This window comes from Roseovarius sp. MBR-51 (assembly GCF_053628575.1).
The window spans coordinates 56957-114627 of sequence record NZ_JBRJGQ010000004.1; the positions used below are offsets into that span (position 1 = coordinate 56957).

The following is a 57671-nucleotide window of genomic DNA, read 5'->3' on the forward strand; positions in this document are numbered from 1 at the left end:
CATTTCGAGGGCGCGGCCACATCGACAAAAGCGTTGAAAAGCGTGCCGCCTGCCGCTGTCCAGCCGCCGAGCAATTCGTCATAGAGCGCGCCCATCTGCGGACTGTAATTGAACCCGACAAAGAACTCGGTCAGCGCGTCATTCTCGACCACTGCCCCTTGGCCCACCACATGCGTGCCGCCCTCATACATCACCAACCGAAGCCCGTGCCGGGCGGCGACCCCGGCGTGATACGGCAGGGTATCGCGCAGCAAGTCGCCCAAGGACCCCTGTCGCAACGCCTCGGCGGCCAGATCGTAGGCCAGATCATAGCGATGCGCGGCCAGATGCGCCTCGGGATCAGCGCCGGTCTCGGCCGCCTTGGCGCGGGCCACCGCCTCGCTCGCGGCGATCCAGCCCAAGACGGTGCCTTGCTGATCCTCGCCGCCCAACTCATAGCCGAAATACCCGGTCACGGCATAGGCATCAAAGCGGCTGACGGGCGGCGCGGTCAGTTGCCCGTGCTCAAGCGCCAGAGGGGCCATAAGGAGCGGCTCTTCCAGCCCCGGCCAGCCGGTATGGGTGCCGACCACGATCTGCAACCGGTCCTCGTGGCCGGTAAACTCGGCGCGCCAGATATCCGCCATCTGCGCCGCACGCAGGCCCGCGAACTGCATCCAGGCGTCGTCGCCCGCGTCATCGCCCCACAGCGCCAGCGCCTGATCGCGGACCCAAGCGGTCTGGGGAAACATGAAATTCCAGACCTCGTTGGAATATTCCACATCCGCCCTGAGGCCGGGGGCCAGATGATCGCGCAGATAGGCGGCAAAGCCCCGCATATAGCCGTCATCGGCCATATGCGGCATGTTCACCCAAGGGTCGGCGCCGATCTGGTTGGCGAGATCCACCATCACCTCGACCGGCACGCCGCGCCAGATATAGGTGGCATCCTCTGGCACCGGGCGGTCGTCCCATGTGACCTGCGGCGCGCCATTGGTGAACATCCAGTCCATGAAGCGGATCACGCGCACATCGGCCACCGTGTCGATCCAGAGCGGGTTGAAGATCACGCCCAACTCATGCAGCGCTACCTGATCCTCGCGCACCACGGTGATGTCGCGCAGTGGGTCGGCGGCATCGGTCTCCAAGAGGCTGAGCGCCACCGGCCCTTCGCCAGGCGTCACATCGAACCGCACCTCGCGCTTGCCATAGTCATAACGCACGTTATCAGCGCGCCCCACGACCCGGATCACGCCGGTGCCGGTGTAGCGCAGCAGATACCGCCCGCTCAGATGTGTCGCCGCCTCAGGCTGATCGGTCAGGATGAACGCCTCCAGCGCCTTAGCCCCGTCGGGCAGCGCCAGCGGCCATCCGAAGGCGTCGAGATAGCCGCCTGCGCGCAAGGCCTCGGTCGAAAACGCACCCCATTGATCGGCGGTATGACCCACCCAGGGGCGCGCAGTCTTCATCACATCAACAAAGGGATGCTGGCTCGACCAATCCGCAATCCCGTTCAGCCCCATGCCAAGGCTGGGGTTGGCCAGCCCCATGCCGGGGGCGGCCTCTGCCGCTTGCACGGGCGCAGTGACCTGCGCCGCGTCGCGCAGCCCCAAACCCTGGGCGATCTCTTCGGTCAGGCGCATATATGTCTCACGCACCAGCGGGTGCAGGCTGTCGGGCAGTTGAAATGCCGCTGGGGCAGGGGTCTCGAACAGCCCGGAATAGGTGATGAGCGCCGCCAGAAAATAGAGCGTGGCGGTGCCGTGCGGTGCGTCATCGGAATAGAGCGCCTCAACCGGGATATCCTCCAACAGGCCGGTTTGCAGGCCAGAGAGCACGGATGAGACCGGCAAAAGCGTGATCTCGACCCCGGGCCGCGCCGCTTGCAACCCCGTCACATAGTCGCGGAACCAGTCGTGATAATCGCTGAGCGCATAACCATGCCAGCGGCGCAGATTGCGCGCTGAAGGCGGAAATCCTCGGGTAAAGCCGCCCATGTCCGGCCAGCCTTCGTAGATCACGATGCGCGCGCCGGGCCAGTCGGCGATGGCGCGGTCGATCACATCGAGTGTCACCGAAACCGGGCTGGCATTGTCGGGATTGTCACCCTCGAAACCCGCATCAGGCGCTTGATATTGAATGAAATTCGCAGGCGTGATCAGCACGGTATCAGCCGCACCGCGCCGCGCAGTCACGCCCTCGAAGGACCAGTTCGAGGACACGCCCTGCGCCGCGAAATCGCGCAGAAATCCCCATTGCCCCGAGAGCGCCAGATCGCGCCCCCCCGCCTGCGCCAATCGCGCCAGCCAATAGGGCACATTGGTGGCTGGATCGTCGCTGAGATGATGTACAAGAGAATTGCCGAACACATGCGCGCTGAGCGCTGCGCGCTCGGCCTGCGCCGGGGCCGTGCCCAGAATGAATAGCGCCCCGATGAGGCCAATCAGATGTCGCACGGTCCATTCCCCCTGTCTTTTCCCCAATATAGAGGCGGGACGCGCGTCTTGCCACTCTCTGCGGTGCCGAGCGGGGAGACGGCGATTCTTGAGTATTTTCACCAAGAAAAAGCAGGGGCCTGCACTTCCTGCTTTGCCCGCGCAGGGGGATCGGGCAGAAAGAGGCATGACGCCTGATGATCTGGTTCTCACCCCCCTTGGCCTGCGATTCCGTGGGCAGCTCTATCCCTGCACCCTCGGGCGCGGCGGCGTGTCGGCGCGCAAACGCGAGGGGGATGGGGCGACGCCGGTTGGCAGTCACCGCATCGTGGGGCTGCTCTATCGCCCCGACCGCATGGCGCGGCCCACAGATTGGGCAGTGCCGATCCGACCCGGTGATCTGTGGTCGGATGATGCGGGCCACGAGGATTACAACCTCATGGTGCGCGCGCCCTATCCGCATAGCCATGAGGTGCTGCGCCGGGCCGATCCGCTCTATGATCTGGTGCTGATCACCGATTGGAACTGGCCGCAGGCGGTGCGCGGGCGGGGATCTTGCATCTTTATCCACCGCTGGCGGCGGCCGGGCTATCCCACGGCGGGCTGTATCGGCTTGCGCCCTGATCACCTGCTGCGCATCGCGCGCCAGATCACCTATGGCGCGCGATTGATCGTGCCGCCTCAGTCGTAATCGCGCGCGCCAAAGATGGCAGAGCCGACGCGGATATGCGTCGCCCCCTGCGCAATCGCGCTCTCGAAATCGCCGCTCATGCCCATCGACAGGCCCGCGAGCCCGTTGCGCGCCGCCATTTTCGCCAGAAGTGCGAAATGCAGGCTCGGCTCCTCCTCCACCGGCGGAATGCACATCAGCCCCTTGACCGGCAGATCAAGCGCGCGACACTCGGCCACGAATCCATCCACGGCCTCGGGCAGCACGCCCGCCTTTTGCGGCTCTGCGCCGGTGTTGACCTGCAGGAACAGGTCAGGGCAATGCCCCATCTCCTGTGCCAGACGTGCAATCGCCTGCGCGATCTTGGGCCGGTCCACGGAATGGATTGCTTGAAACATCTCCATCGCCTGCCGCGCCTTGTTGCTCTGCAAGGGGCCGATGAGGTGCAGGACGATCCCGGCATAACGCTCTTGAAAGGCCGGCCAGCGGCCAGCGGCCTCTTGCACCCGGTTTTCACCAAAGACGCGGTGGCCCTGATCGAGCACGGCGGCAACGCGCTCCTCAGGTTGCACCTTGGAGACTGCGATCAAGTCCACATCCTCCGGTGCGCGTCCTGCCGCGACGCAGGCCTTGTGCATCCGTGCCTTGATTTCGCTCAGCCCCATGACCGCTCCCTCATATTGCCTATGCCTTGCATGCCACAGGCCACGGGCCCGGCACAAGTGCGCGACAAACCGTCAAACGGCTTGCCCCTCCGCCCCGGCTTGGATAGTAGGGATGGAAACAATCTCGGACGGTGCCATGACCCATTCGCGTCTCAAGATCCTCGGCCTCACTGCGACCTGTCTCGTGCTTCTGAGCGGGTGCGGCGGGTTCAAGAACGCCACGCTCGATGAAGAGGCGATGCGCGTGAAGGGCGGGCGCGAGCGGCAGGTCGCGGCGGGAGACGGCTCGATCCTCGATGCCTTTCGCGGTGCCAAGGACACAGTCAAGGTCAACCGCTTTCTCTGGACCGCCTCGCTTCAGGTGCTGGATTTCCTGCCGATCGAGGCTGCTGATCCCTTTACCGGCGTGATTTCCACCGGCTATGGCACCCCGCCGGGCGGCGGACAGGCCTACCGCGCCACGATCCTCATCAGCGACCCGGCGCTTGACGCCCGCTCGCTCAACGTCGCCCTGCAAACGCGAGGGGGGGCGGTCGATGCCGCCACCGAACGCGCGGTCGAAGATGCGATCCTCAACCGCGCTCGGCAATTGCGTATCAACGCTGCGAAGTTCTGAGGCAGGCGTCCGGCTGGCGGCGCTCTTGCAGCGCCTGCCGGATGATCTGTTGCGACGAATTGACAAAGAGCGCGGCCATGAGCCCCGCCACGATCAGGTCGGGCCAGCCAGACCCGGCTCCCCAGACCGCCAGCGCCGCGACCATCACCGCGACATTGCCAATCGCATCGTTGCGCGAACACAGCCAGACCGAGCGGACGTTGGCATCGCCGTCCTTATAGGCCATGAGCAGGAGCACGCTTGCCACATTCGCGGCCAGTGCCAGAAACCCGATGCTGCCCATGATCCCGGCCTCTGGCACACCCAGATAGAACACCCTGTAAACGGTTGTGCCCAGCACCCAGAGCCCCATCGCCATGAGGCTGAGCCCCTTGACGAGCGCCGCCGTGGCCCGCACCCGTATCGACATGCCGATCACGGCCAAGGACAGCCCATAGGTCATCGCATCGCCCAGAAAATCCAGCGCATCCGCCTTGAGCGCCTGCGACTGCGCCGCTTGCCCTGCGACCATTTCCACCCCGAACATCGTCGCGTTGATGGCGATCACCATCCACAACCTCCGCCGGTAAACCGCTGACACACCGTCGAACCGCGCCTCATGGCCACAACATCCCGCCATTGCGAGCCTCCTTTGCATTTGCGTCACAGGCAATGTAATCTCTCTAGTGACTAGAGCTTCAAGAGGGTATTGCATGTTTTTCTCGATTGGCGATCTGGCGGCGCGCACTGGCGTCAAGGTGCCCACAATCCGCTATTACGAATCCCGTGGCCTGCTCTCGGCCCCGCTGCGCAGTTCGGGCAACCAGCGTCGCTATGGGCATGCCGAGTTGGAGCGTCTGGGCTTTATACGCCACGCCCGCGATCTGGGGTTCTCGCTCGAGGCCATCTATGCGCTGATCGAGTTGCAGGGCCACCCCGACCGCGCCTGCGCGAGCGCCACCCGGATCGCGCAGGGCCAACTGGACGCGGTCCGCGAGAAAATCCGCCGGTTGCGCGCGCTCGAGTCGGAATTGGCGCGAATCGCAGAGGGCTGCACGGGCGACGGCGCCGCGCGCGATTGCTACGTGCTGGCGTCACTGGCGGATCACGATCTCTGCGTTCAGGATCATGCGCGCGACACCAGCCCCTCGACCCAACTCACCTGACGCGGCAGGCAGATCGTGCGCAAATCATACTGCGCGCGGATCAGGTCGCGCGCATTGGCCCCCAATCGTGCCCGCTCCTCTGCGTCCTCCAAGAGCGCACAAACCTGACCCACCAGCGCATCGCGGTCAAAGAAATCCACCAGCCGCCCGGTCTCTCCATTCGTGATGACCTCGCGCACCGGGGCAGTATCTCCCGCGACAATCGCCGCCTCGCAGGACATCGCCTCCAAAAGCGACCAACTCAGGACAAAGGGATACGTCAGGTAGACATGCACGCGGCTCACCTGCAACAACCGCAGGAACTGATCATAGGGAATGCGCCCCAGAAAATGCACCCTCTGCCAGTCGGGCGTGGAAATGCGGCCACGCACCTCGTCAATGAACATCTGCTTCCAGGTCCGGCCCTTGGGGGGGCGGGCACCATAGCTCACCTCGTCACCGCCCACGATCAGCACCGTGGCATTGGGCCGCTCGCGCAAGAGGCGCGGCAGCGCGCGCATGAACACATGATAGCCGCGATAGGGCTCAAGATTGCGGTTCACAAAGGTGATCACCTCATCGGAGCGGGTCACATCGCATTGCCCCTCGATCGTCAGCCGCACATCGGGCATGGGGCAGGCCTGTATCGTATCGACCCCGTCGTGGCTAACCGTGATCCGCTCGCGAAAGGGGCTGGGAAAGGTATCCGCCTGGAACCGCGTCGGGCTGATGCCTGCGTCTCCCTGCTCGAAATGCAGATGGTTGTTGATGTTCTTCATCCGGATGCGCAGCGTTTCGGCCTCGATATCCGTGCTGGCAAACTCGGGATCAAAGTTCAGATGCGGATAGCCCGCAAGGTGATACAGTTCGCAATAGAGCCCCAACCGTGCCTCAGGCCAGACATCCCGCAGAAAGAGCGATTCACCCCAACCCGGATGGGCCAAAATGACATCGGGCGCATAGCCCTGAGCCCGCAAGTCGACCGCCGCCCGCCAACACGCCTCGGCGCGTGTCACCTTGGTGTCCAGATCCACCAGCCAAGGGTGCAGCTTTTGCCCATCCCGTTTGGGCAGGGCATAGGGGATCACCTGCACCCCTTGCCAATTGGTCGCCTCCTTGACCCGCAGCGTCAGCGCCACGCAGTCATGCCCCTGCCGCACCAAAAGCGGGGCCAGATGTTTGTATTGGCCGGGAAAATTCTGATGGATGAAAAGGATTTTCATGTCTATCCGTACTCGTTCTGCCCTCAGCCGTTATAATCAGCGCATCCGCCCACGCAAACCCCCCGCATTTTTGCGCGCGCCCACTGGACCCGCACGCCCCAACCGCCTATCACCCCCTGCAACAACCCTATCAGCAAGAGGCTCGCCCCATGTCGCGCTATTCAGCCAGTGACGTCGAAGCGAAATGGCAATCCGCGTGGGACGCGGCCAAGGTTTTCCGCGCTCGTCGCGACGAGACGCGCCCGAAATATTACGTGCTGGAAATGTTCCCCTATCCGTCGGGGCGCATCCACATGGGCCATGTGCGCAACTACACGATGGGCGACGTGGTGGCGCGCTACAAGATCGCGACGGGGCATAACGTGCTGCATCCGATGGGCTGGGACGCGTTCGGCATGCCCGCCGAAAACGCGGCCATGGCCAGCGGCGGCCACCCCAAGGACTGGACCTACGGCAATATCGCCGACATGCGCGCCCAGATGAAACCCTTGGGCCTCTCGATCGACTGGTCCCGCGAATTCGCCACCTGTGATCCTGAATATTACGGCCAGCAACAGGCGCTTTTCCTCGATTTCCTCGAACATGGTCTTGTCTACCGCAAGAACGCCGTGGTGAACTGGGATCCCGTGGACATGACCGTTCTGGCCAATGAACAGGTGATCGACGGCAAGGGCTGGCGATCGGGCGCGGAGGTGGAGCGCCGCGAACTCACGCAGTGGTTCTTTCGCATCTCCGACTTTGCCGAGGACCTGCTCGAGGCGTTGGACACCCTCGACAACTGGCCCGCCAAGGTGCGGTTGATGCAGGAAAACTGGATCGGCAAATCGCGCGGGCTGCAATTCGCCTTTGGTCTCATCGACGGGCCGGACGGGCATGACCGGATCGAGGTCTACACCACCCGCCCCGACACCCTGATGGGCGCCAGTTTTGTCGGCATTTCACCCGATCACCCGCTGGCCAAGACGCTTGAACGCGAGCGCGCCGATGTGGCGGCGTTCTGCGCCGAGGCGCGCAAGGGCGGCACCACCGCCGAGGCGATTGAGAAGGCCGAGAAGCTGGGCTTTGACACCGGCCTGCGCGTGCGCCATCCCTTTGACACCGCTTGCGAATTGCCGGTCTATATCGCCAATTTCATCCTGATGGATTACGGCACAGGCGCGATTTTCGGCTGTCCGGGGCATGACCAGCGCGACCATGAGTTTGCGCGCAAATATGACCTGCCGATCCTCGATACCTTTCTGCCGCTTGAGGGCGATCACGACATTCAGGCCGCGCCCTATGTGCCGCTCAAATCCGAGCGCGTGCGCTACACGCGGCTTGTCGCGGGCGAGGAAATCCAGAGCGGCGAGGCGGGCGTCAATGCCGCGATTGAGTTCTGCGAAACCAACGGCGTAGGGCAGGGCGTCACCAAATTCCGCCTGCGCGATTGGGGTCTCAGTCGCCAACGCTACTGGGGTTGCCCGATCCCGGTCGTGCATTGCGACACCTGCGGCGTGGTTCCGGAGCGCAAGGAAAACCTGCCCATCCGCCTGCCCGACGATGTCACCTTTGATGCCCCCGGCAACCCGCTGGACCGCCATCCGACATGGCGCGACTGCACCTGCCCGCGCTGCGATGCGCCCGCCCGGCGCGAGACCGACACGATGGACACGTTCGTCGATTCAAGCTGGTATTACGCCCGCTTCACCGCGCCTCATGCCGCCACGCCGACCGATATGGCCGAGGCCGAGTATTGGATGAACGTCGACCAGTATATCGGCGGGATTGAGCATGCGATCCTGCATCTCTTGTATTCCCGATTCTTCGCCCGCGCGATGCAGGTCTGCGGGCATCTGCCCCAAAAGGCGATCGAGCCGTTCGATGCGCTCTTTACGCAGGGGATGGTGACGCATGAGATATATCAGACCCGCGATGCGGCGGGACGCCCCGTCTATCACCTGCCCGAAGAGGTGAGTGAGGGGCGTTTGGCGAATGGCACCGAGGTGGAAATCATCCCCTCCGCCAAGATGTCAAAATCCAAGAAGAACGTCGTCGATCCCTCGACCATCATCGCCCAATACGGCGCCGATACCGCCCGCTGGTTCGTCCTCAGCGATAGCCCGCCCGAGCGCGATGTCGAATGGACCGCATCAGGGGCCGAGGCTGCGCATCGCCACCTGAGCCGCGTCTGGCGCATTGCCGCCGAGATTGCGGCGAGCGACGTCCCCGCCACGCTGGACGATGACGCGCTCTTGCGCGAGATGCACAAATGCATCGACGAGGTGACCAAGGGCATCGACAGTTTCGGCTTTAACGCGGCCATCGCGCGGCTCTATGCCTTCACCAACACGCTCGCCAAATCGCAGGCGGGGCAGGGTGCGAAGACCAGTGCCGCGCGCACGCTGGCGCAGCTCATGTCGCCCATGACCCCGCATCTGGCCGAGGATATCTGGGCCATGCTGGGGGGTGAGGGGCTGGTCACGACCGCGCCTTGGCCTCTCGCTGACCCGGAGATGCTGATCGACGACACGGTGATTCTGCCCATTCAGATCAACGGCAAACGGCGCGGCGAAATCACCGTTCCCGCCGATATGCCGAAATCCGAGGTTGAAAAACTGGCGCTGGCCCACAATGCTGTGCTCAAGGCGCTGGATGGGGCCCAGCCCAAGAAAATCATCGTTGTCCCTGGACGGATCGTGAATGTCGTCGTTTAACCGTCGCCTCCTTCTGCTCTCGGGCTTGGCCTGTGGTCTTGGCGCACTGGCGGCCTGTGGTTTTGCGCCCGCCTATGGGCCGGGCGGGGCCGGGACGGCCCTGATGGGGCGGGTCGAGGTGGACGCCCCCAACACCCGCGCCGGCTATCTGCTCACGCAGGAAATCGAGACGCGCCTTGGCCGCGCTACCCAACCGCGTTACGCCCTCAGCCACACGATCACCCTCGACACCCAGGCCATGGCCATCAACCGCAACAACGTGGCCTCGCGCTTTAACCTCTTGGGCAGCGTTGCCTATAGCCTGCGCGATCTCGAGACGGATGCGATTGTCACCTCCGGCGACGTCAACAGCTTTACCGGCTATTCCTCGACCGGCAGCACCGTGGCGGTGCAGGCCTCCGAGCGTGACGCCGAAACGCGGCTCATGTCCATTCTGGCCGATCAACTGCTGACCCGCCTTCTGGCCGCAGACCTGCCGCCGCCGGAATGAAGCTCTCGCCCCGCGATGCCACCCGCTATTTCGCCAAGCCCGAGGCGCAGCGCACCGGGCTCCTGATCTATGGGGCGGACGCGATGCGCGTGGCTCTCAAACGGCAGGAAATGCTGGCCGCGCTGCTGGGCCCCACGGCGGATTCCGAAATGCGCCTCACCCGGATGCCTGCGGGGGATCTGCGCAAGGACCCTGCCGCGCTGATGGATGCGGTCAAGGCCCAAGGCTTCTTTCCCGGCCCGCGTGCCGCCTTTGTCGAGGATGCCAATGACACCGCCGCCGATGCCATTCTGGCGGCGCTCAGCGATTGGCGGGCAGGGGATGCGCAGATCGTCGTGACCGCAGGCGCGCTCAAGTCGACGTCGAAACTTCGCAAGGCATTTGAAAGCCATCCCAATGCCTATGCCGTTGGCCTCTATGACGACCCTCCGAGCCGCGAAGAGATCGAGGCCGCGCTCACCCGCGCCGGTCTGCGTGATGTACCGGGACCGGTCATGGCTGATCTGACCGCACTCGCGCGGGATCTCGACCCCGGCGATTTTCGCCAGACCGTCGAGAAACTGGCGCTCTATAAACTGGGCGATGCCACGCCGCTCAACGCGTCTGATATTGCCGCCTGCGCACCCGCCTCGACCGAGGCGGATCTGGACGACATCCTCAATATCGTGGCCGAGGGGCGATCGTCCGAAATCGGCCCGGTGATGCGGCGGTTGAAGGCGCAGGGAACGCAGCCTGTCGGCCTCTGCATCGGGGCCACGCGGCATTTTCGGGCGCTCTATACCGCGGCCTCTGATCCCGGAGGGGCGGCGCAGGGCATCGCGCGCATGCGCCCGCCGATTTTCGGGCCGCGCCGCGACCGGATGCTGCGACAGGCGCAGGGGTGGGGCGCGGAGCGGTTGCAACAGGCGCTGACGATTCTGACGGATACGGACCTCACCCTGCGCTCCGCCGCCCAACGCGCGCCGGAAATGGCGCTGGTGGAGCGGGCGCTCATTCGCCTTGCCATGCTCGCCAGCGCGCGGTGATCCGGGCGGCCCCGTGCGGCGCAGGACCGCATGCCGTATGATCATCGCCCAGAGCCACCTCATGCTACGCCCTTTCGACACATGCCGCGCCCCGGCGCGACTCCCCTCTCGCTCAGCCTATGCACAGCCTGTTGATAAATCGTTAAACCCTTGCCCATTGCGCGTGGTCCCGCTTTCCAGCAAAGCTGCGCATGAACCACCTCAACAAGGACAATTCCATGTATGACGTCATCGGCTCACGTGCCAGCCGCGCCTTTCGCGTGCTCTGGCTCGCAGAGGAAATGGGTATCCAATACAATCACTTGGCCGTTGCTCCCGGCTCGCCCGAGGCGCTCGCGGCGAATCCGTCGGGCAAGATTCCGGCGCTGCGTGATGGCGATGCGGTGTTGACCGATTCCACCGCGATCATGACCTATCTCGCCGACAAGCACGGGCAATTCACCCATGCCCCCGGCACCGTTGCCCGCGCGCGTCAGGATGCGCTGACCCATCAGATCCTCGATGAGATCGACGGCATCCTCTGGACCGCCGCGCGCCACAGCTTTGTTCTGCCCGAAGAGCACCGTGTGCCGGCGGTCAAGGACTCGCTCAAATGGGAATATGCCCGCAATATCGCGCGCATCTCTGACGCGCTGACCGGTCCTTTTCTGCAAGGCGAGACCATGACCATCGCCGATATCCTGCTGGCCCATTGCCTGATCTGGGCGGGTAAGGCCGGGTTTTCGGATCCCGGTGAAAAGCTCAACGCTTACCTTGGGATGATGTCCGGCCGTCCCGCGTGTCAGCGCGCCTCGGCACTCTCCTGAGCATGGGCGGCGGCATGCCGTCCCGCCCAATGCCCCGTGGCAAGGCAAGCAGTCAGCAGATAGCCGCCCGTCGTCGCCTCCCAATCGAGCATTTCCCCGGCGGCAAACACGCCGGGGCATGCCCGCAGCATCAGCCCCGGATCAAGCGCCTCGAACCGCAGACCGCCCGCGGTCGAGATCGCCTCATCCATCGGGCGCGGCCCCGTGAGGGGCACGGTCAAGCGCTTGAGAAGGCGGGGTAAATCCGCAGCACCCCGCCCGAATTCCATCACCAGCGCCAGTTTCACAGGATCCAGCCGGAAGGCCTTGCGCAGCCGGTTCTTGAGGCTGTCGCTGGTCTTGGTGTGGCTCAGGCGGTCCGTGACCTGCGTCACGCTGAGGTCGGGCAAAAGATCGAGCGTGAGCGGCGCGCCATCGCGAAGCGCCGCACTCACCTCATAGATGCCGCCGCCCTCTAGCCCTTGGGAGGAAATCACGAACTCCCCGCGCGAGCGCAGGGCCCCGGCGTGCAATTCCACGCCCTTGACTGGCTGTCCGAACTGCGCCGCCATATGCGATGACCAATCGACCAGAAAGCCCATGTTGGCGGGGCGGAACGGTGCCAGCGCTGTGGGATCGAGATGCGCCGCCCATGCTCCGTCCGAGCCGAGCCGCGCCCAGCTTGCGCCGCCGCAGGCCAGCACCGTGACGGTGGGGTGTAGGCGTTGCACGCCCAAAGGCGTGTCGAATACCGCGCCATTGTCCCAGCCGCGCCAGCGCCAACGGGTGCGAATCTCGACCCCAACCTCCTGCAATTCCACAAGGAAACTGCGCAGAAGCGGTGAGGCTTTCATCAGCTTCGGAAAGACCCGGCCGGTCGATCCGACAAAGACCTCCTGCCCCAGCGCGCGCGCCCAATCCTGTACCGCCTCCGGCCCAAACGCCGCGATCATCGGGCGCAGGGTGTCGGCGCGGGGGCCGTAGGCCGTCATGAACGCCTCGAACTCTTCCGCCTTGGTCAGGTTCAACCCCGATTTACCCGCCATCAGAAACTTGCGCCCGACCGAGGGTTTGGCCTCGGCCACCGTGACACGCAACCCGGCGCGCGCCATCTCCCGCGCCGCCATGAGACCCGCAGGCCCGGCCCCGATGACAAGAGCGTCGGTCATGCGACCGGGGCCAAGCTCAGGGTCGGGTCCAACCCCAACCCCCGGTGATGCACCACGCGCTGCGGATAGGGCATCTCAACGCCACGTGCGCGCAGCACGGTCCAGATCGCAAAGAGCACGTCGGACTGATATTTGCCGGTCACGTCCTCGATCCCGTCGACCCAGTATTCCACCGAGAAATCAACGCCGCTTTCGCCAAAGGCTTTCAATTCGCATTCCGGCGCAAATTTCCCATCGGCCAACACCGCATCCACCGCCGCGACTGCCGGTTCGACCATCGCCGGGATCAGAGTGATATCGGTCTCATAGCTTACGGAGAATGCCGCCTCATAGCGGTGCCGTTTGCCTGCGTCGGAGTAGTTGACCACGCGGGAGGTGATGAAATCCTCGTTGGGCACCACGATCCAACGCCCGTCGACCGTTTCCAGAATGGCGGCGCGGGCGGTCATCTTGACGATGGTACCTTCGGAGCCGTCATCGAGCACGACGAAATCGCCCACCGTGGTCTGCCCCTCCAAGAGCAGGATCACGCCCGAGACGAAATTGGCCGCGATCTGTTGCAGGCCAAGACCGATGCCCACGCCGAGCGCACCGCCCAAGACGGCAATCGCCGTGAGGTCGATGCCCATAATCGACATGAGCAAGAGAAACGCCGCACCGAAGATCACGATCTGGCTGGCCTTCATCGCGAGTTCGCGGGTGGCGGGGCGCAATTCCTGCTGGCGCTTGATGAAATCCTCGGAGTGGCTGTTGGACCATCGGCCCAGCCAGAACAAGAGCGCCGCCGAGACCGCGCCGCGCAGGAGCGCCAGTGCCGAAAAGCTGATATTGCCCAGATCGACCGAAATCGCGGCCAAGCGCGCGTTGGCCAGCCCCAGCAGGTCAAAGAGATAGAGCAACATGACCGGCATCAGCACATAGCGCCCCAGCATCCGCAGGAACGGATCGGTCAGGATTTCGCGCACAAAGAGCCGGGCCGCCAGAACCAGAAACAGGCGCTTGCCAAAGGCGATCACATCGCCCGAGCCAAAGATCTGACGTGTGACGCCTTCGCCCATGCCGGTCAGGCCATAGGCCAGGAGCGGCATCAAGAGCGGCAGGAACATGAGGACAAAGCGCCGCGCCGAGGCGACCATAGTATCTTGGCCCGCAGGCGGCGTCAGAAGGCGTGCAAGTGCCGGGCGCAAACGGCGCGTGATCATCACCGCCAAGAACCAGGCCGCCACCAGCACCCCGAATTGCGACCAGGCCGCGGGGCTCAGGAGCCAGCCCTTGGCCAGATCCCATCCCTGTATCGCGTACCCCAGAACCTGCCCGACAATTTCCGGCTGCCCGTCCATCACACACCCCTCGTTTTTGACCCAAACACGCCATCCTCATGCCCGCAGGCTGCACAAGGATCAAGCCAAACTATCGGAAACCCCCATTTGCCCAATCTGCCCGCGCCCCATTCCGCGCAGCGCCCGTCCGCCACCTCGGGCGGGCGCTTTTGGACGGTTTCAACACGCTGATAACGCAGAAGGGCGTGGCAGGCATAAAGTGCCAGCCACCTATGACGCAGCGCCGACCCGGCGGACGGGCTTCGCGCGGCTCGCCGCTTGGGCCGACTGTCCGCTCCGGGCCATGCTCACCGTCTCAAATGCAAAAGGCACCCCAATTTGGGATGCCTTCTCAGCCTTAGTCAGCGCCTTTTACTTAGCGTCCTCGATGGACAGCGCCACAAATCGCGGATCACCGGAACTGCGCACCAAGAGAAGCAGCGATTTGCGCCCCGCCTCCTTGGCCTCTGCGATCCGGTCGTCCAGATCGGAAATGCTCGCAACCTTTTGTTGACCGGCTTCGGTGATCACATCGCCCGCCCGCATGCCCTTTTCAAAGGCTTCCGACAACTCGTCGATATTCACCACGACGAGTCCGGTCGCGCTGCTGTCGAGCTCGAGCTGGCCGCGCAACTCGTCGTTCAGCGGGGTCACTGTCAGACCGAGTATGGTCTTTTCGGCCTGTGCCTCGGGGGCATCCTCACCGGGCTGCGCTACGGGAATGGCGCCTTCCGCTTCTTCGCGGCGGCCCAGCTTGATCTTGAGCGTGACGGTCTTGCCCTCGCGGAACACGACGACGCGCACAGTCTTGCCGACCTCTGTATTGCCGACAGTGCGCACAAGGCTGCGCGTATCGGTCACGTCCTGACCGTCGAACGACATGATGACGTCCCCCGACAACATGCCGGACTCGGCGGCCGGACCTTCTGGAACATCCGTGACCAACGCGCCTGCGGCTTTTTCCAGCCCCATTGCCTCGGCCACATCCTCGGTCACGTCCTGAATGCGCACACCCAGCCAGCCGCGCCGGGTCTCGCCGAATTCCTGCAACTGATCGACGACGCGCTTGACCACGTTCGAGGCCATGGAAAAGCCGATCCCGATCGACCCGCCGGTCGGGCTCAGGATCGCTGTATTCACGCCCACAACCTGTCCGTCGAGATTGAACAGCGGCCCGCCAGAGTTGCCCCGGTTGATCGCCGCGTCGGTCTGGATGTAATCGTCATAGGTGCCGCTCAGCGCGCGGTTCCGGGCTGAAACGATCCCCGCCGAGAGCGAGAAACCCTGACCCAGCGGGTTGCCCATGGCCAGAACCCAATCGCCGACGCGCGCCGTGTCGCTATCGCCAAAGCTGACGAATGGCAGCGGCTTGTCCGCCTTGACCTTGAGCAGCGCGATGTCGGTCTTGGGATCGGTGCCGATCACTTCGGCGGGCAGGGTTTCGCCGGAAAAGAACTCGATGTTGATCTCGTCGGCGCTCTCGATGACGTGGTTGTTCGTCACCACAAAGCCATCCTCGGAAATCACGAAACCAGAGCCGAGTGCCGATGACCGTTGTGGCCGGTCGCCTTCGCCCAGACGGTCACGAAACTGTTCAAAGAAATCCTCGAACGGAGATCCCTCAGGCACGATTGGCGCAGGGCCGGTGCCCCGCTCGACCACGGTCGAGGTCGTGATATTGACCACCGCCGGGCTGATCTTGTCGGCCAGATCGGCAAAGCTGTCGGGCCGCGCCTGCGCGGCCAGTGCCTGCGCCAGCAACAGCCCCACCATCAGCGCCATAGCCCAGAGCGCGCGCAGGCTGTGCGCGCTGGATCGTGTTTCGGAAATCGTTTGGGTGTTCACACCAATGTCTCCTTTGGTTCGTGCAACTGGCGGCACGCGCGTGCCACTCCTGCTTATGAATGTAGGTCTCCGGCACTGGATCGCCAAGGCTGCAATATCAGGTCACGGTCATGTGACCCCTTTGCCCCGCCGAAATCAAGCGCCAAGCGTCTTGGCGGCCCAGACAAGAATCAATCCCAACACCAGCGCAATCGCGCCCATCAACCGCCGCGCCTCAACCGGTAGCGCGCTCAGCGCCACCAGCATCTGTTCAATGAGTGAGGGGGCCAGCGCATAGACCAGCCCCTCCACAATCAGCACAAGTCCCAGCGCAAGAAGCGCGGTTTCGATCATTCCGGGGCAGTCCCTGACCGCAGATAGTCAAAGAATTCGCTGTCAGGTGTCATCACCATCGACGAATTGCCCCCGGTCAGCGCCTTTTCATAGGCCTCGAGCGAGCGATAAAACGCGTAGAACTCGGGGTCCTGACCATAGGCCTCGGCATAGATTGCGCTGCGTTCCGCATCTGCCTCGCCTCGGATCACCTGCGCTTCGCGCTCGGCATCCGACAACGTTTCGGTCACGGTCCGATCCGCCAGGGCGCGCACCCGCTGCGCCGCCTCGTTACCACGGGCGATCTCATCGGCGGCTTCGCGCTCGCGCTCGGCCCGCATCCGGGCAAAGGTCGCCTCCAGATTCTGCTCGGGCAGGTTAGTCTGCTTGAGACGCACGTCCACCACATCAAGACCCAGCCCCTCGGCGCTGCGCTGCGCCTGCCGCTGAATGCGGCGCATCAACTCGCGGCGATCCTCAGAGAGGATGGTGTCCGACGTCACCTGATCGGCACCCAGAACTTCACGGATCTGCGCGTTCAGGATCGACGACAGCCGGTCCTCGGCGACGCGGATACCGCCCACGCCGACCGCCTGCCGGAACTGCACCACATCGCGGATACGGTAGCGGGCAAAGGCATCGACCACCAGTCGACGGTCATCCGACGGCGTCACCTCGATCGTGTCGGTATCGAGCGACAGAATCCGGTCGTCATATCGCACGACCTCCTGAATGAACGGGATTTTGAACGACAGGCCTGGCTCTTCCTTCACGGATTTGATCTGCCCGAATTGCAGCACCAATGCCTTTTCGCGCTCATCCACCACAAAGACCGAGGACAGGCCCAAAAAGCCCAGGATGACCACAACGGGGATTAGAAATTTTGTGTTGCCCATGATCTCAGTTCCCCTCGCTGGTGGTATTGCGGCGCAGCTCGTTCAGCGGCAGATAGGGCACGACGCCATTGCCGCCCCCTTCGGTCCCCACGATCGAACTGTCGAGGATGGTCTTGTCGATATCACCCAGAACCCGCTCCATCGTCTCGAGATAGAGACGCTTGCGCGTGACGTCCTGCGCTTTGGAATATTCTGTCAGAACAGACGTGAACCGGCTCGCGTCACCCTGCGCTTCGTTGACCACGCGGGCGCGGTAGCCCTCTGAATCCTCAAGAATTTGCGCGGCCTGACCGCGCGCTTCGGCGAGGGCACGGTTGGCATAGGCATCCGCCTGTCGTTGCAGCCTGTCGCGCTCCTGCTCGGCAGCCTGCACCTCGCGGAAGCTGTCGATCACTTCGTTCGGCGGATCCGCCTTGTCGAGGTTGACCCGGACGATCCGGATGCCGCTATCATATTCATCCAAGGATTCCTGAATGTTCTGCATCGCGGTATCTGCGATGATCCCACGGTCCCGGTTGAGGATCGGCGCAAGGTTCGACGCGGCAATGATCTCGCGCATCACCGATTCCGACACGGCCTGCACCGTCAGTTGTGGATCGCGGATATTGAACAACAGCTTGCCCGGATCAGAAATATTCCACACCACCTGAAACCCGATATCGACGATATTGGCATCCGTCGTCAGCATGAGACCTTCTTCGCGCGCGCCAGCGCTGCGGCCGACGTCTTCGGTCCGTTCCGACGTCACATTGACGATCTCTGCCGTGACCAGCGGCCAAGGGGCAAAGTTCAGACCCGGATTGCCGGTCTTGTAGTATTCACCCAGAAACAATTCGACTGATTGCTCTTCCGGCTTGACCGTATAGACGCTGGCAAAGACCCAGAGCGCCACAGCACCCAACACAGCCAGACCAACCGTGCCCTTGCCGAATTGTGGCCCGTCACCGCCGCCGGTGCCGCCGCCCCGGTTGCCGCCGCCACGCCCGCCCATCAGAACGCGAAGCTGGTCCTGACCCTTGCGCACCAATGCGTCGATTTCAGGCAGTTGCGGTCCTCCCTCGGGGGGGCGTTTTCCACCCCCTGTGTTGCGGTCGCGGTCATCGCCGCCACCGCCCGAATTTCCGCCGCCGCCCCACGGGCCGCCAGAGTTTCCAGCCATACGTATGTCTTCCCTTGTTGTCCTGCCGTTCCCGGCTTGTTTCACTACCTGTGCAGCACAGGCGAAAAATCAAGCGGTACGCACAGGCGTTTTCATCGTCACCAGTTCTTCCGACATGGTCGGATGCACCGCCACGGTGCGGTCGAAATCCTCTTTTGTGGCCCCCATCTTGACGGCAATGCCGGCAAGCTGGATCAATTCCCCCGCACCGGGTGCTACGATATGACACCCTAGCACTTTGCGGGTGGCCTGACTGACGATCAGTTTCATCAGCACCCGGTCGGGCCGTCCGGCAAAGGCGGTCTGCATCGGCCGGAACGAGGTCGCATAGATTTCGATCGGCTCTTGGTCGCGCGCCTCTTCCTCGCTCAGCCCCACCGTGCCCATCTCGGGCTGGGTGAAAACCGCCGTGGGGATGAGATGGTGATCGACCGGGGTCGGGTTGCCCTTGAACACCGTCTCGACAAAGGCCATCCCCTCGCGGATCGCCACCGGCGTCAGGTTGACCCGGTCGGTTACATCGCCAATCGCATAGACCGACGGCACGCCGGTCTGGCTATAGGTATCGACCAGAATCTCACCCTTGCGCCCGACCGCGACGCCCGTGGCCTCGAGCCCCAGATTTTCCGTATTGGGCGCGCGCCCGGTGGCAAACATCACCTGCTCGAACACCGCCTCGCTGCCGTTGGTGCCGGTCACGCGATAGCCGCCCTCGACCACCTCCATCGCCTCGATATTGGTGCCCAGATGCAATTTGATCCCAGAGGCAATCATCTCCTCCGACACAAGGCCGCGCGCCTCGTCGTCAAAACCGCGCAGGACTTGCGCGCCGCGATAGAACTGTGTGACCTGCACCCCCAACCCGTTGAGGATACAGGCAAACTCACAGGCGATATAGCCGCCGCCAATGATCAATATCGACCTTGGCAGCTTCTCCAGATGGAAAATCTCATTGCTGGTGATTGCGTGCTCTGCCCCCGGCAGATCGGGTTTCACGGGCCGCCCGCCGGTGGCAATGAGGATATGCTTGGCGCTCAGGCGCGTGCCGTCGGCCAATTCCACCGTATGCGGATCGACCAGCGCTGCGCGGCTGTCATAGGTCTCGACCCCGTTCGTCTTGAGAACACCGCGATAGACCCCTTCCAGCCTGTCCAGTTCCGCATGCAGCTTGTCCCGGAACGTGACCCAGTCGAACCCGCCCGCATGCACCGTCCAGCCATAGGCCTGCGCATCGGCCATCGCGCCGCGATATTCCGAGGCAAACACCATCAGCTTTTTCGGCACACAGCCGCGAATGACGCAGGTGCCGCCGTAGCGGTCCTCTTCGGCCAAGGCCACGCGCGCGCCGGCCTGCGCCGCGACCCGCGCCGCCCGCACGCCGCCAGAGCCGCCGCCAATTACAAAAAGATCATAGTCAAACGCCATGGTGCTCCCTCAGTCCGTCAGATCACGAAAGAGATTGTCGGTCTCGACGAAATCGAGCCGGTCTTCCTCGACCGTGCCCTCGTTGATGTCGCGGGTTTCCACCCGGCCATCGCCATAGCCCAGAATGACCACATCGCAGATATCAAGGAAAAGCCCGTTTTCCACCACCCCCGGCATCTGGTTGAGCGCCATCGAGAGTTGATGCGCAGCGCCGATCCGGCCAAGATGCAGATCAAGGATATAATTGCCCTCATCGGTGATAAAGGGCCGCGCGCCGTTCATTCGCAGCGAGGTGTTGCGCCCCAGCACATCCATATTGATCAAGAGTTCCTCGACCAGCGACTTTGTGGTCTGCCAGCCAAACGGGATCACCTCAACCGGAAGGGGAAACGCGCCCAGCGTCTCCACTTCCTTGCCGACATCGGCAATCACGATCATCTGATCCGAGGCTGTCGCTACGATCTTTTCCTGCAAGAGCGCGCCGCCGCCACCCTTGATCAGGTTGAGATTGCTGTCGAACTCGTCCGCCCCGTCAATCGTGAGATCCAGCCACTTGGCCTCGTCCAGACTGATCACCTCAATGCCGACTTCCCGCGCCAATTCCGCCGTGCGCGTCGATGTCGGTACGCCGCGAATGCGCAACCCGCCCTCGCGCACCATCTCGCCCAGACAGCGCACCATCCAGGCGGCGGTCGATCCGGTGCCAAGACCCACGCGCATCCCGTCTTCGACGAAATCCACCGACCGCTTGGCGGCAACAAACTTGGCCTTGTCGATCGGCGACAATTCTCCGGTCATGGCAGCGACTCCCAGCATGTTTCGCAGGGGTTATATGAGAGATGCGGCGCAGGTGCGAGACCGAATTCGCCCCGGTTGTCCGCCCCGCGCTCGTTAACCATTCCTAAACCCCTGCCGCGCTAGGCATTAATCCGGCATCAACCATAGGGGACCGCATGGTCGCGCGCGCCTATACCGTGGCTTTTGAGGGGGTCGAGGCGCGGCCAGTCGAGGTGCAATGTGCCATCACCGCAGGCGTGCCGGCCTTCTCGCTCGTGGGCCTGCCCGACAAGGCGGTGTCCGAGGCGCGCGACCGGGTGCGCGCGGCGCTCTCCGCCATGGCCATCGCCCTGCCGTCCAAACGCATCACCATCAATCTCTCGCCCGCGGACATGCCCAAAGAGGGCAGCCATTTCGATCTGCCCATCGCGCTCGCCCTCTTGGCCGCCCTTGAAATCATCCCGCATGACGCGGCAGAGGGCACCACGGCCCTCGGAGAACTGTCGCTCGACGGCACGCTCATCGCGGTGATCGGCGCGCTCCCCGCCGCCATGGCCGCCGCCGAGGAAAACCGCATCCTGCTCTGCCCCAAATCCTGCGGGCCCGAGGCGGCATGGGTCGGTGCGGTGCAGGTGATCGCCGCCGCCTCGCTCACCGATGTCGTGCGCCACTACACCGGACAGGCGCTCATTCCTGCCTCGAACCCCGGTGAGGTGATCGCCGCCCCCGCCACCCGCGACCTGCGCGACGTCAAGGGGCAGGAGCGTGCCAAACGCGCGCTCGAGATTGCCGCCGCCGGGCGCCACCACCTGATGATGATCGGCACGCCCGGTTCTGGCAAATCCATGCTCGCGGCGCGCCTGCCCGGCATCCTGCCGCCGCTGTCCGCGCCCGAGGCGCTCGAAACCTCGATGATCCATTCCCTCGCGGGGCTGCTGACCGAGGGCGGCATCAACCGTGCGCGTCCCTTTCGCGAGCCGCATCATACCGCCTCGATGGCGGCCATCGTCGGCGGCGGGCGCAGCGCCAAGCCCGGCGAAATCAGCCTTGCGCATAACGGCGTGCTCTTCATGGATGAATTCCCCGAATTCCCCCGCACCGTGCTCGAAACCCTGCGCCAGCCGATCGAGACCGGCGAGGTCATGGTCGCCCGCGCCAATGCGCATGTGAAATATCCCTGCCGTTTCCTGCTTGTCGCCGCCGCCAACCCCTGCAAATGCGGCTATCTCTCGGACCCGAATCGCGCCTGTTCCCGCGCGCCCAACTGCGGCGAGGATTACATCGGCCGCATCTCCGGCCCCTTGATGGACCGCTTCGACCTGCGGGTCGAGGTGCCCCCCGTCGCCTTCTCTGATCTCGATCTGCCCGCCTCCGGCGATGCCTCGAGCACGGTCGCAGGCCGGGTCGCGGGGGCGCGGGCGGTGCAGGCGGCGCGCTTTGCCAGCCACGCCCATATGCGCCTCAACGCCGATGCCGAAGGCGCGGTTCTCGATGACATCGCCACCCCCGATCCCGAAGGCCGCGCGCTCATCACCCGCGTCGCCACCCGCTTTGGCCTCACGGCACGCGGCTATCACCGCGTTCTGCGCGTCGCGCGTACCATTGCCGATCTCGACGACTCTGTGGATGTCCGCCTGCCGCATGTTGCCGAGGCGGTGAGTTTTCGCGTGGCCGGTCTCAAAGAGACCTGATCCACCGCGCCAGATGGCGCAGGCTCGCCCCGGCTTCGGGCAGGACATTGTGAAAGATGGGCCAGACATGCGGATGATCGGGCTTGACCGAGAGCACGCTTTGCACGCCCTGCGCCTCCAGCGCGGCCTGCATCCGCAGGGCATCATCGCGCAGGATTTCCGTATCGCCCACCGTCATCCACACCGGCGGTGCGCCGGTAAATCGGCCAAAGAGCGGCGAGGCGCGCGGATCGCGCGGGTCATCTGTGCCTAGAAACATCTCCAGCATCTCGCCGATTCGACCTGCGGAGAGCACGCAATCGCGCGCGTCATTCTCGATCACCGAGGCCCCGGAATAGGTCACATCCGTGAGCGGCGAAAAGGCAAAGACACCCAAAGGCGGGGCGAGGTCGTGCGCCAGAATCTCATGCAACAGCGCCAGCGCCAGCCCGCCCCCTGCACTGTCCCCGCCGATGATCACATCCTGCTCGGCCCGGAGCGCGCGGTATGAGGCCAGCGCATCCTCGATCTGCGCCGGAAAGGGATACTCGGGCGCCAAGCGATAATCAGGCAGGCAAGCGGGCAGGCCGGTCAACGCCGACAGCTTGGCGAGCATCGCCCGATGGGTGGTCGAGGTGCCAAACACATAGGCCCCGCCGTGGAAGTAAAGGATCACGGGCGCAGGCCGCGCGCCACGGGCCCGCGCCCATTGCACCGGCACCCCGCCCAGCATGTCGCGCTGAAACAAAGTACCGAAGGGGGCATGGAAATAGAGCCGCGACTTGAACGCAAAGGACCGCCTGAGGCGGTCCTTGTCATGGCGCGCCAGCGCCGGTTTCTCAAACCAACGCAGATGACGGTTCAAAAGGGCAAGCTGCCAACTCATGTCCGCCGCGCCTCGATCGCCTCCCAGACCTTGGCCGCGATGTTCACTGCGTCGAACCGCTCCAACTCCTGTATGCCGGTGGGCGAGGTCACGTTGATCTCGGTCAGGTAATGGCCAATCACGTCAATCCCCACGAAAACCTGTCCCTTTTCGCGCAAGAGCGGACCAATCGCGGCGCAGATTTCCAGATCCCGCTCGGTGAGCGCAACCTTCTCGGCGCGTCCGCCCACATGCATGTTGGACCGCGTCTCGCCTTGGGCGGGTACGCGGTTGATCGCGCCGACGGCTTCTCCATCCACCAGAATCACCCGCTTGTCGCCCTTGCTCACGGCAGGCAGGTATTTCTGGACAATAAGAGGCTCGCGGCTGAACCCGGTGAACATCTCATGAAGGCTGGCGAGATTGCGGTCGCTCTCGGGCAGGTGGAACACGCCCGCGCCGCCATTGCCATAGAGCGGCTTTAGGATCACATCGCCATGCCGCGCCCGAAACGCCCGGATCGTGTCGAGATCGCGGGCAATCGCGGTGGGGGGCATCAGGTCTGGAAAATCGAGAATCAGCAGCTTTTCGGGATAGTTTCGCACCCAGAACGGATCATTGACCACCAATGTTCCGGGGCTCAGACGCTGCAATATATGCGTCGTGGTGATGTAGAACATGTCAAACGGCGGATCCTGCCGGAGCCAGACCACATCGAACGTGGACAGATCGACCGTCTGTTCTTCGCCCAGCCGGAAATGGTCGCCCTGAACCCGCTGCACCGTCAGCGGCCACCCCCGTGCCGTGACCCGCCCCTCGTCATAGGCCAGCCGGTCTGGCGTGTAATAAAACAGCTCATGCCCCCGCGCCTGCGCCTCTTCCGCGAGGCGAAAGGTGCTGTCTCCGTTGATATTGATCGGCCCGATCGGGTCCATCTGAAAGGCGATTTTCATGTCCTGCCCCTTTTTTCGGTCTCCCGCTTACATGCGGCATGACGGGCGGGCACGCAATTCAGAAATGGCCAAAGGCATTCTCGAGTATGCGCACATCCCCCCGGCCATCCACGATCCCGAGATCAAAGCGGACAGGGGCCAATTGCCCCTCAGGCAAGAGGCCCAGATACTCCGACGCCGCCGCATAGATCCGCCGCATCTGCCCCTGATGCAATCGCTGCAATGCCAGATCAAAACTGGCCGCTTGCTTGACCTCGCAGAACACATAGGTATCGGGCGCACGCAGGACCATGTCGATCTCTCCGCTTTGCCCGCGCCAGCGCTGATGCAAGAGGGATGCCCCCCGCCGCTCATAGGCGCGCAAAACACTCGCCTCCGCCGCCTGACCCGAGAGATAGGCCCGCCGCCCCCGGTCCTGACGGCGCAAGATATCTGGGGCCACCACGATCGCCGCCACGCCAACCGCCTCAAAGTCAAATGCCAGTTGCCGCATCTCTTACTCCGTCTCTTCTTGCCTGCCCTTTGCCAAAAGCAAGGCGCGTTGATAGACCTCACGCCGCGGCGTGCCCGTCTCTGTCGCCACCAGATCCGCCGCATCGCGCACAGAATGCCCTTGCAGCGCCTCCAACACCATCTGGTCTAAATCAACTTCCCTAATTTTCTCCAAACTTCCGCGATCAATAATCACGACAATTTCGCCCTTTGGCGGCGCATCTGCCCAGATCTGCGCCAGATCCTCCAGCGTTCCACGCCGGACCTCCTCGAATTTCTTCGTCAGCTCGCGGCAGACCGCGGCGGATCGTGTCCCGCCCAGCACCTCGGCGGCATCGCGCAGCATGCCCGCTACCCGCTTGGGTGATTCGTAAAAGGCCAGGGTTGCGGGCACCCCGGCCAACTCCTTCAGCACCGCCTTGCGCTTCGAAGCGGTGTTGGGCAGGAACCCGGCAAAGAGAAACCGATCGGTTGGCAATCCGGCGAGCGTCAACGCCGTGATCACCGCCGAGGGTCCGGGGGCCGAGATGAGGGTATAGCCCTCCGCCACCGCCGCGCGTCCCAGATCAAACCCCGGGTCCGCGACCATCGGCGTCCCGGCCTCAGAGGCGTAGACCACCGATTGCCCCGCGTCCAGCGCCTCGAGAATCTTGGGCCGCATGCGCCCGCCATTGTGGTCGTGATAGGCCCACATCGGGCGATCCCGGAGCGGGACGCCATGAATTTCCATCAACCGGCGCAGGCTCCGCGTGTCTTCGGCCACCAGCACATCCGCCGAGGCGAGAATGTCGAGCGCGCGCAGCGTGATATCGCGCGCGGCCCCGATCGGGGTCGCTATAAGGTAAAGACCACCGGCCAGTTTCTGCTCTATGGGATTCACCACTGGACCCGCTCCGTATGACCGTTATGATTGCCCGCAATCGCGTCTGGCCACAGGCAAACCGCAAAAAAGGGAGTGAGACCTGACCATGTTCGCCGTTTTACAAACGATCCGCAAGCCGTTCACCCGCCCTCTCTTGGTTCTTGCCGCCCTCGTGCTGGCGGCTTGCCAACCGATTTCGGTCGCCACACCCGGCGGCGGCGGCACAGCACCCTCCGGCCCTGTGCCCGTGGCGCTCTTGGTGCCACATGGCAGCGGTGACGCCCAAGAGGCGCAGTTGGCGCGCGATCTGGAGAACGCGGCGCGTCTCGCCGTCTCGGACCTTGCAGGCGTGCAGATCGACCTGCGCGTCTATGGCACGGCCGGTCAGGCTGGACAGGCGCAGCAGGCCGCCCTCAACGCCGCCGCAGACGGCGCGCGCATCATCATCGGGCCGCTGCATGCCGAATCGGCCAATGCCGTGGCGGTCGCGATGGCCCCGCGCAACATCAACGTGCTGGCCTTTTCCAACAACCCGACCATCGCGGGCGGCAATCTCTTCATTCTCGGTCAGACCTTCCAGAACACCGCCAACCGGCTCGCGAATTTCGCCACCCGTCAGGGCAAATCCCGCATCATGGCCGTCTATTCCGACAATCTCGCAGGGCAACTTGGCCGCGCCGCCATCGAACAGGCGGTGCGCGACAACGGGGCAACGTTGGCGGGCAGCGTCGGCTATGAGTTTTCCCAAACCGGCGTGATCGACGCCATCCCCAAGATCAAGACCGCCGCCGAAACCAATGCCGCCGACGCCATTTTCCTCACCGCCAACTCTGCCGGTGCCCTGCCGCTCTTTACCCAGATGCTACCGGAGAACGGGCTTGGTCCCGACCGGGTGCAGTATATCGGGCTCTCGCGTTGGGATACCCCGCCGCAAACGCTTGATTTACCGGGGGTTCAGGGGGGCTGGTTCGCCCTGCCGGACCCGGCCCGCGCCAATCAGTTTACCCAGCGTTTCAGCGCCGCCTATGGCAACACGCCGCATCCCATCGCAAGCCTCGCCTATGACGGCATCGCCGCCGTGGGCGCGTTGGTAAAATCCGGCAACCGCGAGGCGCTGGGTCGCAATGCGCTCACCCAATCCGCCGGGTTTCAGGGTGTCAGCGGCGTCTTTCGCCTGCGTCCCGATGGCAGTAATGAACGCGGTCTTGCCGTCGCCACCATCAGCGACAAGCGTGTGACCATCCTGTCACCCGCCCCCCAGAGCTTTGGCGGGGCCGGATTTTGAACCATGCCTCTCTCTCGGCCTCTGAAACGGGTGCGAAACGCATAGCATGAGGCAGGCCATTTCAGCGCGGGACGATCTGATCTGTCCCGCCGAGACGATTTTCGACATCCCGGCTGTCGCGGCGGAGATTGACCGCGCGGTGGCTGAGGCGGGCGGCGACATGGTCGCGCTGCGCCGTGCCGTCGTCACTTGCCTTGCGGCGCAAATCAAACAGGGCCGCGACGCCATTGCCACAGGGCTTGCGGCGCAACCCTTTGACGCCCGCCCGACGACGCGTGCCTATTGCTGGCTCACCGATTGCGTGATCCTGACCACGCTCGACATTGCCACCCGCGTGATGCACCCGCTGCCCAATCCGACCGACGCCGAGCGTATCGCCGTCTTTGCCGTGGGCGGTTACGGGCGCGGTGAAATGGCGCCGCATTCCGATGTCGATCTACTCTTTCTCACGCCCTACAAGATCACCCCCTGGGCCGAGAGTGTCATCGAATCGATGCTCTACATGCTCTGGGATTTGCGCCTCAAGGTGGGACATGCCAGCCGCACCATCCGCGACTGCCTGCGCTTGGGCGGGGACGATTACACCATCCGCACGGCGCTCTTGGAAAACCGCTTTCTGGCGGGCGAGGCGGCGCTGGCCGAGAAACTCAACCAACGCCTCTGGGACGATCTCTTCAAGGGCACCGAGCGCGCCTTTACCGAGGCCAAGCTGGAAGAACGCGACGCCCGCCATGAAAAGCAGGGCGAGCGCTATATGGTCGAGCCCAATGTCAAAGAGGGCAAGGGCGGATTGCGCGATCTGCAATCCCTGTTCTGGATCGCCAAATACCTGCACCGCGTCCGCGACGTCAGTGACCTTGTGGCGCTGGGCATGTTCACCCCTGAGGAATTCTCCACCTTCGCCAAGGCCGAGAACTTCCTCTGGGCGGTGCGCTGCCATCTGCACCTGATCATCGGGCGGCCCAATGACCAGTTGACCTTTGACATGCAGGTCGAGGTGGCACAGCGCATGGGTTATGCTGACACCGCCGCCCGGCGCGGGGTCGAAATCTTCATGCAGGAGTATTTCCGCCATGCCACCTCGGTGGGCGATCTCACGCGCATCTTCCTGACCAAGCTTGAGGCGACTCAAGTCAAATCCGAACCGCTGCTGCAACGGCTTTTGCGCCGCCGCAAGACGCTGAAACAAGGCTATGTTGAGGTGCATGGGCGTCTTGGCATAGCTGATCCCAAGACCTTTCTTGCGGATCCGCTTAACCTCCTGCGGCTGTTTGAAGAGGGGCTGCGCACTGGCCTTTTGATCCATCCTGACGCGATGCTCTTGGTCTCCGCCAATATCCGGCTGATCGACGAGCGCATGCGCAACGACCCCGCCGCGCAGAAACTCTTTCTTGACCTGCTGCTGAAACACGGCAATCCCGAACGCGCCCTCAGACGCATGAACGAACTGGGCGTTCTCTCGGCCTTTATCCCGGAATTCGAACCCATCGTGGCGATGATGCAATTCAACATGTATCACCATTACACGGTGGACGAGCACATCATCCAATGTATCTCGCATCTGGCCCAGATTGAGCGGCGCGAGTTGATCGAGGAATTGCCGGTCTCCTCCACCATTCTCAAGGAGGGGATCAACCGCCGCGTGCTCTATGTGGCACTTCTTCTGCATGATATCGGCAAGGGCCGCGAAGAGGACCACGCCATCTTGGGCGCGCGCATCGCCCGCCGCGTCGGGCCCCGTCTGGGATTGAAACCGCGCGAGGTGGACACCGTGGAATGGCTGGTGCGCTATCACCTCCTGATGTCCGACATGGCGCAGAAACGCGACATCGCCGATCCCCGCACCGTGCGCGATTTCGCCAAGGCGGTGCAGACCCGCGAGCGGCTTGACCTGCTGCTCTTGCTCACCGTCTGTGATATTCGCGGCGTCGGCCCCGGCACTTGGAACAACTGGAAGGCCTCGCTCCTGCGCGCCCTCTACCGCCAGACCCGCCGCGCCATGGAAGGCGGGCTCGAAGATCTCAACCGCGAACAGCGCGGCTCGGACGCCAAGCGCAATCTGCGCGAGGCGCTGCCCGGTTGGGACGCCAAGGATCTCAAACACGAGACCTCGCGCCACTATCCGCCCTATTGGCAGGGGCTGCATGTCACCGCGCATGTGGTCTTTGCCCGGCTTCTGCACACCCTGACCGAGGACGAGATTGCCATTGATCTGGCTATTGACGAGGACCGCGACGCGACCCGCGCCTGTTTCGCGCTGGCGGATCACCCCGGCATATTCTCGCGGCTTGCTGGCGCACTTGCTCTGGTCGGTGCCAATGTGGTGGATGCGCGCACCTATACCTCCAAGGACGGCTTTGCCACGGCCGTTTTCTGGATACAGGACGCCGATGGCCACCCGTTCGAATCCGACCGCTTGCCGCGCCTGCGCAACATGATCCAAAAGACATTGAAGGGCGAAGTGGTCCCCCGCGAGGCGATCAAATCCCGCGACAAGCTCAAGAAGCGCGAGCGCGCCTTCCGTGTTCCCACGCATATCACCTTTGATAATGACGGGTCCGAGATCTACACGATCATCGAGGTCGATACCCGCGACCGTCCCGGCCTGCTCTATGACCTCACCCGCACGCTCGCGGCCAATAACGTCTATATCGCCTCCGCCGTGATCGCGACCTTTGGCGAACAGGTGGTCGATACCTTCTATGTCAAGGATATGTTCGGGCTGAAATTCCACTCCGAGAGCAAACGCGCCGCCCTGGAGCGCAAACTCCGCGCAGCCATCGCCGAAGGCGTGGAGCGCGCCACCACCTGACGGGGACCGGGGCAGAGGGCCGGGGCAGCGAAAGGGCAAATGCCATGCCGCGCCCAAAAACGCGCGCCGTTTGCCGCGCGGGGACTCGCCTCTTGCGCCACGCAAGTCCTGCGGTCTGATATGGTCGGACGCCGCCGTACGTTTTCACCGCACAACCGTACGGCGTAGCTATGCGCCTTGACGCTCGCGTTAGGCGGTGCTTGCTCGTGAACCAGGCGACAATCCCGAAAAACCTGCTCTGATCTGTTGATTTGATCATAAATTGCTTGAACAAAATGACGTTTACACGCAAACGTGACCCTACGTGAGGTCATGTGAAGACCGGCGAAACGTGTAGATAAATAGGACTAATTCATGCAAAACATTGAACAATCTGTCGTTGCCCAATGGAATGAGCTTCAACTTCAAGTCATTCGCGAGGGTGGCCCGGCCCCCACACCGACAACCTATCAACTCCATATCGTCAGCGCTGCCGTCTATGACGCCTATGCCGCCCTGTCCCCAAGCGCCTCCGGTCATTACTCCGAGATCGCGACATCGCTCGCAAATACCGAGGAAAACAAGGCCGAAGCGGTCAGTTTCGCCGCCTACACCGCGCTCGTCGCGCTTTATCCTGAGCGGACCGCCGATTTCGACGCGCTGATGCAAGACCTGGGTTACGATCCCGCTACCGCATCGACCGATCCAGAAACCCCTGCAGGTATCGGAACCTTAGCCGCCCAAAACGTCTTCACCGCCCGCGAAAACGACGGCTCCAACGCAGAAAACGGGTTTGCCGACACAACGGGCTTTGTTCCGGTGAACGAGGCCGACCCGACCTCCGACCGCGCGCCCGGCGGTGAGAATTTCGATCCCAACCTGTGGCAGCCACTGCGCGAGGCGAATGGCACGCTGACGGATGTGAACGGCATTCCGATCTTTGACAATGACGACCCCAGCACCTTTAAGGATCAGGTGGCCCTGACCCCGCATTGGGGCGGCGTCGATGGTTTTGCCCTGACCTCAGGCGATCAGTTTCGGCCGGCTCCTCCGCCACTCTTGGGCGATTTTTCCGAGTATACAGACGGGCTTGGCAATGTGACCACAGGCGATCAGGCCTACCGGGACCAGATCGCCGAAGTGGTTGAGATTTCCGCCAACCTCACCGATGAGCAAAAGGTGATTGCCGAATATTGGGCCAATGGTCCGCGCGGCGAGACCCCTCCGGGGCATTGGTTCCAGATCGCCCAGGATCTCGCCCTGCGCGAAGGTCACGGGATCGACCAGGATGCCGAGATGTTCTTTGCCCTGAGCACGGCCATCCTCGATGCCGGGATTGCAACTTGGGAAGCGAAATACACCTATACCTACATCCGTCCCTACTCGGCCATTCGCGATCTCTTCTTCGATCAAGAGATTCAGGCGTGGGGCGGTCCGAATCAGGGCACGCAGACGATCCTCGGCCAGAACTGGCTGCCGTATCAGAATGTGACGGCACCTACGCCCCCCTTCCCGGAATTCGTCTCGGGTCACTCGACCTTCTCGATGGCCGCTGCGCGTACCCTTTCCGCTTATCTCGGCAGTGACACCTATTACGACGGAACCAGCCTCAGCAATTACGATCTTGATGGGGTCGAAGGTGTTGATGTGATTGGTGAGTTTGTCACAAGCGCCCTCACCTTCGAGGATTTCGTCGCAGGCGGCGACCCGGTTGTGCTGCGGTGGGAAACCCTCACCGAAGCGGCCCAAGAAGCAGGGCTTTCGCGCATTTTTGGCGGCATCCACATTCAGGATGGCAACCTGCGTGGTCTTGAGGTCGGTGAAAACGTCGCCGCCAACGCCGAAGTCCGTTGGAGCGCGCTGTTCACCAACGGCGGGTCGGATTTCATTACGCTGTCTGATGATGGCGATCTGGCCTTGGCTGGGGCTGGCGATGACAGCATCGTCGGCGGCGCCGGTGATGACACGATCGAAGGCGGTGCTGGCGATGACGTGCTGGCTGCCAGCGATGGCAATGACAGCGTTCTCGGCGGGGATGGCAATGACCGGATCGGTGGCGGTCTGGGAAATGACACGATCGACGGTGGCACCGGCGATGACGTGATCGGCGCGGGCCAAGGCGATGACATCGCCGCAGGCGGTGACGGCAATGACGTGGTCAGCGGTGGTGCCGGCAATGACACGCTGAGCGGTGGCGCGGACAACGACTCAATCTCCGGGAGCTTTGGCAACGACAGCATCGACGGTGGCGATGGCGATGATCTCATCGGCGGCGGCACCGGTCAGGACACGATCCTGGCAGGTGCTGGCAATGATCAGGTTGGGGCCGGAGAAGGCGATGACGATATCTTTGGCGGTGACGGCAACGACTTCCTCGCTGGTGGCGGGCGTGACGATATCATCGACGGCGGTGCCGGAAACGATACGATCAATGGCGGTGCAGGCAATGACCTGATGACCAGCGGTGACGGTGTGGATCTCTTTGTGTTCAACGAGTTCGTCGCTGGCGATGTCGATGTCATCACCGATTTCGAAGCAGGCGTCGACAGTTTCCTGATTCGCGTCAACGACCTCGACAACGGCGGCAACGGGCTTCAGGGCTTCTATGATGCTCTCGGCATCGTTGACACGTTCGCGGGTGCCCAGTTCAACGTCAATGGCAACGACGTGCTGCTCGAGGCCGTGCTCGCGGCGGATCTCACGATCGACAACTTTACCTTCCTCTGATCCTGTGCGGGGGGCGGCGCAGGCGGCCCCCTCTAACCCAGCGGAACGCGGATCACAGCAGGCAAACCAAAGGCCCCGAGAGGGGCCTTTTTCGTGCGGCTAACATCTGAGCGACGTCACTGGTCGGGCTGAGAGGATTCGAACCTCCGACCCCCTGCTCCCGAAGCAGGTGCGCTACCAGGCTGCGCTACAGCCCGACCGTGAGACAGGCGATTATACCGCAAGGCGGGGCATTGCAAGGGGTTTCGCGGTCTTTCGCCCGGACCACCCAACCGGTCCGAAGGTCGGATTGACAGGGCGGGTGGGCAAGGCGTCTAAGGTGTCGTGAAACCCCACTTTTGCAGGCTCCGGAGGCCCCAAATCACCCATCGTCGTACCCATGTCGACAAGGTTCTCGCGGAATCGCAGTCTGGCTCCGCCCCGGCACGCTCGCGCATCGTCGCCTCATGGCGGCGCTCCATGCTCAAACATGGGCTGGACCCGGCAGAGCACCGCGCTCCCGAGCGGGTTGATGCCCGCAATCTTCTGGTTCGGCAAAGCGAACATGCGCAATTCCTTCAGGTGGCCGCCCCCAAACTCGACCAGCTATTCGGTCTCGTCGGGCATTCCGGCTGCGCCGTGCTCTTGACCGACGCCGAAGGTGTCGTGCTCGATCAACGCTGTGCTCAGGGTGACGCCGCGATCTTTCAGGACTGGGGGCTCTGGCAAGGGGCCGATTGGTCCGAGGCGGCAGAGGGCACCAATGGGATCGGCACCTGCATCGCCGAGGATCGTCGCGTGATCATCCACCGCGATGAGCATTTTCTCGCGCGCAACACCGCGATGAGCTGCATGGATGCGCCGATCTATGGTGCCGACGGGCGTATCATCGGCGCGCTCGATGTCTCCTCGGCCCGCTCCGACCAGACCGAGGCGTTCAACCGTCTGATTGCAGCGATGGTGGCCCAGACCGCCCGTCAGATCGAGGCCGACAATTTCCGCGCCGCCCATCCGCGCGCCCGCATCCTCTATGCCGACCATGACGAAACCGAGGCGGCGATGCTCTTGGCGGTCGATGCCGATGATATCGTCGTGGGGGCCACCCGCGCCGCGCGCAAGGCGTTCAATCTGGGGGCCATCGGGCCGATCCGCCCCATTCCCGCCTCTGACATCTTTGGCCGCGAAGATGGCCCCAGCGGCTTTGAACGGGCCGAGCGGGCAGCGGTGATTCGCGCCCTCGCGCGGGCCTCTGGCAATGTGTCTGAGGCCGCCCGCGCCTTGGGTATCGGGCGCGCCACACTCTATCGCCGGATGAAACGGCTCGGTATCGGTGAAAATCTGCATTGATGTGTCTCAGCGCTGAGACAGGTTGCCTCATGCACCGCGCGCGCCCCCGGTGACGGCACATGCGGCAGGGCGCATTCTCCCTCCATTCCCGGCGGAGGACCGGGCGCAACCGGAGGAACCCCATGAACGAGATGACCCAAGTCGCGAGCAGCTATGCCTCGCCCTTCAAGACGCGCTATGACAATTTCATCGGCGGCACATTCGTGCCCCCCGTCAATGGCCGTTATTTCGACAATATCACACCCATCACCGGCGAAGTGGTCTGCGAGGTCGCGCGCTCTGACGCGATGGATGTGGAACTGGCGCTTGATGCTGCCCATGCCGCGCGCGAGGCGTGGGGGCGTACCTCTGCAACTGAGCGCTCCAACACCCTGCTCAAGATCGCCGATGTGCTCGAGGCCAATCTTGACCTCTTGGCGCAGGCCGAGACATGGGACAATGGCAAACCTATCCGCGAGACGACCTTTGCCGACATCCCGCTCGCAATCGACCATTTCCGCTATTTCGCAGGCGTCTTGCGCGGGCAAGAGGGTACCATGTCCGAGATCGACAATGACACGGTCGCCTATCATTTCCACGAACCCTTGGGCGTTGTCGGCCAGATCATCCCGTGGAATTTCTCGATCCTGATGGCGGCATGGAAACTTGCCCCGGCCTTGGCTGCGGGCAATTGCATCGTGCTGAAACCCGCCGAGCAAACCCCCGCCGCAATCATGGTTCTGGCCGAACTCATCGCCCATCTGCTGCCCGCCGGTGTGCTCAACATCGTCAACGGCATGGGGGCCGAAGTGGGCTCGCCGCTCGCCCGCTCGACCCGGATCGCCAAGATTGCCTTTACCGGCTCGACCGCCACGGGCCGCAAGATCATGCAGGCCGCGACCGAAAACCTCATTCCTGTGACGCTGGAACTGGGCGGAAAATCCCCCAACATCTTCTTCTCGGATGTGATGGCCGCCGATGACGCCTTTCTCGACAAAGCGGTCGAGGGCTTTGTTCTCTTTGCCTTCAATCAAGGCGAGGTCTGCACCTGCCCCAGCCGCGCGCTGATCCAGGAAGATATCTATGAGGAATTCATCGCGCGCTGCATCGCCCGCGTGAAGGCCATTCAGCAGGGCGACCCGCGCGAGATGACCACAATGGTCGGCGCACAGGCGAGCCAACAGCAATTCGACAAGATCATGTCCTATTTCACCATCGGCGTGGAAGAGGGGGCCGAGGTGCTGGTCGGTGGCGATGCCGCACGCTTCAACGGCGAGATTGCGGGCGGCTACTATATCCAGCCCACTATCCTCAAGGGGCACAACAAGATGCGCGTGTTCCAGGAGGAAATCTTTGGCCCCGTGGTCTCTGTCACCACCTTCAAGGACGAAGCCGAGGCGCTCGCCATCGCCAATGACACGATGTATGGCCTTGGTGCCGGTGTCTGGACCCGCGATGGCACACGGGCCTACCGCTTTGGCCGCGCCGTCGAGGCAGGCCGCGTCTGGGTCAACAACTATCACGCCTACCCGGCCCATGCGGCCTTTGGCGGCTATAAGCAATCCGGCATCGGGCGCGAAAACCACAAGATGATGTTGGATCACTACCAGCAGACCAAGAACATGCTGGTCAGCTACAACCCCAACAAACTCGGGTTTTTCTGAGTAGACGCAGGTCACGAGTGCGAGCCGCCGGGGTCTTCCCCGGCGGTTTTGTTTCGGCCTGTTGCTGACCTTGGCCCAGAGCCCCTAAGCGCGGAGTCAAGGCGCGTAGCGCCGCCGCGCAGCGGTCATGCCGAAGGCATGCCTCCGGCATGACCCGCCCCGTCGCACCGTAGGTGCGCCACTTTAACTCGGCACGCCTCTGGCGTGACGGGCGGGCGCTTTTGCTAGGTCTCAACACACTGATAACGCGAAAGTATTTTACAGGCATAAAATGCCAGCCGATAAGGTCCCAGCGCCCACCCGGCGGACGGGCCCTGCGCGGCTCACCACTTGAGGTCAATGTCAGCAACAGGCCAATCAAACCCTTGCTTCGCATTTGATCACGCAACGCCCCGTCCAAACTGACAAACTTTCCCCAACAAAAAGGCCCGCACGATTGGCGGGCCTTCGTTCGCTTAACCAGCGTTACCTTCAGAGGCTCGCGTCGAGCGCCGCCACAATCGCATCGCCCATTTGCGAGGTAGACACCGGCGTCACACCCTCTTCACCCAAGAGGTCCGCGGTGCGCAAGCCGTCCGCCAGCACCTGTTCCACGGCCTTCTCCAACCGCGTCGCTTCATCCCCCTGATCAAAGGAATAGCGCAGCGCCATGGCGAAACTCAGGATACAGGCAATCGGGTTGGCCTTGCCCTGACCCGCGATATCGGGGGCAGAGCCATGGACCGGCTCATAGAGCGCCTTGGGCCGACCATTGGCCATCGGCAGGCCAAGCGAGGCCGAAGGCAGCATGCCCAAAGAGCCGGTCAGCATTGCCGCGCAGTCGCTGAGCACGTCGCCAAAGAGGTTGTCGGTCACGATCACGTCGAATTGCTTGGGCGCGCGGACAAGCTGCATGGCCCCGTTGTCGGCATACATGTGGCTCAGCTCCACATCGGGGTAATCCGCGTCATGCACCTTTTGCACGACCTCGCGCCAGAGCACGCCGGATTCCATCACATTGGCCTTTTCCATCGAACAGACCCGGTTGCCCCGCTTGCGCGCCAGCTCAAACGCGGCGCGTGCGACGCGGTCGATCTCGCTCTCGGTATAGCGCTGCGTGTTGATGCCCACGCGCTCGTTGCCTTCGGTGAAGATGCCGCGCGGCTCGCCGAAATAGATGCCAGACGTCAATTCGCGCACGATCATGATATCAAGACCGGCCACCACATCGCGCTTGAGGCTCGAAAAATCCGCCAGCGCGTCAAAGCATTGCGCCGGGCGCAGGTTGGCGAAAAGGTCCATTTCCTTGCGGAGGCGCAAGAGGCCTCGCTCGGGTTTGACACTGAAATCGAGGGCGTCGTATTTCGGCCCTCCCACGGCCCCGAGCAGGACCGCATCAACTTCTTGCGCCTTCGCCATCGTGTCGTCATGCAGCGGGATCCCGTGCTTGTCATAGGCGGCACCGCCCACCAGGTCCTCGGACACATCAAACGCCAGCCCCCGCTTGGCCCCGTACCAGTCGATGATCTTGACCACCTCGGTCATGACCTCGGGGCCGATCCCGTCACCGGGCAGAATAAGAAGCGATGGGTTGCTCATGGGGCGTTTCCTCGGGTTGCATTTTCTGTTGCCCGTTGGCCTATACGCAAGCCCTGGAATGGTCAAGAAACCCCGAAGTTATGGCAGACTCAGATCCACCCACACCAAACGATGCGGGCTGGCCATGGCCGCCAAATCCCCCTCTGTGGTCTCCTCGGGCGGCCAATGCACGCCCGCGCCTGCCACGCTGAGATCACGAGAGGGCAGGATATAGGACACCCGCCGTGCGCCGGGGCCGGGCGGTGGCCAATGGACGGTTTGCAGGCGCATGGCATCCGACCCCGGTTCGGGGCGCATCGGGCGCGGGTCTTGCAGGCGTGGATCGGCCAGCAGATTGTGGATCGCTTGGCGCCGCCCGTCACTGGCCTCGGGGTCCAGGTTGGCATCGCCCATCAGCACAAAACGCCCGTGCGGCGGCGGCCCGAACGCCCCATCAAAGTATAGCTGCCAGAACCGGATTTCATCATGGTTGCGCCGCCCGTTCAAATCCTCCGGCCCGTCAAACACCGGGGGCGTGGCGTGAAATGTCATCACAAGCATCGGTCCCGATGCGAGCATCACCGGCACTATCCAATGTCCATTGGACGACAACCGTTGCACTGCTTGCGCGGCCCCTGAGGGATACGGCAGGCCATCGCGCACCGGCAAGAGCGCGCCGGGCAGGTCGCGCCATAAGAGCGTGCTGAAATCCTGCGCGTCAGTCTGATCCACAGGATAGCGCGACAAGAGCGCCATGCCGCCCTGACCGGCAAAGTCGCCATACCCCTGCGCATCGCGTGGCTCGCCACGTCGCCCGTCGCCATCCATATCGAGCGCCGTTGCCATTCCACTATTGGGGCGGGGCGCAAAGAGATGATCATATCGCGGCCCTCCGCCCTGCGCGATCCGGTCCCGCAATGCTTTGACGGCAAGCAAATCAAGATCGTGATCTACACCTTGCAACACTAGAATGTCGGGCCGAACGATTAACAGCACCCCTGCCACGGCCTCGACCTGCGGATCTCTCCCCGACAGGATATCCCGCAGGAGCAGCCCCGGCCCGGCGCGGTCCAGTTTCACATTCCAACTTGCTAGACGCAGGGTCTCGGAGTGCACGGGCAGGGTGCAGAACGCCAGCACCAGCACCGCCGCAATCAGGCGCTTTGCAACCCTTTGCCCGTCAGGGCATCGCCTTCGGCATAGGCTCGGCGGCGCTTGTCCTCGATCATATCGGCGACCCGGCTCATCGCGATCCCGCGCATGAACATGCTGGCAGGAAGAAAGGCCCATGCGGTCATCGTCCAGATCAAGGTTTGCGGGTTTGCGATGGAGATCGGGTCTATCGAGTTCGAGGCGGCACGGACCGCCGCCGGGATCAAGAATGGCAGCAAAGATCCTAATACAATGTTAAGACCCGCATCCCGGCGCAAGCGGTGCAGCACATCGCCCCCTCCGGTGGGGTCAAACAGAGGCAGGTTGACCCAGACGTTGAATGCACCCGAACGCGCAGGCCATCCCAGAAACCGCACCAGCGTCACGAAATAGAGGATCATCGCCAACGAGAACGTATAGGAGATACCCGACGCAATCCGCACCATGTCGATCAGAGCGACATCGGCATTGGCTGGCATCATCAGTACAACCAGACGCACGGGGGAATAGGGAAAATCAATCGCTTCGCCCAAACCACGTCCAAACTGCGTTAACCCGTCAGTCCATCCAGTCGGATCGGTCGTTCCGCGCACGATCATCGACAGCGAAAGCAGAATGGCCGCCAAGGCAAAGAACTTGCACCGGTTTAACGGGGGCGCAAAGCGGAATTCGATGATGCTGGGATATTTACCGTAATACTCGATAAAGGTCATGAACCCCGCGAGGAAAGACAAGACGATCACGATCTGCGCCGTGTCCGCCCCTGTCGATGGCACGACAAGAGAGGGTGTTGCCACCAGAATTGCAATAAGCATGGCCCGCGAAAGCGCACCTGGAATCAGTGAAAACACTGCCCGTTCCCCTACAACTTGGTCGGTCGCGGTACAGTGCCGCGCCCTTGTGCCAACTTGGTCCCGCACTTTGTGGCGGACTGCCTCAATCTTGCCCAATTTTTGCCTTCTTTCATCCTTCACCACAAGCCTTTGGTTAATAAGAAGAAAGATTTAAGGCCGATTGAGGGTGCAACTGGTGCAGGATTGCATCAAACTTGCAGCAGCTTTGTGACCTAACATGCTGTAAACACTCTATCTTGTGGATTTCACCCAAGGCACCACAAGAGGGCTGGTCAAAGAGAAAGCGCCGCGAGCAAGCCCGCGACGCTTCAATGTCTTCCCCTATCTTGGTCAGACCCAGGGGCGCGCCTGCGCTGCGCTAGATTCAAACGCTTCAATGGCACTCGCCTTTTCGAGTGTCAGGCCGATATCGTCCAACCCTTCGAGCAAGCAGTGTTTCTTGAACGCATCGACCTCAAAGGCGAATACAACCCCCTCCGATGTCGACACAGTCTGCGCCTCGAGATCGATCTCGATGCGCGCATTGGCGCCCTTCTCGGCCTCTTTCATCAGCACATCGACCTGATCCTGCGGTAGGGCGATGGGCAGGATGCCGTTCTTGAAGCAGTTGTTGTAAAAGATGTCGGCATAGCTCGGAGCAATGACGCAGCGGATGCCGAAGTCCTTAATCGCCCAGGGCGCATGCTCGCGGCTCGATCCACAGCCGAAATTATCGCCCGCGACCAAAATCTGCGCCGCGCGATACTGCGGCTTGTTCAGCACGAACTCGGGGATTTCCTTGCCGTCATCATCATAGCGCATCTCATCAAAGAGATTGACGCCCAAACCGGACCGCTTGATGGTCTTCAGAAACTGCTTGGGGATGATCATATCGGTATCGACATTGATCAGGGGCAGGGGGGCGGCAATACCGCTGAGTTTCTCAAACTTTTCCATTCTATTCTCCTATCATCGGCCAAGCCCGTCCGTACGGCTCTCCGTTATTGGCAAACAAGCAGACATGTGTAACCTCATCCCATGGACATGATTGACATCCCGACGCTTTATGATTGCATCTCGCAGCGCTGGTCGCCGCGCATTGGCGACCCATCCGTCATGGGTTGGATTACTGTTGACGGTTACGCGGTTACGGGAGTTCTTTGCTTTGCAACGGCGCGGGTCCGTGTGCAGGACCGTCGGTTCTGGACAATTGTGTCCATTGTCTTGCTCTTTCTCGCCGTGAACAAACAGCTCGATCTGCAATCTGCACTCACGGCCACGGGCCGCTGCGTTTCCAAAATGCAAGGGTGGTACGAAAACCGAAGTTCGGTCCAGTTTGGCTTCATCCTCGCACTGCTGGCAGCTAGCGTCGCAATCATGGTGATCGCTTTCGTTAGATTGCGTCGCCATCTCGGTCGTATCGGCATAGCGCTGTGCGGCCTTGGAATTCTGCTGACCTTCATCGCCATCCGCGCAGTTGGATTTCACCATTTCGACAGGATCATCGGCATGACCGTGGCAAACGTTCGCATGAACTGGATGCTCGAACTGTCTGGGATTGCTTTGATCTTTGTGAATGCCATTTGGGCCTGTGGATCGCGTCAACACTTGCGATCCCTGAAGCCGGATGGCTCGCAGGGATCGAAACCTTGAACGTGTAACATGCGGCTCGAGATCTGACCTTATCGGCCAGTTTCCTGCCATCACATCATCTCCCTGACATCTGTCAGCTTACCGGTGATCGCCGCCGCCGCCGCCATGGCCGGGCTCATCAGATGGGTACGCCCGCCGCGGCCCTGACGACCCTCGAAATTGCGGTTCGATGTTGCCGCACAGCGCTCTCCCGGCGACAATTGATCCGGGTTCATCGCCAGACACATCGAACACCCCGCAAGACGCCATTCAAATCCGGCCTCGATAAAGATATCCGCCAGCCCCTCTTCCTCGGCCTGAGCACGCACAAGACCCGAGCCCGGCACGATCATGGCACGCAAGCCCGCTTTGATCTTCTTACCCTTCAGGATTGCCGCCGCAGCGCGCAGATCCTCGATCCGGCCATTGGTGCAGGAGCCGATAAAGACCGTGTCAATCTCCACATCACTCAGCTTCTGACCGGGTTTGAGGCCCATATACTCCAGCGCGCGCTTGACCGCATCGACTTTGCCACCCTTGAAATCCTCAGGCGCAGGGACGCTTGCGGTGATCGGCAAAACGTCCTCGGGGCTGGTGCCCCATGTGACGACGGGCGCTATATCCTCGCCCTTGAGCGTGACAACCTTGTCCCAATGCGCGTCATCGTCGGAATAGAGTGTCTTCCACCAGTTCAGCGCGGCTTCCCACTGCGCGCCCTTGGGGGCATGCGGCCGGCCTTGGACATAGGCAAACGTCTTTTCATCCGGCGCGATCAGACCTGCGCGCGCGCCGCCCTCGATCGCCATGTTGCAGACCGTCATGCGGCCTTCCATGCTCAGATCGCGAATGGCTTCGCCGCAATATTCGATCACATAGCCGGTGCCGCCTGCGGTGCCGGTCTCGCCGATCACCGACAGGGTGATGTCCTTGGCGGTCACACCGGGGCGCAGCTGGCCGGTGATCTCGACCTTCATGTTCTTGCCCTTGCGCTGAATGAGCGTCTGCGTCGCCAGCACATGCTCGACCTCAGAAGTGCCGATTCCATGCGCCAAGGCCCCGAATGCGCCATGCGTTGCGGTGTGGCTGTCGCCGCAAACCACGGTCATGCCGGGCAGGGTCCAGCCTTGCTCAGGCCCGACAATATGCACGATGCCCTGACGCACATCCGACACCGGGTAGTAATGAATACCAAAGTCCTTGGCATTCTTGTCCAGCGCCTCGACCTGAATGCGGCTTTCTTCATTCTCGATTCCCTTGGCGCGGTCCAGCGTGGTCGGCACGTTGTGATCCGGCACGGCAATGGTCTTGTCGGGCGCATGCACCGCGCGCCCCGCCATGCGCAGCCCTTCAAAGGCCTGCGGGCTCGTCACCTCATGGACGAGGTGGCGGTCGATATACAAAAGGCACGTGCCATCTTCGGCCTCATGGGCCACATGGGCATCCCATATCTTGTCATAGAGTGTACGCGGAGCAGACATGGCTCTCTCTTTTCGTGTTTGGTTTCGATCAATAAAGGGGGGAGGGCGTGCGCGGCCAGCGCTCGCCATCACGGACGTGCGAGGACAGTGCAGGTCATGCCGAAAAAGCGGGCCGGTAGCCGCGCGTGGTCGGTTATGTTGAAAAAGGCGAACCGTTGCATACCCTGCACATAAACCCGAATGGGGTCTCAGGCAAGGACAAGAGCAAGAGTCAAAGAGGCCGCATAAGCGGCCCCTCTCTGGACGTATCAGGCAGGCTGATACTGTGGCATTCCGGATGCTCTCGGGGTCACAAGCACGCATAGCGCTCCGAGCACGCAGGCGGCGTAGGCTACAGGGATGAGATAGGCAAAGGTTTCCGCCGGACTTGCCGCGAGGAACTTGCTGACACCCATCGCCAGAGCAAGCATCCAACTGGCGGTAGAGATCCCTCCGATCAGTCCCATTCCAAACCGCTGCCGCCGTGACAGTTCAAAGATCGTCTGGCCGATCGCAGTCTTCAGGATCGGCATGACCTTGGCGGCGATGAACCACGCATTGATCGTGAGCAGCGTCACCGTGATGACTTTCGCCACAAGCTTTGGTGTCATCTGAGCCGCGTCAAACCCGGTTTTCATACCGATGATCACCAGACCACTCGCCCACATCACGACAAGCGCGGTCACGACCACCCGATGGTAACGATGCAGCAGGTCGAGAAACTCGTCATCTATCCGTTGTCTTAAACGGCTGGCTGCGTGGATATCCGCAAGGATCGACGTCCCAAGCCCTGCGCAAACAGCAAGAATATGTACAAAACGAATACTGTCTGCATACAACTGTGGTTCCATTTCAGTCTCCCGATTTGTCCTGGTTGGCACTTGCGATCCCCTATGTGTTCCGGCATCGCGCCATCGGGGTACGGGCAGTCACGCAATCGTGCAAATCGGGTGACGGGCCTTGTTGACGGGTTTTCGCCTGAGAATGAGCAATTTTCTGCGCGTGCAGCATTCTGGCTCTTTTTCGGGGCTGAAACGACCCGAATCACGCCGATCTCGGCGGCTGATTGCCAATCGAGCGGCGGCATGGCGCCAGTGTCAGGGTGTCGTCCGACCCGTATTGCGACAAGAGTCTACAAGTCTTGCGGTAAAATTTCACGCTGTTGACGCGAATCGATCACGATTTTCAACCTGATTTACCCCAGAGCCCCCGGATTTATGGTCAGTATAATGGTGAACCTCACGCGCGGCGATACGGCAACGCCGCACAGAATGCGGCTTCATCTGCCCGAACATACAACGGGGGAGTCCCGCACCGTGTCCGGGACGGGGGCAGCGCCCCCAATCCCACCCGTTGTATAAGGCGCTTTTCGCTCAGGGCTTCTCGCCAATCTCGCCCGTCAGGGAAAAAAGCCGCTTGGGATCGCCCGCCGGTTCGATCCTGAGCGCGCCAACCCCGCGCTTGTCCGCGAATTGCCCGGTGCCGCTGACCAACTCCCAAAATCCGTCATCATGCAAGGCGGGCTTGTCCGCACCTTTCATGAATACCGCGCGCACGGTGAACTTGATAATCGCCACATCGCCGTTCTCGGCCTCGAACCGCAGATAGCCGCGCGGATCGCCCCCCAAGGGCGGCTGAATGTCATGCCAACCGAATTCCGTGACCTTGGCCCCGGCCAGCACACCCTCGCCCTCGGACACGCCTTCGCGGCGCACGGCGAGCACGAAATGCGGCGTGCCGTCGCCCATCTCGAAACGCATCTGCTCTTGCGGGTCCATTACGGCGGTGACGGCCACGGGTGCGGCCATCGCCCCGCCTGCCAGCATCAGAGCGATGGCGGTCAGGGCGGCCAGGCCTTTTGCCTTCATGGTAAAAATCATGTGCTGTTCTCCTGCGAAAATACCTCTGCGGCCCGGTTGCCGGTGCCAACAGCCAGAGCCTTTCACGCAGGCGCCACACGCTCAACGGTTGTTTGGTTTCATCCGGTCACTTGTGCGTGCAAACATCGTGATGTCCGAATGTGTCGCGCACCCCACCCCTCAGTCGCACGCGAGCATATAGCCCTCTCCGCGCACGGTCTGCAGATAGCGCGGCTGCTTGGGATCGCTCTCGATCTTGCGGCGCAACCGGGTGATCTGCACATCGACCGCACGCTCCTGCGCCTGTCCGCCATCACGGCCCAAATCCTCGACCAGCTTGGTACGGCTCACCGGCTTGCGCAGGTTCTCGGCAAAGATCCGCATCAACTGCACCTCGGTGGCGGTCAGACGGACCGGCAGGCCGCCACGGCTCAATTCGGCGCGCTCGATGTCATAGCGCACGGGGCCCATATGCACGATCTTGGGTTGCGTCTGTTCCGGTTCCGGCTCAGGCATCCGGCGCAGGATTGCATTGATCCTGAGCAACAACTCCTTGGGCTCGAACGGTTTGGGCAGGTAATCATCCGCCCCCGCCTCCAGCCCTTCAATCCGGTCGGGCGTTTCGCCCTTGGCGGTCAACAGCAAAATAGGTGTCGTGTGCGTCACACGCAGGGCGCGGGTCAACTCGACGCCACTCTCACCCGGCATCATCACATCCATCACGATGAGGTCGAAATCAAGGCCCGCCAGCACCCGGCGCGCATGCCCCGCATCCCGCGCGACCGATACTAAAAAGCCATGCCGCATCAGAAATTTGCGCAAGAGGCCGCGAATGCGCTCGTCGTCATCGACAATCAGAAGATGAGGGGCGGGCTCGGTCATGTGTCACTCTCCCGAATGGCGTGATAGCGGCGGCGCAGGTCAGGTTCCATCATGGCCTCAAGCACTTGACGAAATCCCGCAACGGCCTGTGGCCCGGCAGCGCGATAGGCGGCGCGCATCCGTGCGCGCTGTGCATCCGACAGTTTACGTTCCAGAGCGGCCCCGGACTCAGTGAGCGTCAGGTGGCGCTCGCGCTTGTCGGTGGTACCGACGCGGCTCTCGACCAACCCGTCCTCGATGAGCGTCCGCAACACCCGGTTGAGCGATTGCTTGGTCACACCAAGGATTGCGAGAAGGTTGTTCACCGTGGTGCCCGGACTGCGCGCGATGAAATGAATCGCCCGATGATGCGCCCGGCCATAGGCCATCGTGGCCAGAATGCGATCAGGATCTGCGGTGAATCCGCGATAAGCGAAAAACATTGCCTCAATGCCCTGACGCAACTGCTCATCGGTGAGAAACAACAGGTTTTCGCCGCCATGCATTTCGGCCATGCCCACGCTCCGTTCACAATCAACGCGCCTCGTTGCTCACATTAAGTCAGCTTTGTTGACATTCCAAGATCAAACTGCTAGCGAATCTCAGTTTTTGCGCAATTTAATGTCCGAGCCGGACATATCGCGCGCAATAAATGCAAACCATGCTAAGAGGAAGCAGAAAATGTCTGGCTATGATGATCGTGACGGCAAAATCTGGATGGATGGCAAGCTTGTGGAATGGCGCGACGCCAATGTGCATATCCTGACACATGCGCTCCATTATGCCAGTTCGGTCTTTGAAGGCGAGCGTTGCTATGACGGCAAGGTGTTCAAGAGCCGCGCCCATTCCGAACGCCTGCTGAAATCCGGCGAACTTATGGATATGGCAATCCCCTATACGGTGGATGAAATCGAAACCGCCAAGCGCGCGGTCCTCGAGGCGAATGGGTTGACCAATGCCTATGTGCGCGTCGTCGCCTTTCGCGGGGCCGGTCCCGACATGGGCGTGGCCGCCGCGCGCAATCCAATCCGCATGGCTGTCACCGCTTGGGAATGGGGCAATTACTATGGCGATGCCAAGATGAAAGGCGCCAAGCTCGACATCGCCAAATGGAAGCGCCCCAGCCCCGAGACAATCCCTGTCGCCGCCAAGGCCGCCGGTCTCTACATGATCTGCACCATGTCCAAACACGCCGCCGAGGCCAAGGGCTGCTCGGATGCCATGTTCCTCGACTATCGCGGCTATGTCGCCGAGGCGACGGGGGCCAATATCTTCTTCGTCAAGGATGGCGAGGTGCACACGCCGCTGCCCGACGCGATCCTCAACGGCCTCACCCGTCAGACCGTGATCGGCATGCTCAAGGACCGTCAGATCAAGGTGCATGAACGCCACATCATGCCCGAGGAGCTTGAAGGATTCGAACAGTGCTGGCTCACGGGCTCTGCCGCCGAGGTGACGCCGGTGGGTCAGATCGGTGAGTATACGTTCGACGTGGGCGCGATGACCCAAGAGGTCTCTCAGGCCTATGAGGCGCTCGTGCGCGCCTGATTTACGCATATCCCCAAAGATCGGCCGCCCGGTTCTTCCGGGCGGCTTTTTCCTGTCGAATGCGCGACTCTGTCCGGCAATTCTTTGACTGATTCGGTGGCAAATGAAGCGTAGCCACCGCAATCGCCGCTGAGAGTGCGCAAGGCTGCTCTCCTTAAACGTGTCATAATTGTGGCGAAGCTCCGTTCGACCCCCGTCGTCTGGCCGCTCCCGACGCTTTCCCACGGGTGGGGGCGATGTCGTATCCAATCTCGCGACATTACCTTACGTCACGCGTCGCGACCTGCAACCGAACCCGGCATTTTCCCCCTAGATCGACAGCAATCGTCGCCACATCGAAGTGTTGTTTCGGGTGTGTGGACAATGCGCCTGATTGAGCCTTGGTGCTCTTTGTGTGATGTCAAGAGTTGACGGTTGAATTTGTGGTTAAAATGTGGCCAAAAGTGGCCGCAGGTGATCAAAGATGACGTAGGTTTTTGCGGCAAAATTTGGACACTCACGGTCTGATTGCAATCTGCGACAGGCTGCCCCCTAAGGGAATTGCACGTCAAAGTTGTATTTTTCTGAGGTCATTGACTTGCCCAAGACAAGGGAGCATTTTTAATCAAGTTAGCTTAATACCTAGAAAATCTTGGGCTGACAGGCAGTGGGGGCATTGGCCTGTTATCTCCTTGGGGTGAGTAAGCCTGACCGAAGTCATATGCATAGTGTCGGATTACGTGTATCCGTGCATGCCGAAATGTTGCACGAGTTGTGCCACATTTCGGGCATAATTGAGACTGGTTTGTCAATCGATGTGGCAAGCTGAAAAATAACGGGCACATGTGTGACGTTTAAACAGTTGACGGTTAGTGGGGTTCGAGCTTCTGGGGAGTGCTGCCATGTCATTTCAAACAGTTCCGGCGCCATTGCGTCAGACGGACGCGGACTTTATTCAAAGTCCTTCAATCACACCGAAACGATCTCAGATCTATTCGGGCGTTTTCAAGGGTGTATTAGACGTCGCTATTGTTCTGATCGCCGCACCGGTCGTGCTGGTTATCGTGGCGATTTTGGCGGTTCTCATCGCCAGTGATGGGGCGTCGCCGTTCTACGCCCAAGACCGTGTTGGCAAGAATGGACGCATCTTCCGGATGTGGAAACTCCGCAGCATGGTCGTCAACGCCGACGCGCTTCTCGAGAGCTATCTCGCAGCCAATCCTGCGCGTCGTCTCGAGTGGGACCAACATCAGAAGTTACGTCACGACCCGCGGATCACCCGGATCGGTCGGATGATCCGCAAGACATCGTTTGATGAGTTGCCGCAACTGTGGAACGTGCTGATTGGCGATATGTCCATCGTCGGCCCGCGCCCGATGATGCCCTGCCAAAAAGCGCTCTATCCCGGTCGCGGCTACTATGCCCTGCGCCCCGGCATCACGGGCTACTGGCAGATTTCCGTGCGCAACGAGAGCAGTTTTGCTGACCGCGCGCAATTTGATACAAAGTATCTGGACGAGGTGTCGCTCTGGACTGACCTGCGCGTCATGGTCTGCACATTCCGCGTGGTTCTCACCGGCACCGGCTGTTAAGCGACTGCACAGATTGCCCGCGCTGGACCTGATCCCGCGCGGGACAATTGTACCCGGACTGGCGCATTGATGCACCTTGCGGCCAAAATCCCGTCGTAAAAGCGCGAAATTGTTGAAATTTATGGGCTTTGGTACATAGGCTGGCCCTACTAGGCGGCCCCTGAGGGCCGTGCCGCACTTTGCGGCAAGACCAGCGAAACAGTCAACGAGGTGCCCGGCGCGTCATGCCCAATGCTACGGCCTATCTGATGCTTGCGGCCTGGCCGTTGATTACGCTGGCGATGTTCCGGTGGTGGCCGATCGAGCGCGCTTTGATCTGGTCGCTCTTGGGCGCCTATATGGTCCTGCCGCCGCCGCCCGCCGCCTTTGATTTCCCCCTGATGCCGCCCTTGACCAAGGAATCGCTGCCCAGCCTTGCCACCTTTGTCATTTGCCTCATTCACGCGGGCCGACGTGTGCCGCTCCTGCCGCAGAGCGTGCCGGGGCGTGTCCTCGTCGCGCTCTTCATCCTCAGCCCGGTGGCCACGGTCCTCACCAATGGCGACCCGGTGTTCTATGGGCGCATCGGCCTGCCTTCACTGGGGCTCAAGGACATGGTGGCGCTCGTCCTTTTGCAATTCATCCTACTCTTGCCGTTTCTCCTCGCGCGGCAGCATCTGGCCACGCCAAAGGGGCTTCGCGAACTGGTGATGGCGCTGATGCTGGGCGGGCTGATCTATTCCCTGCCCATGCTGCTCGAAGTGCGGCTTTCGCCCCAACTCAACATCTGGATCTATGGGTATTTCCAGCACAGTTTTGAGCAGATGATGCGCTCGGGCGGGTTCCGGCCCATCGTCTTCATGTATCACGGCCTCTGGGTCGCCTTTTTCACCGTCATGGCCATGACCTGCGCCATTGCGTTGGCGCGCGAGGCGGATGTGCGGCGGCGCGTCTTCTACCTCATGGCGGCGCTCTATCTTGGCGGCGTGCTGGTGCTCTGCAAATCGCTGGGTTCGCTGATCTATGGCGTCTATCTGGCCCCATTGGCGCTGTTCCTGCCCACTCGGATGCAAATCCGCATCGCAGGGGTCATGGCCGTGATGGCCATCAGCTATCCTGTGCTCAAGGGGGCGGGATTGATCCCGGTCGACTGGATTCTCGAACAGGCCGCCAAGGTGGACCCCGACCGCGCCAATTCCCTGCGCTTCCGCCTCGATAACGAGGATATTCTGATGGAGCGCGCCCTTGAAAAGCCGCTGTTTGGCTGGGGCAGTTGGGGACGCAACCATATCCTCAATCCCGTCACCGGCATGATCGAGACCGTAACCGACGGGCGCTGGATCATCCTCATCGGCATTTTCGGCTGGGTCGGGTATCTCGCGGAATTCGGTCTCATTACCCTGCCTATCCTGATGCTGTGGCGCTATGGCCGCCGTCTGGACAATGCTGCCCATGTGCGTCTGATCGGGCCAGTGGCGCTCTTGCTCGCGATCAATCTGATCGACATGCTGCCCAATGCCACGCTCACGCCGCTGACATGGCTCTTTGCCGGCGCGGTGCTGGGCCTCGCTGAGGCGGCGCGCCATCAGCGCCCTGTCGCGTCCTGCCGCCGCCCGCTGGGCTGGCGTCCGATCATGTGAGACACCCCTGATGACCCGCCCCCGCGTGCTGGCCATTGCCGAGGCCGCCAATCCCGAATGGGTCAGCGTGCCGCTGGTGGGCTGGTCGCTGGCCACCGCGCTGCGTGACGTGGCCGAGGTTCATATCGTCACGCAGGTTCGCAACCGCGACGCATTCTTGCGGGCGGGACTCATCGAGGGCGAGGACTTCACTGCCATCGATTCCGAGGCGCTTGCCCGCCCCCTCTGGGCGCTTGGTGAGCGGCTGCGCATGGGGCAGGGCAGGGGCTGGACGACGCTGCAACTGATCAACGCCATCAGCTATCCGTGGTTCGAGCATCTTGTGTGGCGACAGTTTGGCGATGCCATCCGCGCCGGGCACTATGACATCGTTCACCGCATCACCCCGCTCAGCCCGACGATTTCCTCGTCGTTGGCGGGCAAATGCGCCCGCGCGGGCGTGCCCTTTGTCCTTGGGCCGCTCAATGGCGGCGTGCCATGGCCCGCGGGCTTTGACGCCGAGCGGCGGCGCGAGCGCGAATACCTCAGCTACCTGCGCAGCGCCTACAAGGCGCTTCCGGGCCGCGCCGCGACCCTGCGCCATGCCGCCGCCATCTTTGCCGGCTCACGCCATACCCAAGGAGAAATGCCCACTTTTGCGCGCGCCAAAACCGTCTATCTGCCCGAAAACGCCATCGACCCCGCCCGCTTTTCCCGCATCGCCACGCCCGCCCCGGATGGCCCCCTGCGCGCCGCCTTCGTCGGGCGACTCGTGCCCTACAAAGGCCCCGACATGCTGATCGAGGCGGCAGCGCCGATGCTGCGCGCCGGGCGTCTGCACCTTGATCTGGTGGGCGACGGGCCGATGATGCCCGCCTTGCGCGCGCAGGCTGACGCCAATGGCGTGAGCCATGCCATCACCTTTCACGGCTGGCTGGAGCATCGCGCCGTGCAGGACGTGCTGGCCACCTGCCACCTCTTCGCCTTCCCCTCGATCCGTGAATTCGGCGGCGGCGTCGTGCTCGAGGCGATGGCCTTGGCCGTGCCGCCGCTCATCGTCGATTACGCAGGCCCCGGCGAGTTGGTCACAGCCGCGCGCGGGCTAAAGGTGCCCTTGGGCAGCCGGGCCGAGATCATCGCAGGTTTTGCCACGGCGCTTGAGGCGCTCAGCCACGACCGCGCCGCCCTCGCCGCCATGGGGCAGGCGGGCCGCGCATGGGTGCTGGAACAGGCCACATGGGCCGCCAAGGCGCAACAGGTCCGCGCCGTCTACGACGCCCTGCTGGCCAAGGCCCCGATGCCCGAGGTCTTCGCCGCATGAGCGCCGCCGCCTACCGCCCCGAAATCGACGGGTTGCGCGCCATCGCGGTGCTGTCCGTGGTGCTCTATCACTTCGGGATGCCGGGCATTCCCGGCGGCTTTGTCGGCGTGGACATCTTCTTTGTCCTCTCCGGCTTTCTGATCGGCGGCATCCTCTGGGCGGACCTGCGCGAAACCGGGCGCATCCGCTTGGCCCGCTTCTACCTGCGCCGTCTGCGCCGCTTGGCCCCCGCCTATTTCGCCATGGCGGCGGCAACGCTCGCAATGGGCTGGCTCATCCTCTTGCCGTTCGAGTTTCGCGAATTCGGCAAATCCCTGATCGCCGCCACGGTCTATCTCTCGAATATCCACTTCTACCGTGAAGCGGGCTATTTCGACAGCGCGTCCGAGGAAAAGCCGCTTTTGCACACATGGTCGCTGGCGGTCGAGGAACAGTTCTACATCGTACTGCCTTTCCTTCTCTTGGCTCTGGTCCGGTGGCGGCCCACGCTGCCCATGATCCTTGCGGCCCTCGCCGCGCTCTCGCTCGCCGCTTGCCTCTGGCTCACGCCCCGCTCGCCCACGGCGGCCTTTTACCTCTTCCCCTTTCGCGCGTGGGAGCTTTTGGCAGGTGTCCTTCTCGCCATCGCGGCGCAGGAACGCAGGGCGCGCTTTGCCCTCCACCCCGCGCTCTCTTGGGCCGGTCTGGCGCTCCTTCTCGCCAGCATTACCCTGATCCGGGCAGACGGATTTCCCGGCTGGCAGGCGCTCTTGCCCGTCGCGGGCACGCTTCTGATCCTGATGAATGGCCGCGATGCCAACCCGGTCAACCATGCACTGATGCACCCGGCCCCGGTATTCATCGGCCTCATCTCCTATTCGCTCTACCTCTGGCACTGGCCGGTGTTTGTCCTCTCCTCCTACTGGCGCGATGGCTACGCGGGCCCTCTCGAGGCGGCGGCTTGGCTCACCCTCGCCTTTGCCCTCGCGATCCTCTCTTGGCGCTACATCGAACGCCCCGTGCGCCAGACGCAGGGCGGCACCCGCGCGCTCGTCTCGGGCACAGTTCTGGCCTCATTGGCGCTGCTGGCCGTGGGTCTGCTCCTCTGGCGCGGCGATGGATTGCCCACCCGCTTTGCGCCCGAACTACGCACCCATATCGCCGCCTCCGGTGATTTCAATCAGGACTGGTCGCGCTGCACCGTCCCCACCACCGGCCCCCTTGCCGGGGTCGAAACCTGCCCCATCGGCCCGGATGGGCCACCGCAAGTGCTGATCTGGGGCGACAGCCACCTGCGCGCCATCAAGGAAGGGCTGGAGGTGGCCGCTTATGCCGCCAACCGCCCCGCGCTCATCCTCTGGCACGCAGGCTGCCCGCCGCTCTTTGACGTGGCCAAAGCCGAAACCGCTGTCACCCCGGCGCAAGACGCCGCCTGCACCCGCGCCAATCAAACGATCCGCTCCGGCATCGCCCAAATGGACAGCCTGCATACCCTCCTCCTCGTCGGTCGCTGGTCCTATTACGCCGAAGGGCAGGGGGTGGGGCTCGACGCCCACAATCGCATCACCCTCACGCCGCTGCCCGACAGCCTCTTGCCCCAAGGTCCGCAACACACGCTCTTCACCGCGGCCCTCACTCGCACCATTGCAGAACTCTCCCCGCAATTCCCCCGCATCCATATCCTGCGCCAACCGCCCGAGGTGGCGGAGTACGATTCCCGCGCCGTGGCCCGCGCGCTGGTGCATGGCCGCATGGGCGTGGACGACACGACCCGCCTCACCGTGCCCCGCGCCTTGGCCCTTGCCCGCGCTGCCCGCGCCGAGGCGCCGCTGATGGCGCTTGCACAGTCTGGCGCGATTGCCCTCATCGACCCGTGGCCACGCCTCTGCGATGCCAGCACCTGCAGTGTGATGCAGTCCGGTCAGGCGTTCTATTTCGACAACAACCACCTCACCAACCGCGCCGCCATCGTCCTCAGCGATCTTTTCGCCTCTGTCTTCGAGGCCCCGCAATGACCGCCGAGATCCGCAACGCCCAATGGGATGTGATCGTCATCGGCACCGGCATGGGCGGTGGCCTCATCGGGCGCAGGTTGGCCGAGCGCGGGTTAAAGGTGCTTTTCGTCGAGAAAGGACCCCAAGGCTACCGATCCGAGCGTCAGGGCCTCAATCCCGAAATGGTCGATCCCACCGCCCGCCAATTGCGCGGCTATTGGCCCGGACCGATCAGGGCGCAGATCAATGGCCGCGCGTCGGAATTCTTTGGTCCCATCGGGGCCGGGGTCGGCGGCTCGTCGGTGTTCTACGCCGCCACGCTGGAACGCCCCGAACGCCACGATCTCGAGGCGACAGAGACCCGCCCGCACCCCACCGGCGGCTGGCCCGTGGGCTTTGATACGATGCGCAACTGGTATGCAGAGGCCGAAGACCTCCTGCATATCTGCGGTGACCCCGATCCGCTCTCGCCGGAGCAAAACACGCCGCTGCGCCCCGCGCCGCCGCTCTCCGCCCCCGATGCCGCCCTCATGCAGAGCCTGCGCGCCGCAGGGCTGCATCCCTATCGCCTCCATGCCGCGATCCGCCATGTGCCGGGCTGCCATGAATGCCTAGGCGTCAAATGCCCCAAACCCTGCAAGATGGATGGCCGCTCTGCCGGGGTGGAACCGGCGCTTGCCACCGGCAACGCGGCCCTCTTGGACCGCGCCGAGGTGCGCCGCCTTTGCGGCACGTCCCAGACCATCACCCATATCGAGGTCACACGCGGCGGCGAAACCTTCACGCTCACCGCGCCCCAAATCGTGCTGGCCGCCGGTGCGCTTGGCTCGCCCCGCCTGCTTCTGGCCTCCGCGTCTGAGGTCTGGCCCGAGGGCTGCGCCAATGGCTCCGGCCTTGTGGGGCGCAACCTCATGTTCCACCTCAATGAGATTTTCGCCCTCTGGCCGCCGCGCCGCACGCCCGACAGCGGCCCGAGCAAGGCCATCTCGCTGCGTGATTTCTACCTCAGCGACGGGCAGCGCTTTGGCACGGTGCAGTCGATGGGCATCGCGGCGGGCTATGGCGAGATTGTGCATACCTTGAACGGCATGTTCGACCGCTCCGCGCTGCGCCATCTGCGCCCCTTGCGCCACCTCACCCGCCTGCCTGCGGCGCTTGCGGCGCGGATATTGGGGCGGGCGCAGGTCTTTGTCGGGCTGATGGAGGATCTGGGATACTCTGAGAACCGCGTCACATGGGACGCGCGTGCGCCTGATGCCATTGACATCACCTACACGCTCCACCCCGAGTTGCTCGCGCGCCGCCGCGCCTTTCGCCGTGCCATCCGCGCCGGGATGCACGGCCATCGGCGACTCTTTCTCACCCATACGCCAGAGTTGAACTTTGGCCATCCCTGCGGCACGCTGCGGTTCGGCACCGATCCCGCGACCAGCGTTCTTGACCCCGAGTGTCGGGCGCATGGGCTGGACAATCTCTATGTGGTGGATGCCTCCTTCATGCCCTCGTCCATGGGCGTCAACCCGAGCCTCACCATTGCCGCCAACGCGCTGCGCGTGGCCGAGGTGATCACTCGCCGCAGAAAGGCCACGACATGAGGCTCTCGGACGGTATAGCCATTGTCACCGGCGCAGGGGGCGGGCTGGGGCGCGCGCTCGCCCTGGACCTCGCGGCGCGCGATCAGCGCGTCGTGGCCCTTGGCCGCGCGCCCGAGGGGATTTCTGCGACCGCCGCGTTGGACCCAAGCGGCCGGATCACGCCGATCACCGCCGATGTCGCGGACCCCCAGGCCCTGCGCGCAGCCTTTGCCCAGATCACCCAAACCGCGCCGGTGACGCTGCTGATCAACAACGCCGCCATCTACCCGCGCCGCGACTTTCTCGCGGAAACACCCGAGAGCTTCGCCGAAACCATGGCGATCAATCTTGGTGGCACGGTCGCCTGCACCCGGCTCGCTCTCGACAGCATGGTCGAGACCGGCTTTGGCCGCATCCTCAATGTCTCGACCTTTGCCGATCTGGCCCCCTTGCCCGCCTCTTCGGCCTATGCGGTGTCCAAAGGGGCCGGGCGCATTCTCACCCGCGCGCTTCTGGCCGACCTTGCCGACCGCTTTCCGGGCATTGTCCTGACCGACTGGATGCCCGGCATGCTCGCCACCCGCATGGGCGTGGCCCATGGGCTTGACCCGGCTCAGGCCGCGCGGTGGGGGGCGGCGCTTGCGCTCTGGCACGATCCCACGCTCAATGGCACGGTGTTCGAGCAGGATCGCGAAATCCTGCCCGCGCGCGGCCTCAAAGGTCGGATCAAGGATGCGCTCCTCTTGCGCCGCCGCCACCCGCGCGTGATCCAAGCCTGAGCGTTACCGGCAATAGGGCCCGTTGCCATGTTTGGCGGTGTCGAAATGCAGATGGTCCCGATGGTGCCGGTCCGAATTCGGCCCCAGCACCGTGCCGAATGTCCCGCAGGCCTCGCCATGGACGCGCTTTAGGATGCGCCCCTTGTGCCCGCTGTTCCAATCCCGCAGCACCGAGATGTCCGAGCCATCCTTCAACTTCAGCGCCGAAATGTCGATTGCCTTGCCGCGCCCATGCTCGGAAATGCGCGCGCCGGGTTGGCTGTTGCGCGTGCGGCAGACGTAATGCGCCGGCACCTGCAACCCCGTCAGACCGCCGCCCATACGCCCGACCGCCGGCTTGGCGCTGCGCTTGACCCAAGTTCCAAGCGCCCGCGCGGTGGGGCAATCCAGCGTCGCCGCTTGGCTCAGCCGCACGCCATGTACGGATTCAAGCCGCACCGCGCGGTCCACACCACAGCCATTCACCTCGTTGTGTACAAACCCCGAGACAGACCCGATCAAACCCGGATCACCGCAAATCCCACCCCCCCGGCTGACCTCGTCATTGTCGCTGCGCCCGCAGCCCGAGGCGATCAGGCTCAGCCCCATCGCCATGCCCAGAACCGCGCGCCTCATGCCTTCGTCGCCCGTCCGAAATCCGGCGCCGCGGTGTCTTGCCCTGCCTCGATGATGCCCCGCCGTATCGCGCGCGTGCGGGTGAAATAGGCGTGCAGATGCTCCCCGTCGCCGATGCGAATGGCGCGTTGCAGCGCAAAGAGCTCCTCGGTAAAGCGGCCCAGAATTTCCAATGTCGCCTCCTTGTTGTTGAGAAACACATCGCGCCACATGGTCGGATCACTCGCGGCAATCCGGGTGAAATCCCGAAACCCGGCGGCGGAATACTTGATCACCTCGCTATCGGTCACGCGGCGCAGATCGTCGGCCACGCCGACCATCGTATAGGCGATGAGGTGCGGCGCATGGCTTGTCACTGCCAGCACAAGATCGTGATGCTCAGCGTCCATTTCATCGGTGTTCGACCCAAGCGCCTGCCAGAACCGCTCTAACCGTTCAACCGCCGCCCGGTCGCTGCCTTCCTGTGGCACGATCAGACACCAGCGATTGTCAAAGAGTTCGGCAAAGCCCGAACGTGGCCCCGAATGTTCGGTCCCCGCCAGCGGATGCGCAGGCACGAAATGCACGCCCGCCGGGATATGCGGCCCGACCGCTTCGATCACGGCCTTCTTGACCGATCCCACATCGCTCACCGTGGCACCGGGTTTGAGCGCACCGGCAATCTCGGTGGCAACCGCCCCCATCGCCCCCACCGGCACGCAGAGCACCACCAGATCGGCACCCTCACAGGCCTCTGCCGCGCTGTCACAGACCCGATCACAGAGGCCGATTTCGCGCGCCACATCCCGCGTGTCAGATGAGCGGGCATAGCCCGTCACCTCTCCGGCCACGCCCGCGCGTTTCATCGCCCAGAACATCGAACTTGCAATCAGCCCCAGCCCGATCAGCGCCACCCGGTCATAGATCTGCGCCATCACCGGACCCCCTTGAACTGTCCGATCGCATGCACGACCCGGCGACAGGCGGATTCCTCGCCCACCGTGATCCGCAACCCTTCGGGAAAGCCATAGCCGCCCACCCGGCGCACGATGATCCCATCGGCGCGCAACGCTGCATCACAGTCCGCGGCCTCGTCCTCCGTGTCAAACCGCGCCAGCACGAAATTGGCATGGCTCTCATCAACCGCGACGCCGGTCTCGCGCAACGCCTCGGTCAACCACGCACGGTTGCGCATCGTATCGCTCACCACCTTGCTGAGCCAGTCCTGATCCCGCACCGCCGCCTCGGCGGTGGCGAGTTGCGTGGGCGACAGGTTAAAGGGCTGGCGAATACGGTTCAGCACCTCGATCATCGCGGTTTGCGCATAGCCCCAGCCGATCCGAAGCCCGCCCAGACCATAAGCCTTTGAAAAGGTGCGCGTCATAATGACATTGTCGCGCGCCTCGACCAGTGCCACACCGCCGTCATAGCCTTTGGCAAACTCGGTATAGGCCCCGTCAAGCACCAGAATGGCCCCTTCGGGCAGGCCATCCGCCAACCGCGCCACTTCCGCCTCGGGCAGAATGGTGCCGGTCGGATTGCCGGGGTTGGCGATAAACACGATCCGAGTCCGGGGCGTGCAAGCCCCCAGTATCGCATCCACATCCACCACGCGGTCACGCTCGGCCACACAGACCGGCGTGGCGCCGACCGCATGGGCCAGAATGGGATACATGGCAAAGCCGTGCTCGGTGTGGATCACCTCATCCCCCGCCCCGGCATAGGCCTGCGCCACGAACTGCAACACCTCATCCGATCCCACGCCACAGATCACGCGCTCGGGGTCCAGCCCGTGCACCTCGGCAATGGCTTCGCGCAAGTCCGCATGGTCGGTGCCGGGATAACGGTGCAGCGTCGCCGCAGAGCGCGCAAAGGCCGCCTTGGCCTTGTCCGAGGGGCCATAGGGGCTCTCATTGGCCGAGAGTTTCAGGATCTCGGATTTGCCCGCAATCACGGCCTCGCCACTCTTGTAGAGCGCGATTTCCATGATGCCCGGCTGTGGCGTGATCTTGGTCATGTCATTCCCCGTGTGTCGCATGAGGTTCTAGCTTTGGTGCCCCGGCTTGACCAGCACCAAAAGAAAAAGGCCGCGGCGGTTCCCCGTCGCGGCCTCTTCGTTGCATTTCAGAACGCTTAGTTCT

At 62.8% G+C, this 57671-nt stretch carries 50 protein-coding genes and 1 tRNA gene (2 of these 51 running past the window's edge); 21 read left to right on the forward strand and 30 right to left on the reverse strand.

Features of this window, described 5'->3' with window-relative positions:
* Positions 1-2435, reverse strand: partial view of a calcium-binding protein gene (locus ACSSVY_RS06765; protein ID WP_454268652.1) — the 5' portion only. It extends 424 nt beyond the left edge of the window; only the first 2435 of its 2859 coding nucleotides appear in the window; its start codon is at positions 2433-2435; its stop codon lies off the left edge, out of view.
* A gap of 166 nt (positions 2436-2601) precedes the next feature.
* Here ACSSVY_RS06765 and ACSSVY_RS06770 point away from each other — a divergent pair, with 166 nt between their 5' ends.
* Positions 2602-3105: a L,D-transpeptidase family protein gene (locus ACSSVY_RS06770; protein ID WP_454268653.1), complete on the forward strand. Its 504-nt coding sequence runs from the start codon at positions 2602-2604 to the stop codon at positions 3103-3105.
* Here the strand turns inward: ACSSVY_RS06770 and ACSSVY_RS06775 are convergent.
* On the reverse strand, positions 3096-3749 hold the full coding sequence (locus tag ACSSVY_RS06775; RefSeq protein ID WP_454268654.1) for a YggS family pyridoxal phosphate-dependent enzyme: 654 nt from the start codon (positions 3747-3749) through the stop codon (positions 3096-3098). The two genes, ACSSVY_RS06770 and ACSSVY_RS06775, sit on opposite strands and share 10 nt — an antisense overlap.
* Positions 3750-3861: 112 nt before the next feature.
* Between ACSSVY_RS06775 and ACSSVY_RS06780 the strand changes: the two genes are divergently transcribed.
* On the forward strand, positions 3862-4365 hold the full coding sequence (locus tag ACSSVY_RS06780) for a DUF3576 domain-containing protein (protein WP_454268655.1): 504 nt from the start codon (positions 3862-3864) through the stop codon (positions 4363-4365).
* Here ACSSVY_RS06780 and ACSSVY_RS06785 read toward each other — a convergent pair.
* Positions 4346-4984, reverse strand: coding sequence for a cation transporter (locus ACSSVY_RS06785; RefSeq protein ID WP_454268656.1), 639 nt, complete (start codon positions 4982-4984; stop codon positions 4346-4348). The genes ACSSVY_RS06780 and ACSSVY_RS06785 overlap by 20 nt on opposite strands.
* Before the next feature lie 73 nt (positions 4985-5057).
* Between ACSSVY_RS06785 and ACSSVY_RS06790 the strand changes: the two genes are divergently transcribed.
* Positions 5058-5510, forward strand: coding sequence for a MerR family transcriptional regulator (locus ACSSVY_RS06790; protein ID WP_454268657.1), 453 nt, complete (start codon positions 5058-5060; stop codon positions 5508-5510).
* Here the strand turns inward: ACSSVY_RS06790 and ACSSVY_RS06795 are convergent.
* A complete protein-coding gene (locus ACSSVY_RS06795) occupies positions 5471-6712 on the reverse strand; it encodes a glycosyltransferase (protein WP_454268658.1) in 1242 nt (413 codons plus the stop codon). The two genes, ACSSVY_RS06790 and ACSSVY_RS06795, sit on opposite strands and share 40 nt — an antisense overlap.
* A 149-nt stretch (positions 6713-6861) precedes the next feature.
* Between ACSSVY_RS06795 and leuS the strand changes: the two genes are divergently transcribed.
* The 4 genes from leuS to ACSSVY_RS06815 all read left to right on the forward strand — a co-directional run bounded on the left by leuS (position 6862) and on the right by ACSSVY_RS06815 (position 11726).
* Entirely contained in the window at positions 6862-9405 is a 2544-nt protein-coding gene (leuS, locus tag ACSSVY_RS06800; protein WP_454268659.1) for a leucine--tRNA ligase, read from the forward strand.
* Positions 9392-9895 (forward strand): LPS assembly lipoprotein LptE, encoded by a 504-nt coding sequence (lptE, locus tag ACSSVY_RS06805; RefSeq protein WP_454268660.1) that lies wholly within the window; start codon positions 9392-9394, stop codon positions 9893-9895. The genes leuS and lptE overlap by 14 nt, the downstream gene beginning before the upstream one ends.
* Entirely contained in the window at positions 9892-10920 is a 1029-nt protein-coding gene (holA, locus tag ACSSVY_RS06810; RefSeq protein ID WP_454268661.1) for a DNA polymerase III subunit delta, read from the forward strand. The genes lptE and holA overlap by 4 nt, the downstream gene beginning before the upstream one ends.
* A 218-nt stretch (positions 10921-11138) precedes the next feature.
* Positions 11139-11726 carry a glutathione S-transferase family protein gene (locus tag ACSSVY_RS06815; RefSeq protein ID WP_454268936.1) on the forward strand — a complete coding sequence of 196 codons (588 nt, stop codon included), beginning with the start codon at positions 11139-11141 and terminating at the stop codon, positions 11724-11726.
* On the opposite strand, the gene ACSSVY_RS06820 is transcribed toward ACSSVY_RS06815, so the two are convergent.
* The 8 genes from ACSSVY_RS06820 to rpiA form a co-directional block, all read right to left on the reverse strand.
* Positions 11702-12874, reverse strand: a complete 1173-nt coding sequence (locus tag ACSSVY_RS06820) for a TIGR03862 family flavoprotein (protein WP_454268662.1) — start codon at positions 12872-12874, stop codon at positions 11702-11704. The genes ACSSVY_RS06815 and ACSSVY_RS06820 overlap by 25 nt on opposite strands.
* Positions 12871-14214, reverse strand: a complete 1344-nt coding sequence (locus tag ACSSVY_RS06825) for a mechanosensitive ion channel family protein (protein ID WP_454268663.1) — start codon at positions 14212-14214, stop codon at positions 12871-12873. The genes ACSSVY_RS06820 and ACSSVY_RS06825 overlap by 4 nt, the downstream gene beginning before the upstream one ends.
* A gap of 351 nt (positions 14215-14565) precedes the next feature.
* Positions 14566-15975 carry a Do family serine endopeptidase gene (locus ACSSVY_RS06830; protein WP_454268938.1) on the reverse strand — a complete coding sequence of 470 codons (1410 nt, stop codon included), beginning with the start codon at positions 15973-15975 and terminating at the stop codon, positions 14566-14568.
* A gap of 198 nt (positions 15976-16173) precedes the next feature.
* Positions 16174-16371, reverse strand: a complete 198-nt coding sequence (locus ACSSVY_RS06835; RefSeq protein WP_454268664.1) for a DUF2065 domain-containing protein — start codon at positions 16369-16371, stop codon at positions 16174-16176.
* The gene (gene hflC / locus ACSSVY_RS06840) at positions 16368-17246 is read right to left on the reverse strand and encodes a protease modulator HflC (protein WP_009817625.1); all 879 of its coding nucleotides are present in this window, start codon (positions 17244-17246) and stop codon (positions 16368-16370) included. Before hflC ends, ACSSVY_RS06835 begins: the two co-directional genes overlap by 4 nt.
* A 4-nt stretch (positions 17247-17250) precedes the next feature.
* Positions 17251-18405, reverse strand: coding sequence for an FtsH protease activity modulator HflK (hflK, locus tag ACSSVY_RS06845; protein ID WP_454268665.1), 1155 nt, complete (start codon positions 18403-18405; stop codon positions 17251-17253).
* 69 nt (positions 18406-18474) lie between these two features.
* Entirely contained in the window at positions 18475-19830 is a 1356-nt protein-coding gene (gene gor, locus ACSSVY_RS06850) for a glutathione-disulfide reductase (protein ID WP_454268666.1), read from the reverse strand.
* 9 nt (positions 19831-19839) lie between these two features.
* Complete coding sequence (rpiA, locus tag ACSSVY_RS06855; protein WP_040650512.1) at positions 19840-20628, reverse strand: ribose-5-phosphate isomerase RpiA; 789 nt, start codon at positions 20626-20628, stop codon at positions 19840-19842.
* A 155-nt stretch (positions 20629-20783) separates the two neighbouring features.
* Here rpiA and ACSSVY_RS06860 point away from each other — a divergent pair, with 155 nt between their 5' ends.
* Complete coding sequence (locus ACSSVY_RS06860; protein ID WP_454268667.1) at positions 20784-22298, forward strand: YifB family Mg chelatase-like AAA ATPase; 1515 nt, start codon at positions 20784-20786, stop codon at positions 22296-22298.
* Here the strand turns inward: ACSSVY_RS06860 and ACSSVY_RS06865 are convergent.
* Genes ACSSVY_RS06865 through rsmI form a run of 4 tightly spaced genes read right to left on the reverse strand, consistent with a single transcriptional unit; the run spans position 22285 to position 25470 of the window.
* Positions 22285-23163, reverse strand: a complete 879-nt coding sequence (locus ACSSVY_RS06865) for an alpha/beta hydrolase (RefSeq protein WP_454268668.1) — start codon at positions 23161-23163, stop codon at positions 22285-22287. The two genes, ACSSVY_RS06860 and ACSSVY_RS06865, sit on opposite strands and share 14 nt — an antisense overlap.
* Positions 23160-24095 carry a glutathione synthase gene (gene gshB / locus ACSSVY_RS06870; protein ID WP_454268669.1) on the reverse strand — a complete coding sequence of 312 codons (936 nt, stop codon included), beginning with the start codon at positions 24093-24095 and terminating at the stop codon, positions 23160-23162. The genes ACSSVY_RS06865 and gshB overlap by 4 nt, the downstream gene beginning before the upstream one ends.
* Positions 24096-24153: 58 nt before the next feature.
* Positions 24154-24588, reverse strand: coding sequence for a YraN family protein (locus ACSSVY_RS06875; RefSeq protein ID WP_454268670.1), 435 nt, complete (start codon positions 24586-24588; stop codon positions 24154-24156).
* Positions 24589-24591: 3 nt separating this feature from the next.
* Positions 24592-25470 (reverse strand): 16S rRNA (cytidine(1402)-2'-O)-methyltransferase, encoded by an 879-nt coding sequence (gene rsmI / locus ACSSVY_RS06880; RefSeq protein WP_297777917.1) that lies wholly within the window; start codon positions 25468-25470, stop codon positions 24592-24594.
* Between the two features lie 85 nt (positions 25471-25555).
* On the opposite strand from rsmI, the gene ACSSVY_RS06885 reads away from it, so the two are divergent.
* From ACSSVY_RS06885 to ACSSVY_RS06895, 3 genes are all read left to right on the forward strand, one after another.
* Positions 25556-26734: a penicillin-binding protein activator gene (locus ACSSVY_RS06885; RefSeq protein ID WP_454268671.1), complete on the forward strand. Its 1179-nt coding sequence runs from the start codon at positions 25556-25558 to the stop codon at positions 26732-26734.
* 46 nt (positions 26735-26780) lie between these two features.
* Entirely contained in the window at positions 26781-29546 is a 2766-nt protein-coding gene (locus tag ACSSVY_RS06890) for a [protein-PII] uridylyltransferase (protein WP_454268672.1), read from the forward strand.
* Between the two features lie 354 nt (positions 29547-29900).
* Positions 29901-32252, forward strand: coding sequence for a DUF6851 domain-containing protein (locus ACSSVY_RS06895; protein WP_454268673.1), 2352 nt, complete (start codon positions 29901-29903; stop codon positions 32250-32252).
* A 120-nt stretch (positions 32253-32372) separates the two neighbouring features.
* On the opposite strand, the gene ACSSVY_RS06900 is transcribed toward ACSSVY_RS06895, so the two are convergent.
* A tRNA-Pro gene (locus tag ACSSVY_RS06900) sits at positions 32373-32449 on the reverse strand.
* Positions 32450-32711: 262 nt separating this feature from the next.
* Here ACSSVY_RS06900 and ACSSVY_RS06905 point away from each other — a divergent pair.
* Positions 32712-33578: a GAF domain-containing protein gene (locus ACSSVY_RS06905; RefSeq protein ID WP_454268674.1), complete on the forward strand. Its 867-nt coding sequence runs from the start codon at positions 32712-32714 to the stop codon at positions 33576-33578.
* 122 nt (positions 33579-33700) lie between these two features.
* Positions 33701-35221, forward strand: a complete 1521-nt coding sequence (gene adh / locus ACSSVY_RS06910) for an aldehyde dehydrogenase (RefSeq protein WP_454268675.1) — start codon at positions 33701-33703, stop codon at positions 35219-35221.
* A gap of 471 nt (positions 35222-35692) precedes the next feature.
* Here the strand turns inward: adh and leuB are convergent, their stop codons facing one another.
* The 4 genes from leuB to leuD all read right to left on the reverse strand — a co-directional run bounded on the left by leuB (position 35693) and on the right by leuD (position 39720).
* Positions 35693-36799 carry a 3-isopropylmalate dehydrogenase gene (gene leuB, locus ACSSVY_RS06915; protein WP_454268676.1) on the reverse strand — a complete coding sequence of 369 codons (1107 nt, stop codon included), beginning with the start codon at positions 36797-36799 and terminating at the stop codon, positions 35693-35695.
* Positions 36800-36877: 78 nt separating this feature from the next.
* Complete coding sequence (locus ACSSVY_RS06920; protein ID WP_454268677.1) at positions 36878-37924, reverse strand: endonuclease/exonuclease/phosphatase family protein; 1047 nt, start codon at positions 37922-37924, stop codon at positions 36878-36880.
* A gap of 8 nt (positions 37925-37932) precedes the next feature.
* The gene (locus ACSSVY_RS06925; protein WP_454268678.1) at positions 37933-38745 is read right to left on the reverse strand and encodes a hypothetical protein; all 813 of its coding nucleotides are present in this window, start codon (positions 38743-38745) and stop codon (positions 37933-37935) included.
* A 369-nt stretch (positions 38746-39114) separates the two neighbouring features.
* On the reverse strand, positions 39115-39720 hold the full coding sequence (leuD, locus tag ACSSVY_RS06930) for a 3-isopropylmalate dehydratase small subunit (protein ID WP_454268679.1): 606 nt from the start codon (positions 39718-39720) through the stop codon (positions 39115-39117).
* A gap of 81 nt (positions 39721-39801) precedes the next feature.
* Here leuD and ACSSVY_RS06935 point away from each other — a divergent pair, with 81 nt between their 5' ends.
* Complete coding sequence (locus ACSSVY_RS06935; RefSeq protein ID WP_454268680.1) at positions 39802-40416, forward strand: isopropylmalate isomerase; 615 nt, start codon at positions 39802-39804, stop codon at positions 40414-40416.
* A 50-nt stretch (positions 40417-40466) separates the two neighbouring features.
* Here the strand turns inward: ACSSVY_RS06935 and leuC are convergent, their stop codons facing one another.
* The 5 genes from leuC to ACSSVY_RS06960 all read right to left on the reverse strand — a co-directional run bounded on the left by leuC (position 40467) and on the right by ACSSVY_RS06960 (position 45087).
* On the reverse strand, positions 40467-41873 hold the full coding sequence (gene leuC, locus ACSSVY_RS06940) for a 3-isopropylmalate dehydratase large subunit (protein ID WP_454268681.1): 1407 nt from the start codon (positions 41871-41873) through the stop codon (positions 40467-40469).
* A gap of 248 nt (positions 41874-42121) precedes the next feature.
* Entirely contained in the window at positions 42122-42703 is a 582-nt protein-coding gene (locus tag ACSSVY_RS06945; RefSeq protein WP_454268682.1) for a hypothetical protein, read from the reverse strand.
* A gap of 522 nt (positions 42704-43225) precedes the next feature.
* A complete protein-coding gene (locus ACSSVY_RS06950) occupies positions 43226-43732 on the reverse strand; it encodes a hypothetical protein (RefSeq protein ID WP_454268683.1) in 507 nt (168 codons plus the stop codon).
* Between the two features lie 159 nt (positions 43733-43891).
* A complete protein-coding gene (locus ACSSVY_RS06955) occupies positions 43892-44593 on the reverse strand; it encodes a response regulator (RefSeq protein ID WP_454268684.1) in 702 nt (233 codons plus the stop codon).
* A complete protein-coding gene (locus ACSSVY_RS06960) occupies positions 44590-45087 on the reverse strand; it encodes a MarR family winged helix-turn-helix transcriptional regulator (protein ID WP_454268685.1) in 498 nt (165 codons plus the stop codon). Before ACSSVY_RS06960 ends, ACSSVY_RS06955 begins: the two co-directional genes overlap by 4 nt.
* A gap of 166 nt (positions 45088-45253) precedes the next feature.
* On the opposite strand from ACSSVY_RS06960, the gene ACSSVY_RS06965 reads away from it, so the two are divergent.
* The 7 genes from ACSSVY_RS06965 to ACSSVY_RS06995 all read left to right on the forward strand — a co-directional run bounded on the left by ACSSVY_RS06965 (position 45254) and on the right by ACSSVY_RS06995 (position 54936).
* Positions 45254-46120: a branched-chain amino acid aminotransferase gene (locus ACSSVY_RS06965; RefSeq protein WP_454268686.1), complete on the forward strand. Its 867-nt coding sequence runs from the start codon at positions 45254-45256 to the stop codon at positions 46118-46120.
* 881 nt (positions 46121-47001) lie between these two features.
* Entirely contained in the window at positions 47002-47691 is a 690-nt protein-coding gene (locus tag ACSSVY_RS06970) for a sugar transferase (protein ID WP_454268687.1), read from the forward strand.
* A 224-nt stretch (positions 47692-47915) separates the two neighbouring features.
* Entirely contained in the window at positions 47916-49310 is a 1395-nt protein-coding gene (locus ACSSVY_RS06975) for a hypothetical protein (protein ID WP_454268688.1), read from the forward strand.
* 10 nt (positions 49311-49320) lie between these two features.
* Positions 49321-50610, forward strand: a complete 1290-nt coding sequence (locus ACSSVY_RS06980) for a glycosyltransferase family 4 protein (protein WP_454268689.1) — start codon at positions 49321-49323, stop codon at positions 50608-50610.
* Positions 50607-52604 carry an acyltransferase family protein gene (locus ACSSVY_RS06985; protein ID WP_454268690.1) on the forward strand — a complete coding sequence of 666 codons (1998 nt, stop codon included), beginning with the start codon at positions 50607-50609 and terminating at the stop codon, positions 52602-52604. The genes ACSSVY_RS06980 and ACSSVY_RS06985 overlap by 4 nt, the downstream gene beginning before the upstream one ends.
* A complete protein-coding gene (locus tag ACSSVY_RS06990; protein WP_454268691.1) occupies positions 52601-54178 on the forward strand; it encodes a GMC oxidoreductase in 1578 nt (525 codons plus the stop codon). The genes ACSSVY_RS06985 and ACSSVY_RS06990 overlap by 4 nt, the downstream gene beginning before the upstream one ends.
* Positions 54175-54936, forward strand: coding sequence for an SDR family NAD(P)-dependent oxidoreductase (locus tag ACSSVY_RS06995; RefSeq protein WP_454268692.1), 762 nt, complete (start codon positions 54175-54177; stop codon positions 54934-54936). Before ACSSVY_RS06990 ends, ACSSVY_RS06995 begins: the two co-directional genes overlap by 4 nt.
* A 3-nt stretch (positions 54937-54939) precedes the next feature.
* On the opposite strand, the gene ACSSVY_RS07000 is transcribed toward ACSSVY_RS06995, so the two are convergent.
* The 4 genes from ACSSVY_RS07000 to rpsD form a co-directional block, all read right to left on the reverse strand.
* Positions 54940-55551, reverse strand: a complete 612-nt coding sequence (locus ACSSVY_RS07000; RefSeq protein ID WP_454268693.1) for an extensin-like domain-containing protein — start codon at positions 55549-55551, stop codon at positions 54940-54942.
* The gene (locus ACSSVY_RS07005; protein WP_454268694.1) at positions 55548-56465 is read right to left on the reverse strand and encodes a prephenate/arogenate dehydrogenase family protein; all 918 of its coding nucleotides are present in this window, start codon (positions 56463-56465) and stop codon (positions 55548-55550) included. The genes ACSSVY_RS07000 and ACSSVY_RS07005 overlap by 4 nt, the downstream gene beginning before the upstream one ends.
* Positions 56465-57547 (reverse strand): histidinol-phosphate transaminase, encoded by a 1083-nt coding sequence (gene hisC / locus ACSSVY_RS07010; protein ID WP_454268695.1) that lies wholly within the window; start codon positions 57545-57547, stop codon positions 56465-56467. Before hisC ends, ACSSVY_RS07005 begins: the two co-directional genes overlap by 1 nt.
* A 116-nt stretch (positions 57548-57663) precedes the next feature.
* On the reverse strand, positions 57664-57671 hold the end of the coding sequence (rpsD, locus tag ACSSVY_RS07015) for a 30S ribosomal protein S4 (protein ID WP_009817659.1). It continues 613 nt past the right edge of the window; 8 of the gene's 621 nt are visible here — the last part of the coding sequence; its start codon lies beyond the right edge, outside the window — the gene reads right to left on this strand; the stop codon is at positions 57664-57666.

Bases quoted from the DNA above. Each gene is read 5' to 3' on its own strand.
- ACSSVY_RS06835 (WP_454268664.1), bottom strand. From the start codon at position 16,371: ATGATCGAAACCGCGCTTCTTGCGCTGGGACTTGTGCTGATTGTGGAG.
- rpiA (WP_040650512.1), bottom strand. From the start codon at position 20,628: ATGACCGGAGAATTGTCGCCGATCGACAAGGCCAAGTTTGTTGCCGCC.
- leuS (WP_454268659.1), top strand. From the start codon at position 6,862: ATGTCGCGCTATTCAGCCAGTGACGTCGAAGCGAAATGGCAATCCGCG.
- ACSSVY_RS06785 (WP_454268656.1), bottom strand. From the start codon at position 4,984: ATGGCGGGATGTTGTGGCCATGAGGCGCGGTTCGACGGTGTGTCAGCG.
- lptE (WP_454268660.1), top strand. From the start codon at position 9,392: ATGTCGTCGTTTAACCGTCGCCTCCTTCTGCTCTCGGGCTTGGCCTGT.
- ACSSVY_RS06895 (WP_454268673.1), top strand. From the start codon at position 29,901: ATGCAAAACATTGAACAATCTGTCGTTGCCCAATGGAATGAGCTTCAA.
- ACSSVY_RS07000 (WP_454268693.1), bottom strand. From the start codon at position 55,551: ATGAGGCGCGCGGTTCTGGGCATGGCGATGGGGCTGAGCCTGATCGCC.
- ACSSVY_RS07005 (WP_454268694.1), bottom strand. From the start codon at position 56,465: ATGGCGCAGATCTATGACCGGGTGGCGCTGATCGGGCTGGGGCTGATT.
- ACSSVY_RS06970 (WP_454268687.1), top strand. From the start codon at position 47,002: ATGTCATTTCAAACAGTTCCGGCGCCATTGCGTCAGACGGACGCGGAC.
- ACSSVY_RS06990 (WP_454268691.1), top strand. From the start codon at position 52,601: ATGACCGCCGAGATCCGCAACGCCCAATGGGATGTGATCGTCATCGGC.
- ACSSVY_RS06820 (WP_454268662.1), bottom strand. From the start codon at position 12,874: ATGACCGACGCTCTTGTCATCGGGGCCGGGCCTGCGGGTCTCATGGCG.
- ACSSVY_RS06885 (WP_454268671.1), top strand. From the start codon at position 25,556: ATGTTCGCCGTTTTACAAACGATCCGCAAGCCGTTCACCCGCCCTCTC.
- ACSSVY_RS06975 (WP_454268688.1), top strand. From the start codon at position 47,916: ATGCCCAATGCTACGGCCTATCTGATGCTTGCGGCCTGGCCGTTGATT.
- hflK (WP_454268665.1), bottom strand. From the start codon at position 18,405: ATGGCTGGAAACTCTGGCGGCCCGTGGGGCGGCGGCGGAAATTCGGGC.
- ACSSVY_RS06945 (WP_454268682.1), bottom strand. From the start codon at position 42,703: ATGGAACCACAGTTGTATGCAGACAGTATTCGTTTTGTACATATTCTT.
- gor (WP_454268666.1), bottom strand. From the start codon at position 19,830: ATGGCGTTTGACTATGATCTTTTTGTAATTGGCGGCGGCTCTGGCGGC.
- ACSSVY_RS06795 (WP_454268658.1), bottom strand. From the start codon at position 6,712: ATGAAAATCCTTTTCATCCATCAGAATTTTCCCGGCCAATACAAACAT.
- hisC (WP_454268695.1), bottom strand. From the start codon at position 57,547: ATGACCAAGATCACGCCACAGCCGGGCATCATGGAAATCGCGCTCTAC.
- ACSSVY_RS06770 (WP_454268653.1), top strand. From the start codon at position 2,602: ATGACGCCTGATGATCTGGTTCTCACCCCCCTTGGCCTGCGATTCCGT.
- ACSSVY_RS06875 (WP_454268670.1), bottom strand. From the start codon at position 24,588: ATGCGGCAACTGGCATTTGACTTTGAGGCGGTTGGCGTGGCGGCGATC.
- gshB (WP_454268669.1), bottom strand. From the start codon at position 24,095: ATGAAAATCGCCTTTCAGATGGACCCGATCGGGCCGATCAATATCAAC.
- ACSSVY_RS06790 (WP_454268657.1), top strand. From the start codon at position 5,058: ATGTTTTTCTCGATTGGCGATCTGGCGGCGCGCACTGGCGTCAAGGTG.
- ACSSVY_RS06960 (WP_454268685.1), bottom strand. From the start codon at position 45,087: ATGGCCGAAATGCATGGCGGCGAAAACCTGTTGTTTCTCACCGATGAG.
- ACSSVY_RS06925 (WP_454268678.1), bottom strand. From the start codon at position 38,745: ATGCTTATTGCAATTCTGGTGGCAACACCCTCTCTTGTCGTGCCATCG.
- ACSSVY_RS06830 (WP_454268938.1), bottom strand. From the start codon at position 15,975: ATGGCGCTGATGGTGGGGCTGTTGCTGGCGCAGGCACTGGCCGCGCAG.
- leuD (WP_454268679.1), bottom strand. From the start codon at position 39,720: ATGGAAAAGTTTGAGAAACTCAGCGGTATTGCCGCCCCCCTGCCCCTG.
- ACSSVY_RS06890 (WP_454268672.1), top strand. From the start codon at position 26,781: ATGAGGCAGGCCATTTCAGCGCGGGACGATCTGATCTGTCCCGCCGAG.
- ACSSVY_RS06780 (WP_454268655.1), top strand. From the start codon at position 3,862: ATGGAAACAATCTCGGACGGTGCCATGACCCATTCGCGTCTCAAGATC.
- ACSSVY_RS06905 (WP_454268674.1), top strand. From the start codon at position 32,712: ATGCTCAAACATGGGCTGGACCCGGCAGAGCACCGCGCTCCCGAGCGG.
- ACSSVY_RS06860 (WP_454268667.1), top strand. From the start codon at position 20,784: ATGGTCGCGCGCGCCTATACCGTGGCTTTTGAGGGGGTCGAGGCGCGG.
- ACSSVY_RS06775 (WP_454268654.1), bottom strand. From the start codon at position 3,749: ATGGGGCTGAGCGAAATCAAGGCACGGATGCACAAGGCCTGCGTCGCG.
- ACSSVY_RS06935 (WP_454268680.1), top strand. From the start codon at position 39,802: ATGGACATGATTGACATCCCGACGCTTTATGATTGCATCTCGCAGCGC.
- ACSSVY_RS06955 (WP_454268684.1), bottom strand. From the start codon at position 44,593: ATGACCGAGCCCGCCCCTCATCTTCTGATTGTCGATGACGACGAGCGC.
- ACSSVY_RS06825 (WP_454268663.1), bottom strand. From the start codon at position 14,214: ATGGACGGGCAGCCGGAAATTGTCGGGCAGGTTCTGGGGTACGCGATA.
- ACSSVY_RS06950 (WP_454268683.1), bottom strand. From the start codon at position 43,732: ATGATTTTTACCATGAAGGCAAAAGGCCTGGCCGCCCTGACCGCCATC.
- leuB (WP_454268676.1), bottom strand. From the start codon at position 36,799: ATGAGCAACCCATCGCTTCTTATTCTGCCCGGTGACGGGATCGGCCCC.
- ACSSVY_RS06965 (WP_454268686.1), top strand. From the start codon at position 45,254: ATGTCTGGCTATGATGATCGTGACGGCAAAATCTGGATGGATGGCAAG.
- ACSSVY_RS06815 (WP_454268936.1), top strand. From the start codon at position 11,139: ATGTATGACGTCATCGGCTCACGTGCCAGCCGCGCCTTTCGCGTGCTC.
- ACSSVY_RS06995 (WP_454268692.1), top strand. From the start codon at position 54,175: ATGAGGCTCTCGGACGGTATAGCCATTGTCACCGGCGCAGGGGGCGGG.
- ACSSVY_RS06980 (WP_454268689.1), top strand. From the start codon at position 49,321: ATGACCCGCCCCCGCGTGCTGGCCATTGCCGAGGCCGCCAATCCCGAA.
- leuC (WP_454268681.1), bottom strand. From the start codon at position 41,873: ATGTCTGCTCCGCGTACACTCTATGACAAGATATGGGATGCCCATGTG.
- hflC (WP_009817625.1), bottom strand. From the start codon at position 17,246: ATGGGCAACACAAAATTTCTAATCCCCGTTGTGGTCATCCTGGGCTTT.
- holA (WP_454268661.1), top strand. From the start codon at position 9,892: ATGAAGCTCTCGCCCCGCGATGCCACCCGCTATTTCGCCAAGCCCGAG.
- adh (WP_454268675.1), top strand. From the start codon at position 33,701: ATGAACGAGATGACCCAAGTCGCGAGCAGCTATGCCTCGCCCTTCAAG.
- ACSSVY_RS06985 (WP_454268690.1), top strand. From the start codon at position 50,607: ATGAGCGCCGCCGCCTACCGCCCCGAAATCGACGGGTTGCGCGCCATC.
- ACSSVY_RS06865 (WP_454268668.1), bottom strand. From the start codon at position 23,163: ATGAGTTGGCAGCTTGCCCTTTTGAACCGTCATCTGCGTTGGTTTGAG.